The 42282-nt window shown below is 68.8% G+C and carries 39 protein-coding genes; 11 read left to right on the top strand and 28 right to left on the bottom strand.

Translation table 11 applies throughout. The annotated features are described in order from the left end of the window. Window positions 1-326: 326 nt before the first annotated feature. The 14 genes from tyrS to A5767_RS16440 form a co-directional block, all read right to left on the bottom strand. Window positions 327-1604, bottom strand: a complete 1278-nt coding sequence (gene tyrS / locus A5767_RS16505; protein WP_039584040.1) for a tyrosine--tRNA ligase — start codon at window positions 1602-1604, stop codon at window positions 327-329. 15 nt (window positions 1605-1619) lie between these two features. Next, the gene (locus A5767_RS16500; RefSeq protein WP_039584039.1) at window positions 1620-2270 is read right to left on the bottom strand and encodes a DNA-3-methyladenine glycosylase; all 651 of its coding nucleotides are present in this window, start codon (window positions 2268-2270) and stop codon (window positions 1620-1622) included. Further along, a complete protein-coding gene (locus tag A5767_RS16495; RefSeq protein ID WP_039584036.1) occupies window positions 2255-2476 on the bottom strand; it encodes a Trm112 family protein in 222 nt (73 codons plus the stop codon). The genes A5767_RS16500 and A5767_RS16495 overlap by 16 nt, the downstream gene beginning before the upstream one ends. A gap of 39 nt (window positions 2477-2515) precedes the next feature. After that, window positions 2516-5500, bottom strand: a complete 2985-nt coding sequence (locus tag A5767_RS16490; RefSeq protein ID WP_006554817.1) for an AMP-binding protein — start codon at window positions 5498-5500, stop codon at window positions 2516-2518. Between the two features lie 153 nt (window positions 5501-5653). Then, window positions 5654-7075, bottom strand: a complete 1422-nt coding sequence (gene argH, locus A5767_RS16485) for an argininosuccinate lyase (RefSeq protein ID WP_064852721.1) — start codon at window positions 7073-7075, stop codon at window positions 5654-5656. Window positions 7076-7077: 2 nt separating this feature from the next. Further along, on the bottom strand, window positions 7078-8277 hold the full coding sequence (locus tag A5767_RS16480; protein WP_006554815.1) for an argininosuccinate synthase: 1200 nt from the start codon (window positions 8275-8277) through the stop codon (window positions 7078-7080). A gap of 47 nt (window positions 8278-8324) precedes the next feature. Further along, a complete protein-coding gene (locus tag A5767_RS16475) occupies window positions 8325-8834 on the bottom strand; it encodes an arginine repressor (RefSeq protein ID WP_019289632.1) in 510 nt (169 codons plus the stop codon). Window positions 8835-8836: 2 nt separating this feature from the next. Further along, window positions 8837-9766 (bottom strand): ornithine carbamoyltransferase, encoded by a 930-nt coding sequence (argF, locus tag A5767_RS16470; RefSeq protein ID WP_006554813.1) that lies wholly within the window; start codon window positions 9764-9766, stop codon window positions 8837-8839. Window positions 9767-9772: 6 nt separating this feature from the next. Beyond that, a complete protein-coding gene (locus tag A5767_RS16465; RefSeq protein WP_019289633.1) occupies window positions 9773-10960 on the bottom strand; it encodes an acetylornithine transaminase in 1188 nt (395 codons plus the stop codon). Continuing rightward, the gene (argB, locus tag A5767_RS16460; RefSeq protein WP_006554811.1) at window positions 10957-11895 is read right to left on the bottom strand and encodes an acetylglutamate kinase; all 939 of its coding nucleotides are present in this window, start codon (window positions 11893-11895) and stop codon (window positions 10957-10959) included. The genes A5767_RS16465 and argB overlap by 4 nt, the downstream gene beginning before the upstream one ends. Beyond that, on the bottom strand, window positions 11892-13142 hold the full coding sequence (gene argJ, locus A5767_RS16455) for a bifunctional glutamate N-acetyltransferase/amino-acid acetyltransferase ArgJ (protein WP_019289635.1): 1251 nt from the start codon (window positions 13140-13142) through the stop codon (window positions 11892-11894). The genes argB and argJ overlap by 4 nt, the downstream gene beginning before the upstream one ends. Continuing rightward, on the bottom strand, window positions 13139-14212 hold the full coding sequence (gene argC / locus A5767_RS16450) for an N-acetyl-gamma-glutamyl-phosphate reductase (RefSeq protein ID WP_064852720.1): 1074 nt from the start codon (window positions 14210-14212) through the stop codon (window positions 13139-13141). Before argC ends, argJ begins: the two co-directional genes overlap by 4 nt. A 59-nt stretch (window positions 14213-14271) precedes the next feature. Next, window positions 14272-14772, bottom strand: a complete 501-nt coding sequence (locus A5767_RS16445; protein ID WP_006553971.1) for a PspA/IM30 family protein — start codon at window positions 14770-14772, stop codon at window positions 14272-14274. After that, complete coding sequence (locus tag A5767_RS16440; protein WP_197483262.1) at window positions 14769-15005, bottom strand: hypothetical protein; 237 nt, start codon at window positions 15003-15005, stop codon at window positions 14769-14771. The genes A5767_RS16445 and A5767_RS16440 overlap by 4 nt, the downstream gene beginning before the upstream one ends. A 1-nt stretch (window position 15006) precedes the next feature. Between A5767_RS16440 and A5767_RS16435 the strand changes: the two genes are divergently transcribed. After that, entirely contained in the window at window positions 15007-15414 is a 408-nt protein-coding gene (locus tag A5767_RS16435) for an AsnC family protein (protein WP_175427974.1), read from the top strand. Here A5767_RS16435 and pheT read toward each other — a convergent pair. From pheT to infC, 6 genes are all read right to left on the bottom strand, one after another. Further along, window positions 15403-17889, bottom strand: a complete 2487-nt coding sequence (gene pheT, locus A5767_RS16430) for a phenylalanine--tRNA ligase subunit beta (protein WP_019289639.1) — start codon at window positions 17887-17889, stop codon at window positions 15403-15405. The genes A5767_RS16435 and pheT overlap by 12 nt on opposite strands. A 59-nt stretch (window positions 17890-17948) precedes the next feature. Further along, complete coding sequence (pheS, locus tag A5767_RS16425; protein ID WP_064852719.1) at window positions 17949-19019, bottom strand: phenylalanine--tRNA ligase subunit alpha; 1071 nt, start codon at window positions 19017-19019, stop codon at window positions 17949-17951. A gap of 83 nt (window positions 19020-19102) precedes the next feature. Then, complete coding sequence (locus A5767_RS16420) at window positions 19103-19915, bottom strand: TrmH family RNA methyltransferase (RefSeq protein WP_006553976.1); 813 nt, start codon at window positions 19913-19915, stop codon at window positions 19103-19105. Window positions 19916-19953: 38 nt separating this feature from the next. Continuing rightward, a complete protein-coding gene (gene rplT / locus A5767_RS16415) occupies window positions 19954-20334 on the bottom strand; it encodes a 50S ribosomal protein L20 (protein WP_006553977.1) in 381 nt (126 codons plus the stop codon). 67 nt (window positions 20335-20401) lie between these two features. Then, on the bottom strand, window positions 20402-20596 hold the full coding sequence (gene rpmI, locus A5767_RS16410; RefSeq protein WP_006553978.1) for a 50S ribosomal protein L35: 195 nt from the start codon (window positions 20594-20596) through the stop codon (window positions 20402-20404). Window positions 20597-20667: 71 nt separating this feature from the next. Then, window positions 20668-21390, bottom strand: a complete 723-nt coding sequence (gene infC, locus A5767_RS16405) for a translation initiation factor IF-3 (RefSeq protein WP_033097706.1) — start codon at window positions 21388-21390, stop codon at window positions 20668-20670. Between the two features lie 317 nt (window positions 21391-21707). On the opposite strand from infC, the gene A5767_RS16400 reads away from it, so the two are divergent. Next, the gene (locus tag A5767_RS16400; RefSeq protein ID WP_016692782.1) at window positions 21708-22073 is read left to right on the top strand and encodes a DUF1844 domain-containing protein; all 366 of its coding nucleotides are present in this window, start codon (window positions 21708-21710) and stop codon (window positions 22071-22073) included. 96 nt (window positions 22074-22169) lie between these two features. Here A5767_RS16400 and uvrA read toward each other — a convergent pair whose 3' ends face one another. After that, window positions 22170-25163 carry an excinuclease ABC subunit UvrA gene (gene uvrA, locus A5767_RS16395; RefSeq protein WP_006553981.1) on the bottom strand — a complete coding sequence of 998 codons (2994 nt, stop codon included), beginning with the start codon at window positions 25161-25163 and terminating at the stop codon, window positions 22170-22172. A 133-nt stretch (window positions 25164-25296) separates the two neighbouring features. Between uvrA and A5767_RS16390 the strand changes: the two genes are divergently transcribed. Then, a complete protein-coding gene (locus A5767_RS16390; RefSeq protein ID WP_064852718.1) occupies window positions 25297-25986 on the top strand; it encodes an MBL fold metallo-hydrolase in 690 nt (229 codons plus the stop codon). 87 nt (window positions 25987-26073) lie between these two features. On the opposite strand, the gene A5767_RS16385 is transcribed toward A5767_RS16390, so the two are convergent. Beyond that, on the bottom strand, window positions 26074-26325 hold the full coding sequence (locus tag A5767_RS16385) for a hypothetical protein (RefSeq protein ID WP_024101154.1): 252 nt from the start codon (window positions 26323-26325) through the stop codon (window positions 26074-26076). 193 nt (window positions 26326-26518) lie between these two features. Here A5767_RS16385 and A5767_RS16380 point away from each other — a divergent pair, with 193 nt between their 5' ends. From A5767_RS16380 to A5767_RS22730, 4 genes are all read left to right on the top strand, one after another. Next, window positions 26519-28213 carry an alkaline phosphatase D family protein gene (locus A5767_RS16380; RefSeq protein WP_064852717.1) on the top strand — a complete coding sequence of 565 codons (1695 nt, stop codon included), beginning with the start codon at window positions 26519-26521 and terminating at the stop codon, window positions 28211-28213. Window positions 28214-28375: 162 nt separating this feature from the next. After that, window positions 28376-29407 carry a DoxX family protein gene (locus tag A5767_RS16375; RefSeq protein WP_197483261.1) on the top strand — a complete coding sequence of 344 codons (1032 nt, stop codon included), beginning with the start codon at window positions 28376-28378 and terminating at the stop codon, window positions 29405-29407. A gap of 177 nt (window positions 29408-29584) precedes the next feature. Further along, window positions 29585-31903 carry a HelD family protein gene (locus A5767_RS16370; RefSeq protein ID WP_064852715.1) on the top strand — a complete coding sequence of 773 codons (2319 nt, stop codon included), beginning with the start codon at window positions 29585-29587 and terminating at the stop codon, window positions 31901-31903. 111 nt (window positions 31904-32014) lie between these two features. After that, complete coding sequence (locus tag A5767_RS22730) at window positions 32015-32434, top strand: DUF732 domain-containing protein (protein WP_082937724.1); 420 nt, start codon at window positions 32015-32017, stop codon at window positions 32432-32434. A gap of 4 nt (window positions 32435-32438) precedes the next feature. On the opposite strand, the gene A5767_RS16360 is transcribed toward A5767_RS22730, so the two are convergent. The 3 genes from A5767_RS16360 to uvrB form a co-directional block, all read right to left on the bottom strand. Further along, window positions 32439-32891 carry a universal stress protein gene (locus A5767_RS16360; RefSeq protein ID WP_006553987.1) on the bottom strand — a complete coding sequence of 151 codons (453 nt, stop codon included), beginning with the start codon at window positions 32889-32891 and terminating at the stop codon, window positions 32439-32441. 156 nt (window positions 32892-33047) lie between these two features. Then, a complete protein-coding gene (locus A5767_RS16355) occupies window positions 33048-33920 on the bottom strand; it encodes an SCO6745 family protein (RefSeq protein WP_064852714.1) in 873 nt (290 codons plus the stop codon). A gap of 45 nt (window positions 33921-33965) precedes the next feature. Beyond that, window positions 33966-36125 carry an excinuclease ABC subunit UvrB gene (gene uvrB / locus A5767_RS16350; protein ID WP_019289647.1) on the bottom strand — a complete coding sequence of 720 codons (2160 nt, stop codon included), beginning with the start codon at window positions 36123-36125 and terminating at the stop codon, window positions 33966-33968. A gap of 69 nt (window positions 36126-36194) precedes the next feature. Between uvrB and A5767_RS16345 the strand changes: the two genes are divergently transcribed. From A5767_RS16345 to A5767_RS23795, 3 genes are all read left to right on the top strand, one after another. Then, window positions 36195-36713 carry a DUF402 domain-containing protein gene (locus A5767_RS16345; RefSeq protein WP_064852724.1) on the top strand — a complete coding sequence of 173 codons (519 nt, stop codon included), beginning with the start codon at window positions 36195-36197 and terminating at the stop codon, window positions 36711-36713. A 462-nt stretch (window positions 36714-37175) separates the two neighbouring features. Then, complete coding sequence (locus tag A5767_RS16340) at window positions 37176-38966, top strand: sodium:solute symporter family protein (protein WP_064852723.1); 1791 nt, start codon at window positions 37176-37178, stop codon at window positions 38964-38966. Then, window positions 38963-39094: a putative transporter small subunit gene (locus A5767_RS23795; RefSeq protein ID WP_006553992.1), complete on the top strand. Its 132-nt coding sequence runs from the start codon at window positions 38963-38965 to the stop codon at window positions 39092-39094. Before A5767_RS16340 ends, A5767_RS23795 begins: the two co-directional genes overlap by 4 nt. Before the next feature lie 3 nt (window positions 39095-39097). On the opposite strand, the gene A5767_RS16335 is transcribed toward A5767_RS23795, so the two are convergent. After that, the gene (locus A5767_RS16335; protein ID WP_006553993.1) at window positions 39098-39508 is read right to left on the bottom strand and encodes a LuxR C-terminal-related transcriptional regulator; all 411 of its coding nucleotides are present in this window, start codon (window positions 39506-39508) and stop codon (window positions 39098-39100) included. A gap of 340 nt (window positions 39509-39848) precedes the next feature. Here A5767_RS16335 and A5767_RS16330 point away from each other — a divergent pair, with 340 nt between their 5' ends. Then, complete coding sequence (locus tag A5767_RS16330; protein WP_064852713.1) at window positions 39849-40466, top strand: RNA polymerase sigma factor; 618 nt, start codon at window positions 39849-39851, stop codon at window positions 40464-40466. 318 nt (window positions 40467-40784) lie between these two features. On the opposite strand, the gene A5767_RS16320 is transcribed toward A5767_RS16330, so the two are convergent. Next, the gene (locus tag A5767_RS16320) at window positions 40785-41438 is read right to left on the bottom strand and encodes a hypothetical protein (RefSeq protein ID WP_064852722.1); all 654 of its coding nucleotides are present in this window, start codon (window positions 41436-41438) and stop codon (window positions 40785-40787) included. 239 nt (window positions 41439-41677) lie between these two features. Next, window positions 41678-42187 carry a CE1759 family FMN reductase gene (locus tag A5767_RS16315; RefSeq protein WP_442978768.1) on the bottom strand — a complete coding sequence of 170 codons (510 nt, stop codon included), beginning with the start codon at window positions 42185-42187 and terminating at the stop codon, window positions 41678-41680. Window positions 42188-42282: the final 95 nt, after the last annotated feature.

Here is a 42282-nt window from a genome sequence, read left to right as displayed (position 1 = left end):
GGAGTACCAAAAATATTTGGCACTGACATTCATCGGCACACTGTTGAGTTCTCAAAGAACACGCACACATCATCACGTTACCGGACACCTGTCCGGCTCGCTCCGAGGCAACCGTTCCAAGCTATCACGTCCGATTTCAGGGCCGCAAATCGTTGCTTTCCCGTTCTCTTCTGTGAGAGCCGATCGATGCGACATCGAACATGCCTGTTTCCGAACCTCTCGGTCCGGCGGGCTGTTCGGTGTCGCTCGAACGACGACTAAGTTACGCCGACGCTAACGCGCCGTCAAACCCGCTGGTCAGGGGCTCGCCAGCGTCGGCAAAGGCCTCAGTCGCGGACGACTCGCACACCGGCGAAGTTCCGCTTGCCCCGACGCAGGACGAGCCAGCGTCCGTGCAGCAGCTCTCCGTCGCGCGGGGTCCACCCCTCCGAGGCGATACGGACGTTGTTGACCGACGCGCCGCCTTCCTTGATGGTGCGACGCGCAGCTCCCTTGCTCTCGCACAGCCCCGACGCGACGAGCAGGTCGATGATCGTGTCCGGCTCGCCGGCGCGGAGCTCCGTCACGGATGCCTCGGTCAGGGCGGCCGCGAGCGTGGGCTCGTCCAGCTCGCCCAGCTCGCCTCGCCCGAAGAGGGCGCGGCTGGCCAACTCGACCGCTGCGGTGTTGTGCGCTCCGTGCACGAGCGTGGTCATCTCGGCAGCGAGTCGCTTCTGGGCCTCCCGTGCGTGCGGACGCTCCGTGGTGGCGGTCTCGAGTTCGGCGAGTTCGTCCTTGTCGAGAAAGGTGAACCAGCGCAGGTACTTCATGACGTCGGCGTCGGCAGCGTTGACGAAGTACTGGTACCAGGCGTACGGGCTCGTCATCTCCGGGTCGAGCCACAAGCTGCCACCACCGGTGGACTTGCCGAACTTCTTGCCGTCGGACGAGGTCACGAGCGGGACGGTCAAGGCGTGCACACTCTCGCCGTCGGTACGGCGGTTGAGCTCGACGCCGGCGATGATATTGCCCCACTGATCGGAACCACCGACCTGCAGCGCACATCCGTACTCGCGGCGGAGCTGCACGTAGTCGTTGGCCTGCAGGAGCATGTAGCTGAACTCGGTGTACGAGATGCCGTCACCTTCGAGGCGGCGCTTGACGGTGTCGCGGGCGAGCATCACGTTGATCGAGAAGTGCTTCCCGATGTCGCGCAGGAAGTCGATCGCGGACAGCTTTCCGGTCCAGTCGAGGTTGTTCACGACCACGGCTCCCGTCGGGGAGTCGTCGAAGTCGACGAACCGCTCGAGCTGCCCACGGATCCGCCCTGCCCACTCGGCGACGGTGTCGGCGGAGTTCATGGTGCGCTCCCCCACGTCCCGCGGGTCACCGATCATGCCGGTCGCGCCACCTGCGAGAACGATGGGCCGATGGCCGGCGCGCTGGAAACGCTTGAGTGCGAGGAGCGGAACGAGGTGACCGGCGTGCAGGCTCGGGCCGGTCGGATCGAAACCGGCATAGAGGGTGATCGGACCCTTGTCGAGTTCGCCTCGAAGTGCGTCGAGATCGGTCGATTGCGCGATGAGCCCGCGCCAGGTCAGTTCGTCGAGAATGTGCTCAGTCACCGTTCGATCATCCCATCACGCTCGAGGCGCAGCGGGCGCGCGTGGGCTGCGCCGGTACGCGGAGACCCCGATCGCCCCGGGAACCCACAACCGCCACGGTCTGTCGGCCGCCACGCTGATCCCCACCCGCGGTCCCCGCGCGGCCTCCCCGACCAGCGGTTCGGCCGGGAGTTCCACCCGCACCCGAGCGTCGGAACCATCCACGTCGATGCCGTTGTCGGCCAGATCGAGACCGAGCGAAGCAGCGAGATTGCCCGGACCGCGCGCAAGGTTCGCGAACGGCGTGCCGGACGTGCGCCGGGAACGGACGGCCTGCTCCCCCGCGATCACCTCACCACCGCGCAACAGCACCGCCGCAGCGGTGCCGTCGGGACCGAGGGAGACGTTCGCGCAGAAGTGCAGTCCGTAACTGCGGTAGACGTACAGATGTCCCGCTGGTCCGAACATGACCGAATTGCGCGGGGTCGGTCCGCGGTACGAGTGCGCGGCGGGGTCCGGCCACGGTCCGTCCTCGGGGCCGCCGTAGGCCTCGACCTCCGTCAGCAGGACGGCGGTCTCCCCCACTCGGATGGTTGCTCCGAGCAGCGCTTCGGCGGCCTCGACCGGATCGAGTCTTTCGAGTTCGCCGCGGACGGATCGATGATTGCGGCTCAGTCGGTGCTCCATCCGGCGACACCGCGCGCGGTGAAGTCCTCGTGCTCGGCGTCGCTGACCTCCCGCGCCTCGTCGACGAGGAGGACGGGAATACCGCTCTCGATCGGATACGCCCGCCGCAGTCGCGGGTTGTACAGGACGGCGTCGTCGACGAGAAGCAACGGCCCCTTGTCCTCCGGACAGGCCAGAATGCTCAGCAACGTGGGATCGACAGCCACGGATGTCCTTTCGAAGGGCGGAACCGAACCGGACCCAGGCTACCGCGCCCCGGCGGGCGAACCGGCCGTGCCCGCCTTCCACGCCGTGGCCACGGCTTTGGTGAACCGCTTGTACGTCCCGGTGTCGGGGTTCAGGTACCAGGTACGGACGGTGGGCACGGGCAATCCCTGTTCGCGCAGACGATCGGCGGACGGGCGATAGGACGGGCCCAACGGGATGTCGGGCACGACGTGCACGAGATCGGGTCGCTCGTCGGCCGAGACCGAGTCGAACGCCGCAGTGATCTCCGCGGCCGTCGGTGCACGGTTGCCCCGCAGCGAGCAGCCGGCCACTGCGATGTCGCGACCTCCCACCGAGATGCCGTAGGCGACGGCGAGATCGACACGCGGGATCGCTTCGAGCACGTCCGCCACGCTCTGGGTGAAAACCGGGCCGTGGAAGGTGGGAATCACCGTCCCCCGACTGTCGAGCAACCAGTAGTCGCCGTCGTCGTCGCGTCGGAACAGGTTGTCGGTGGGCACCCACACGTCGCCCGGTTCGAACACGCCGCGCATCACACCGGTGATTGCCGAGGCTGCGGGACCGGGTCTGCCGAGCAGCAGTCCGACCTCGCCGACCTGAGCCTCCCGCACGAAGCCGCGTTCGTCCTCCACGAGTCGGCCGACGCCGGCGTCGTAGGCAGCGAGGCGCACATCGGCGCTACCGGGCAACGGCCGGCCCTTCGAGCCGATCTTCGAACCGGAGACGTTCGCGAGCACGACGTCGCCCTCGGTCGACGCGTAGAACTCGAGAACCCGGGCGGGCTCAAACCGGTCGAGCGTGCGGCGCCACAGGCCCGGTGGCATGCCGGAACCGATGAACAACCGGATGGGATGGATGGCGTCGATGTGCAGCGACGGGCTGTCGAGCACCTCACGCATCATCGACCAGGTATAGGTGACGACGGTGACGCCGTAGCGGTGCACTTCGTCGCTGAAGAGCGACGGATTCAACCCGCGCGACAGTGCGATACGCGCCCCGCCCGCGAGCGCCCCGCCGAAACTGACCAGCAGACCGGACGAATGATGCAGGGGCGCAAGGCAGTACATGGTGTCACCGCGGCCGAGCGAGGCGGCGGTGGCGGTACCGAAGGCCGACAGCGCCCACCGGTAGTTGGTGACCCGCCGCACCGCGAGCGTGTCGCCACCACCGGAGAACAGGATGAATGCGAGTTCGCGCGCGAGTCCGGGATCGGGGACGTACCAGCCCGGCAGTTGCACGGAGGAGATGTCGAGTCGTTCGAGATCGACGACGTCGGCGCCGGGCTCGACGTCGAGGTCGCGGACGTCGCCGCCGCCGAGGACCAGCACGGGAAGACCGGTCGCGACGGCCGCGTCGAGGTTCTCGGGATCGGCGACGATCTTTTCGACACCGCCCAGTCGCACGGCCTCGGCGATGTCCGGTCCCGGCGGGATGAGGGCGGAGACGGCGCCGAGGCGGGAGATCGCCGCGACCGCCGCCATTGCGCTGGGGCGCACGTCCATGAGGATGCCGACGTGCATCGCGGGACGGATGCCGTTGTCGGCGAGCCCGAGGACGACGTTGTCGATCCGCCGGTTGACGGCCTCGAAGGTGTAGACCCGGTCCTCGAAGATGAAGCACTCCCGCTTCGGCGACTTGCGGCCGATCTCGGCGAGCAGACCGCCGACGGAGATGCGGGTGCGCGGCTGGATCTGCCCGAGCCGCGCGAGGCGGGGAAGGGCGCGGGCGGCCTCCCCGGTGAGATCGCGTGCGCCGCGGACGGCACCGACCGCGATCCCCGCGAGCCCCTTGCCGAGATCGGTCCCGACGTCGGCGAGCGTTGCGGCCGTGTGCGTGATGCGGGATGCGACCGAGACGCCCGTGCCCTCGTCGGTGGGGTTCGGCACCGCCATCGGCGCGATGCCGACGGGCCGGTCCCCGACGCCCTCGCGCCACTGCACCCATTCCCCGACCGACGGCCACGTCTGCTGGCCGGCGACACTGCCCACGACGAGTCCGAAATGACCTGCGCGCAAGGTGTATTCGTAGACCTCCGCGCGGGGTGCGGCCTTGCGGATGCCGCGCACGGCGAGCGGTTGCCCGATGTCGTCGACCTCGCCGACGACTGCGAGGACGGGACAGGTGATCTCGGCGAGGCTCACGGCCCGGTCATTGATGACGAACCCACCGCTGACCATGCGGTTGTGGGCGATGAACTGGCGCAGTACCTCCGCGACGGCGGGACCGGACCACGCCACCCATCCCTCGGTGTCGAGGAATCGGCGCTGCGGCTCGCGCGGCAACAGCGCCTCCCGGTCGTGGAGCTGGAGCAGGAAGTCGATGCGCGATCGCAGCGTCTTGACCGGATCGAGCAGCTGGAAGCCGGTGCGCGCCATCCATCCGGTGATCGCGAGGCGGTTGAAGACGTGGTCGGCAAGGAAGTCGGCGGAGTGGGTCGCGACGATCTCCGGGATCCCGAACGGCAGGGCGGCGAGGGTGTCGACCGGGCTGCCGAAGGTGATCAGGCTCGCGATGCCGCGGCTGCGCCGATAGGCCGCGACCTGATAGCAGAACATGCCACCCTGCGAGTATCCGCCGAGATGCACGTCGCGACCGGTGTAGGCACGGACGCAGTCGACGACCTCGTCGAGGGCGAGGATGTGATCGGTGAGGGTGCGCTTCCAGCCGCCCTCCTCCTGGTCGGGCGATCCGAAGTCCACGACCCAGGGATCGAGACCCGCTTCGTGGAGGCTGCCGACGGCGCCGGCGTCACGGGTGACGTCGTACACCTCGGCGGACACCATCATCGGTGGTACGAGAACGACGGGGATGCCCGTGGAGGCGGTGTCGGATTCGGGGAAGTACCGGCGGAGCCGGTACATGGAGGTGCGCTCGACGACCTGATAGGGCGACGACGACCGGCCGGGTTCGAGGCCACCGAAGCGCAGGACTTCGAGACCGTTCTGGGCAGTGGCGACGAGCCGTCGCACCGACTCGGTCACTACATCGGCGTCCAGTCCCACGGTCCGTTCCCCTTCTCGACGATGTATCCGCACCGGTCCCCGGCACCTGCGGTTCTACACCGGTACCCGCTGCATGCCGAGAGTATGTGCCAGCCTGCCACACGGCCCTCACCGTCCCGGGCAACTCGGGGTGTGCCCGGGACGGCAGGCGTGTCAGTCGCGAACCCGGTCGCGCAGTTGTGCCGCGGCGTCGCGCACGCGGCCGAGTTGCTCGGCCACCCGCACGCCCGCGGTGCCGCCGCGAGCGTCGCGCGAGGCGATGGAGCCTTCGACGGTGAGCACTTCCCGCACCTGCGGGGTCAGTGCCGGATCTACACCGGCCAACTCATCGTCTGTGAGGTCCTCGAGGCCGGCTCCGCGGCCTTCGGCGACCCGCACGCACGCCCCGGCCGCCTCGTGGGCGACGCGGAACGGCACACCCTGGCGGACCATCCACTCGGCGATGTCGGTCGCGAGGGTGAATCCGGCGGGTGCGAGCTCGGCCATGCGCTCGGTGTGGAAGGTCAGCGTCGAGACGAGCCCTGCGATCGCCGGGAGCAGCAGCTCGAGCTGTGCGACGGAGTCGAAGACCGGCTCCTTGTCCTCCTGCAGGTCGCGGTTGTAGGCCAACGGCTGCGCTTTGAGCGTGGCCAGCAGACCGGTGAGGTTGCCGATGAGGCGACCGGCCTTACCGCGGGTGAGCTCGGAGACGTCCGGGTTCTTCTTCTGCGGCATGATCGACGACCCGGTCGACCATTCGTCCGCGAGGGTGACGTACCCGAACTCGGGGGTGCTCCACAGGATGATCTCCTCCGCCATGCGGGAGAGGTCGACGGCGATCTGCGCGAACACGAACGCCGCTTCTGCAGCGAAGTCGCGGGAGCTGGTGGCGTCGATCGAGTTGTCCGCCGCCGAGTCGAAGCCCAGGTCGGCCGCAATCGCGTCGGGGTCGAGACCGAGCGACGATCCGGCGAGCGCTCCCGACCCATACGGCGAGACCGCCGCGCGCTTGTCGAAGTCGCGTAACCGGTCGACGTCGCGCAGCAACGGATGCGCATGGGCGAGCAGGTGGTGCGCGAGCAGCACGGGCTGCGCCGCCTGCAGGTGCGTCTTGCCCGGCATGACGGCATCGGGGTGCGCCGCGGCCTGGTCGGCGATCGCATCGACCACATCGAGGACACCGTCGGCGATGCGCCGCGCGCTGTCGCGCAGCCACATGCGGAACAGCGTCGCGACCTGGTCGTTGCGGGAGCGGCCCGCGCGGAGCCGGCCGCCGACCTCGGGGCCGACCCGTTCGATGAGTCCCCGTTCGAGCGCGCCGTGCACGTCCTCGTCGGACTCGGCGGGGCCGAACGCACCGGAGGCCACATCGGCGGCGAGCCGGTCGAGGCCGTCGAGCATCGTTGCGAGGTCGTCGTCGGTGAGGAGTCCGGCACGGTGCAGAACCTTGGCGTGGGCCTGGGAGGCGCGCACGTCGTACGGGGCGAGCGCCCAGTCGAAGTGCGTGGACTTGCTCAGCGCCGCCATGGCGGCGGCCGGTCCGGATGCGAACCGGCCGCCCCACAGGGCACCTTCGTTGGTGCCGTGAGCCGTCATGACTACAGGCCCAGATCGCGCTTCGCGGCGACCTTCGACGACAGGCCGTGGATCTGCACGAAGCCCTTGGCGTTGGACTGGTCGAAGCTGTCGCCCTCGTCGTAGGTGGCGAGGTTGAAGTCGTACAGCGACTCGGGGCTGCGACGGCCGTTGACGGTGATGTGTCCGCCGTGGAGCACCATGCGGATGTCGCCGGTGACGCGCTCCTGAGTGTTCTTGATGAAGGCGTCGAGGGCGGTCTTCAGCGGCGAGTACCACAGGCCGTCGTACACCAGCTCGCTCCAGCGCTCCTCGACGCGACGCTTGTAGCGGCCGAGTTCGCGCTCGAGGGTGACGTGCTCGAGTTCCTGGTGCGCGGTGATGAGGGCGATGGCGCCGGGGGCCTCGTAGATCTCGCGGCTCTTGATGCCGACGAGGCGGTCCTCGACCATGTCGAGGCGGCCCACACCCTGAGCGCCGGCGCGACGGTTGAGTTCCTGGATGGCCTCGAGGACGGTGACGTGCTTGCCGTCGATCGCGACGGGGCGACCGGCCTCGAAGCTGATGATCAGCTCGTCGGGGGCCTGCCAGTGGGCGGTGGGGTCCTCGGTGTAGTCGTAGACGTCCTTGGTGGGGGCGTTCCACAGGTCCTCGAGGAAGCCGGTCTCGACGGCGCGGCCCCAGACGTTCTGGTCGATGGAGAACGGCGAACGCTTGGTGACGTTGATGGGCAGGCCGTTCTCCTCGGCGAAGGCGATGGCCTTCTCACGGGTCCAGGCGTAGTCGCGGACCGGTGCGATGACCTGGAGGTCGGGTGCGAGGGCGCCGAAGCCGACCTCGAAGCGGACCTGATCGTTGCCCTTACCGGTGCAGCCGTGGGAGACGACGGTGCCACCGTGCTCGCGGGCGGCCTGCACGATGTGCTTGACGATCAGCGGGCGGCTGATGGCCGAGACGAGCGGGTAGCGATCCATGTAGAGCGCGTTGGCCTGGACGGTGGGCAGGCAGTACTCGTTGGCGAACTCGTCCTTGGCGTCGACGACGATCGATTCGACGGCACCGCAGTCGAGGGCGCGCTGACGCACGACCTCCATGTCCTCGCCACCCTGGCCGAGGTCGATGGCCACGGCGACGACCTCCTTGCCGGTCTCCTTGCCGATCCAGCTGATGGCGACGGAGGTGTCCAGCCCGCCCGAATAGGCGAGTACGACGCGTTCGGCCATTGTCTTTGTGCTCCTTCGTATTTCGACGTGCGTCTATGAGTGGTAGGTCAGGCGAGTGATTCGATTTTCGCGGCCAGTTCGGCTCCCGTCGTCGGTTCGCGGGCGATGACCGCGATGGTGTCGTCGCCGGCGATCGTTCCGACCACCTCGGGTAATGATGCCCGATCGAGTGCACTGGCCAGATAGTGCGCCGCCCCCGGCGGGGTGCGCAGCACGGCGATGTTGCCGCTGGAGTCGGTGGACACCAGCAGTTCGCCGAGCAACCGGGACAGGCGGTCGGTGCCTCCGGTCACGCCGCGCACAGGGCTGCCGTCCTCCGGGACGACGTACACCCCGGCGCCCCCATCGGCCGCGCGGAGCTTGACGGCGCCGAGTTCCTCGAGGTCGCGGGACAGGGTGGCGGTGGACACCTCGATGCTGTCCTCGGCGAGGAGTGCGGCGAGTTCGGTGTGGCTGCGCACCGGGTGCGCGGCGAGGAGTGCGACTATGCGGGCCTGCCGCGCCGCGCGCGTCGGCGCCGTCGCCGCACTGTCCGCATGGTTCGCCGCGGTGCTCACGGTCAGCTCCGGCTCTGCTCGAGCAGCCACACCAGCAGGGCCTTCTGTGCGTGGAGGCGGTTCTCGGCTTCGTCCCACACCACAGACCGCGGTCCGTCGATGACCTCGGCGGTGATCTCCTTGCCGCGGTAGGCCGGCAGGCAGTGCAGCACGATCGCGTCGGTGTCGGCAAGGGAGACGAGGTCGTCGTTCAGCTGGAACGGCCGGAAGGGTGCCTCGCGATCCTTGCCGTCGTCCTCCTGCCCCATCGACACCCAGGTGTCGGTGACGAGCACATCGGCGCCGCTGGCTCCGGTACGCGGGTCGTCGGTGACGGTGACGCTGCCGCCGGTCTCCTCTGCCCGTGCGCGGCTCGCGTCGACGACCTGCGAGTCGGGGGTGAACCCGGCCGGGGACGCGATGGTCACGTGCATGCCGGCGGTGACGCCGCCGAGCATCAGCGAGTGCGCCATGTTGTTGGCGCCGTCGCCGAAGTAGGTCATCCGCAGGCCCGCGGTGGCGCCCTTGTTCTCGCGGATGGTCTGCAGGTCGGCGAGGACCTGGCAGGGGTGGAAAGTGTCGGTGAGCGCGTTGACGACGGGCACGGTCGAGTGCTCGGCGAGCGTCTCGATGCGGTCCTGGCCGTAGGTGCGCCACACGACCGCTTCGGTGAACCGGGAGAACATCCGGGCGGTGTCCTCGAGGGTCTCACCCTTCCCGATCTGGGTGGAGCCGGTGTCGACGACGACGGCGTGCCCGCCGAGTTGGGCGATGCCGGCGTCGAAGGAGAAGCGGGTGCGGGTGGAGGTCTTGTCGAACAGCACGGCGACGCTGAGGGGCCCTTCGAGGGGGCGGCGGGACAGCGGCGCCTTCTTCAGTTCGGCGGCGAGTTCGAGCACCTCGGTCTGTTCGGCCGGGGTGAGGTCGTCGTCGCGCAGGAAATGGCGGAGCACGGGTCGTCAGTTCCCTTCCCGGTCGGCGGTGTCGAGGACGGCGGGCAGCGCCGTCACGAAGCTCTCGGCCTGCTGTTCGGTGAGGATCAGCGGGGGCGCGAGGCGGATCACGTCCGGTGCGGCGGCGTTGACGAGGAAACCGGCCTCGCGGGCGGCGGTCTCGACGGCCGGCGCCTTCGCGGCGGTGAGGACGACACCGAGGAGCAGCCCGGAGCCGCGCACGTGCGAGACGAGCGGGTGCCCGAGTTCCTCGATGCCGGCGGCGAGGGTCTTCCCGACGGTGTTCACGTGGTCGAGCAGGTTGTGCTCGTCGATCGTGCGCAGCACCGCGAGGGCGGCCGCGGCGCACACCGGGTTGCCACCGAAGGTGGTGCCGTGCTTGCCGGGCCGGAACAGCTCGGCGGCCGGACCGGTGGCGAGGACCGCACCGATGGGCAGTCCGCCGCCGAGGCCCTTGGCGAGGGTCATCACATCGGGGGTGATGCCCGCTGCCTGGTGGGCGAAGAAGGTACCGGTGCGGGCGATACCGGTCTGGACTTCGTCGAGCACGAGCAGGGCGCCGCGTTCGGTGGTGATGCGACGCGCGCCGGCGAGATAACCCTCGGGCGGGACGACGACGCCGGATTCGCCCATGATCGGTTCGAGGAAGACGGCGGCGGTGTTCTCGTCCACCGCGGCCTCGAGGGCGTCGAGGTCGCCGTAGGGCACGAACTCGACGCCGGCGGGCATCGGTTCGAAGGGGGCGCGCTTGTCGGGCTGGCCGGTCAGGGCGAGGGCGCCCATGGTGCGGCCGTGGAAGGCCTTCTCGCACGCGACGATCCTCGGCCGTCCGGTGAGCCGGGCGATCTTGAAGGCCGCCTCGTTGGCCTCGGTGCCGGAATTGCAGAAGAAGGCGCGGCCCTCGTGACCGAAGCGATCGAGGAGCTTCTCGGCGAGTTCGAGCACCGGCGGCGAGGCGTACAGGTTCGACACGTGGCCGAGCTGGTTCAGCTGGGCGGTGACGGCCTCGATGATCGCCGGGTGGCGGTGGCCGAGGCTGTTGACGGCGATGCCGCCGAGCAGGTCGAGGTACTGCTTGCCGTCGGCGTCGGTGAGCACGGCACCGTCGCCCGCGACCAGCGCGACCTTGGGCACGCCGTAGTTGTTCATCAGCGAACCCGCCCAGCGCTGCTGGAGGTCGGACGTGCCGGTCATGCGGGGCCTTCCTTCTCGGAGGACGGCACCACCATGGTGCCGATGCCTTCTTCGGTGAACAGTTCGAGGAGCACGGAGTGCGGCTGGCGCCCGTCGATGACGTGCGCGGTGGGCACTCCCCCCTGAACGGCGCGCAGGCACGCCTCCATCTTCGGGACCATGCCGGAGTCGAGCGACGGCAGCAGCGCGGTAAGCGCGTCGGCGTCGATCCGCGAGGTGAGCGAGCTGCGGTCGGGCCAGTTCGTGTAGAGGCCTTCGACGTCGGTGAGCACGACCAGCTTCTCCGCGCCGAGCGCTTCGGCAAGGGCGGCCGCGGCGGTGTCGGCGTTGATGTTGTGCACCACGCCGTCGGCGTCGGGCGCGATCGTGGAGACGACGGGGATGCGCCCGGCGGCGATGAGGTCGAGCACCGCGCCGGGGTCGACGCTGGTGACGTCGCCGACGAGCCCGATGTCGGTGGCCTCGCCGTCGACGACGACCGTGCGGCGGGTCGCGGTGAACAGTCCGGCGTCCTCGCCGGAGGTGCCGACGGCGTAGGGGCCGTGGCTGTTGATCAGGCCGACGAGTTCGCGTCCGACCTGCCCGAAGAGCACCATCCGCACGACGTCCATGACCTCGGGGGTGGTGACACGGAAGCCGCCGCGGAATTCACCTGCGAGGCCGAGTCGCTCGAGCATGGCGTTGATCTGCGGGCCGCCGCCGTGCACGACGACGGGGTGGATGCCGACGGTGCGCAGGAACGCCATGTCGGCGGCGAAGGCGGTCTTGAGGGTGTCGTCGATCATGGCGTTGCCGCCGTACTTGACGACGACGATCTTGTCGCGGAACTTCTGCAGCCACGGCAGGGCCTCGGCGAGGACGAACGCCTTCTGGTGCGAGGTGAGGTCGGCGATCAGTGCGTCGGTCACGTCGTCTCCTGTGTTCGTTCCGGTCACGACGAGTACGCCGAGTTCTCTTCGACGTAGGCGTGCGAGAGGTCGGTGGTGCGGATGGACACCTGCGCGTTGCCGAGGCCGAGGTCGATGTCGAGTGCGATGTCGGCCGCGGACAGGTCGACCTCGCGGGCGCCGGGCGCACCGACACCGTCGATGCACACCGGGTTGCCGTTGAACGACACGGAGATCTTGTCGGGGTCGAGTTCGATCGGGGCGATGCCGATGGCGGCGAGCACGCGGCCCCAGTTTGGGTCGGAGCCGAACAGTGCGGTCTTGACGAGGCTGTCGCGGGCGACGGTGCGGGCACCGATCAGGGCGTCGTCCTCGCTGGCGGCGCCGCGGACGGTGACGGTGACCCGCTTGGTGACGCCCTCGGCGTCGGCCATCATCTGCTCGGCGAGGTCGTCGCACACGGCGAGGACGGCGGCGTTGAGCTCGTCCTGGCTCGGGGTGATCCCGCTCGCGCCGGAGGCCAGCAGCAGCACGGTGTCGTTGGTGGAGGTCGCGCCGTCGACGTCGAGGCGGTCGAAGGTGAGCCGGGACGCGTGGCGCAGCGCGGTGTCGAGCTGATCGGCGGTCGCGACGGCGTCGGTGGTGACCACGCACAGCATCGTCGCCAGGGCGGGGGCGAGCATGCCGGCGCCCTTGGCCATGCCGCCGACGTTCCACTTGTCGGCGTGGTGCAGGGCGGCCTGCTTGGGCACGGTGTCGGTGGTCATGATCGCGTAGGCGGCGTCGGTGCCACCGGAGATGCCTCCGGCGAGTTCGTGGACGATCTCCTGCACCCCGGAGAGCACCTTGTCCATCGGCAGACGGTCGCCGATCAGGCCGGTCGAGCACACGGCGACCTCACCGGCACCGGTCTCGGTGCCCCAGTTGCTCAGGGCGTCGGCGACGGCCTCGGCGGTGGCGTGGGTGTCCTGGAAACCACCGGCGCCGGTGCACGCGTTGGCGCCGCCGGAGTTGAGGATCACCGCGCGCAGGCTGCCGGACTTCAGCACCTGCTGGGACCACAGGACGGGGGCGGCCTTGACCTTGTTGGTGGTGAACACACCGGCGGCGGTGAGTTCGGGGCCCTCGTTGACCACGAGCGCGAGGTCCTGTCTGCCCGAGACCTTGATGCCGGCGGGGATGCCGGCGGCCCGGAAGCCGGCGGGACTGGTGACACCCTGGGTGCGGATCAGGCGTCCCCCGGCGATCTCGGTGGCGCCGGTGTAGACGTCGTCTGCGTACTTGTTCTCGGTCACGGAGCCACTCCCACGGTGGACAGGCCGGCGGTCTCGGGCAGGCCGAGTGCCAGGTTCATCGATTGCACGGCGGCACCGGCGGTGCCCTTGGTGAGGTTGTCGAGCGCGGCGACGACGATGAGCAGTCCGGCGTCGGTGTCGACGGTGACGGCGATCTGGACGGCGTTCGAGCCGACCACCGCGCCGGTGGCCGGTAGTGCGCCTTCCGGCAGCAGCTGCACGAACGGTTCGTCGGCGTAGGCCTTCTCGTAGACGGCGCGGGCCTCGGCGGCGGTCACCGTGGTCGGTGCGGTGCAGGTCGCGAGGATGCCGCGCGGCATGGGCGCGAGGACCGGGGTGAACGAGACCTTCACGTCGGTGTCGGCAAGAGCGGAGAGGTTCTGCTTGATCTCCGGGGTGTGCCGGTGGGCGCCGCCGACGCTGTAGGCGCGGACCGAGCCCATGACCTCGGAGCCGAGCAGGTCGACCTTCGGGGACTTCCCGGCGCCGGAGGTGCCGGAGACGGCCACGACGTTCACGACGGGTTCGACGATGCCGGCGGCGACGGCCGGTGCGAGTGCGAGCAAGGCGGAGGTCGGGTAGCAACCGGGGACCGCGATGCGGGTGGCGCCGACGAGGGCGTCGCGCTTGCCGGGCAGCTCGGGCATGCCGTAGGGCCAGGTGCCGGCGTGGTCGCTGCCGTACCAGCGCTGCCAGTCGGCGGCGTTCTCGAGCCGGAAGTCGGCGCCACAGTCGATGACGACGGTCGTCTCGGGCAGCTGCTCGGCGATCACGGCGGAGTGGCCGTGCGGCAGGCCGAGGAAGACGACGTCGTGCCCGAGCAGGGTGTCGATGTCGGTGGCGCCGAGCACGCGGTCGGCGAGCGGCAGCAGATGGGGATGGAACTCGCGCAGGGTGGCGCCCGCGTTACCCCCGGCGGTGAGCGCGCCGATGACGAGCGAGCCGTCCTGGTAGGCGGGGTGGCCGAGGAGCAGGCGCAGGATCTCGCCGCCCGCGTAGCCGCTGGCGCCGGCCACGGCGACCCGTAGCGGCGACTCGGAGGTGGCGGTGAAGTCCGGTGAAGTACCCATACGAATGATTATGCACTCTCATGCAAATCATTTCATAGGGGGTGTCCCTTTCGGAGGATTCACTCCGACCGCAACGACCGCCGGATCTCCGCGAGCCGGTCGGCAGCGGCCGCCTTGCGCTCCTCGTACTGCTCCTCGAGCGTGCGACCCGCACCCGTCGCGTGCGCGAGTTCCTCCGCGCCGAGCGCGGTCGCCGAACGCTGTTCGATCTTCTCACGCACCGATTCGAAGGTCGGCACCCCGTCCGCGGTGTATCCGGTGATCTCCTCGATCGTCGGTGCGCGGACCGGGCCGTCGACGGATCCGGTGTCGACGACACCCGGTTCGACGATCTCGGCGTCGTGGACCTGAGCGTCGTGGACGTCTTCCTCGCGTGGGGTCACGTCGGGATCGGGGCTCGGCTCCGGGTCGATCGGCGGCACGTCCGGGATGTCCGGGGCCGGGGGAATATCCGGCACCGTCGGCGTCTCCGGCCCGGCCGGGGTCACGTCGGGGACGGGCTGCTCCGGCTTGTCGGGCTCCTCGGGAGACGGCACCCGGCCGGCTTCGTCCTTGCTCATGCCTCCAGGCTACGTCGCTCGGCTGCCACTGAGTCCTCTTCGGCGCGAACCTGCAGATACGCCTCGAGGGCCTCCCGGCTCGTGTACCGCAGGGGCACACCGAGTTCCTCACGCAACCGCCGGTTGTCGAGCACCGGACGGTACTGCAGGAAGGCGACCCGCTCCGGGCCGTGCTCGGTCGATCCCCACGCGCGCCCGATCCTCAGGGCGAACTTCAGGACCGCGGCGGGCACCGTGAGAGTCTCGCGGTTCGTCATCGCGGCGATCTCGGGCACGGTGACCGTCGAGGTGCCGTGGGCGGGCGCCGACCTGGGGAAGCTGCCCGGCGTCGCGTCGATCCGCACCCACGTGGTCTCGGAATGGTTCACCGAGGGCGGGGCGTGGCGGCTGAACGCGCTCGGTCCGGGAGAGCGAGGGGAACTGACGTCGGGCTCCCGGCGGGTGGGTGAGCGGCGCGGACGCACGACGATCTCCGCCACCGATCGCGCGATCCTGTCGGCGCTCGCGGTCGACGGCCGCACCCCGATGCGCACCCTCGCGGAGATCGCCGGGCACATCCTCGACCGGGCGGTCCGCAAGGTCACCACGGTCCCGCCCGAGGTGTGGCTGCCGGGCGGGGACGCGGGCGGCTCAGGCGCGTAGTTCGGCACCGACCGCGGTGGCCGCGGCGGCCACCGCTGCCTCGCGGGCGGCGCTGGCCTCGTCCTCGGTGAGGGTGCGATCGAGGGCGCGGAAGCGCAGCGCGAACGCGAGGGACTTGCGGTTCTCCCCCAGCTGGGCGCCCTGATAGACGTCGAACAGACGGATGTCCTCGAGCAGCTCGCCGCCACCCGAGCGCAGGGCGCTCTCGACGTCGGCGGCCGGCACATTCGCGTCGACCACGACCGCGACGTCCTGCAGGACCGCCGGGAACGGCGAGACCACCGGCGCCGGAAGCGATTCCACGATCGGTAACGCGTCGAGGTCGAGTTCGAAGGCGCACGTGCGTGCGGGCAGACCGGCCCGTTCGATCACCGCGGGATGCAGTTCACCGGCGTGGCCGACGACGACCCCGTCGACAAGCAGTTCGGCGCAGCGGCCGGGATGCCAGGGCAGGTACTGCGCGGCGCGGCGCTCGAGGCGCACCCCGGCGGCACGTGCCACGGTCTCCGCGGCGGCGAAGGCATCGAAGGCATCGGCGGCGCGTCCCGTGCCCCACGGCCCGGCCGGTTCGCGCAAACCGGCGAGCACACCACCGACGTGGACCGGCTGCTTCGGCAGCGACCCTTCGAGCAGGGCGATCTCGTCGTCGGTGGGACGACGGTCGACCGGGAGCGCGTCGACCGGCTTGGTCTCGGAAGTGGGATGCACGACCTGCGCGATTGCGTAGAGCGACAGGTCGCGCTGGCCGCGCGAGACGTTGCGGCCGAGGATCTCGAGCAGGCCCGGCAGCAGCGTGGTGGCCAGCTCCGGACGATCGGCTTCGAGGGGGTTGAGCACCTTGGTGGTCACCCGGCGCGGGTCGTCGGCGTCGAGCTTCCAGGTATCGAACACGCCGGCCGGCAGGAACACCGGAGCCAGGACCTCGACATAGCCGTCGTGGGCGAGCGCGCGGGAGACGGCGCGGCGGCGCTTCTGCGTGGCCGTGAGACCGCGGCCGGCGGGAGCGGTGGGCAGCACCGACGGGATCTGCTCGAGGCCTTCGAGGCGCAGCACCTCCTCGACCAGGTCGGCAGGCTGACGCAGGTCGGGGCGCCAGGTCGGCGGGGTGACGACGAGCTGGCCGTGGCCGTCCTCGCCGACACCGACCTCGACCGCGCATCCGATCTGCGTGAGACGGCGGGCAGCGGTGCCGTTCGGGTAGCTCACCCCGGCCATGCGGTCGGGCAGGTCGATGTCCATGCGGATCGTCGGACTCTCGGTGGGCACGACGATGTCGGTGAGGGTCGACTCCACGCGGCCGCCGGCGATCTCGACGAGCAGGCTCGCGGCCCGGTCGAGCGCGGCGCGGGCCAGGGCCGGATCGACGGTGCGCTCGAAACGCTTGCCCGCCTCGCTGCTGACCTTGTGCCGACGGTTGCCGCGGAAGACGGCGAGCGGATCCCAGGCGGCGGCCTCGAGCAGCACGTCGGTGGTGCTGTCGCCGACCTCGGTGGTCGCGCCGCCCATGATGCCGGCGAGGGAGATCACCCCGGAGTCGTCGGTGATGACGACGTCCTCCGGATCGAGATCGCGCTCGACACCGTCGAGGGTGGTGAGCTTCTCCCCTGCCCGGGCGCGTCGCACGACCAGCTCACCCTGCAGGCTGGCGGCGTCGAAGGCGTGCAGCGGCTGGCCGAGTTCGAGCATGACGTAGTTGGTCACGTCGACGGCCGGGGAGATCGGGCGGACACCGGCGGTGTGCAGGCGGCGCTGCATCCACCACGGGGTGACGGCCTTCGGGTCGATGCCGGTGACGCGGCGTGCGGCAAACCGGGTGGCCTTCGTCTCGGACTCGAGCCGGATCGGGTAGGCCTCCCCGCCGTCGGACGGCAGTGCCGGCACGGCCGCGGGATCGGCGAATTCGAGGTCGAAGCCGCACGCGAGTTCGCGGGTGAGGCCGCGGACGGAGAAGCAGTATCCGCGGTCGGGGGTGATGTTCAGTTCGACGACGGTGTCGTCGAGACCGAGCAGATCGTTGGCGTCGGTGCCGGGTTCGGCCGTGCCGGGCTCGAGCACGAGGATGCCGGAGTGGTCCTTGCCGATGCCCAGCTCGGACAGCGAGCAGATCATGCCGTCGGAGATGTGCCCGTAGGTCTTGCGCGATGCGATGGCGAAGCCGCCGGGAAGCACGGCGCCGGGCAGGGCGGCGATGATGAGGTCGCCCTCGGCGAAGTTGCGGGCACCGCACACGATGCCGCGCGGTTCCTCCTCACCGACGTCAACCTTGCAGAAACGGATGGGCTTCTTGAATTCGGTGAGCTCGGTGATCTCCACGACCCGTCCGACGACGAGGTTGTCGATGCGGCCGAGGGTCTCGATGTCCTCGACCTCGAGTCCGACCCGGACGAATCCCGCGTCGAGTTCCTCGGCGGTGACGTTCCACTCCGGGGTGGCGCGCTGCAGGATCTCGGTCAGCCAGGACTGCGCTACTCGCACTTGTGCTCAGCTCTTTCGTTCGGTCGTCGGTCGGTGGAGTCGGTGTCGGGAGCGGGCTGTCAGCCCTGCACGCCGAACGGCAGGGTGAAGCGCACGTCGCCCTCGACGATGTCGCGCATGTCGGGGATGCCGTTGCGGAACTGCAGGGTGCGTTCGAGGCCCATTCCGAACGCGAACCCGGTGTACACGTCGGGGTCGATGCCCGAGGCCCGGAGCACATTGGGGTTGACCATGCCGCAGCCGCCCCACTCGACCCAGCCGGCGCCGCCCTTCTTGTTCGGGAACCACACGTCCACCTCGGCGGACGGTTCGGTGAACGGGAAGTAGTTCGGGCGCATCCGGGTGCGGGTCTCCGGCCCGAACAGCGCCCGCGCGAACGCGTCGAGGGTGCCGCGCAGGTGCGCCATGGTCAGGCCCTTGTCGACGGCGAGACCCTCGACCTGCGAGAAGACCGGGGTGTGGGTGGCGTCGAGTTCGTCGGTGCGGAAGGTGCGGCCGGGGCACACGACGTAGATCGGGATGTCGCGGTGCAGCATGGTGCGGACCTGCACGGGCGAGGTGTGGGTGCGCAGCACCTGCCGCGAACCCTCCGGGGCGATGTGGAAGGTGTCCTGCATCGTGCGCGCCGGATGGTCGGGCAGAAAGTTCAGGGCGTCGAAGTTGAAATGCTCGGTCTCGACCTCGGGGCCTTCGGCGACCTCCCAGCCCATCGCGACGAAGACGTCGGCGACCTCGTCGGAGATGATCGAGATCGGGTGGCGGGCGCCGAGCGCGCGGCGGGTCGCGGGAAGGGTGACGTCGACGGCTTCGGCGACGAGGACCGCGGCGTCGCGTTCGGCCTGCAGCACGGCCTTGCGGTCGTCGAAGGCGGCCTGCGCGCTGGTGCGGTGGGCGTTGACCCGCTTGCCGGCGTCGGCGCGCTCGTTGCCGGGCAGCGAGCCGAGGGCGCGCTTGGCGAGGGAGATGGGCGCCTTGTCGCCGAGGTGGTCGATCTTCGCCTGGGCGAGTTCGTCGAGGTCGGTCGCAGCGGCGAACGCGTCGATCGCGGACTTCTCGGCGGCGGTGAGCGCGTCCTCGGTCAGGGCGCTCGGATCGACTGCCGGCGGGGTCCCGCCCTCTTTCTTGGCCACGACCGGTGCATCTCCTTCTTCGGACGAACGGGTGATCTCGGTGGTGCGGTCCGGGCCGGAGGCCGCGGCGCACCCGGGAAATCCTATGTGATGGGCCGAGCGGCCCGATGTTGCACCCGCGCGCTCGCATACAGGCAGATCGAGGCGGCGGTGGCGAGGTTGAGCGATTCGGCGCGTCCGCGGATGGGGATGCGGACGCGGTGGTCGGCGCGGGCGGCGACCTGCGGATCGAGTCCGTGGGCCTCGTTGCCGAACAGCCACGCGGTGGGCGCGGCGAGCAACTCGTCGGCGTCGTCGAGGTCGATCTCCCCGTCGGCGGCCGTCGCGAGGATCTGCACGCCGGCCTCGGCGAGCGTGGCCAGTACCCGGTCGGTGTCGCGTTCGCGCGCGACCGGCAGGTGGAAGATGCTGCCGGCCGAGGAGCGCACGCACTTGCCGTTGTGCGGGTCGACGCTGTCGCCGGCGAGGACCACGGCGTCGGCGCCGACGGCGTCGGAGACGCGGATGAGGGTGCCGGCGTTGCCGGGTTCGGCGACCGCGACGGGCACGGCGAGCAGCCGCGACCGCGGGGTCACCGCTTCGGCGAGCGGCACGTCGAGGGTGTCGCACACAGCGACGAGGCCGGGCGGGGTGACGGTGTCGGACAGCCGGGCGGCGGCCCGCTCGGTGACGATCCCCACGCGCACACCCTTGTGGCGTGCTTCGTCGACGACCGTCGCGTACCGGCCGGCGGCCGCCTCGGTGACGAATAGTTCGTGCACGCGTGCAGCGGCGAGCGCCTCGGTGACGGAGTTCTCACCCTCGGCGAGGAACCGCCCGGTCTTGCGACGCTCGGCGGTCCGGAGCAGTTTCACAGCAGAAACGACCCGTGGTGTGCGCTCGGTGAGCGTGTCCACGGGTCGTTCCTGGATGTTGTCGTAGCTCAGGGCAGCACTCAGGCAGCCGGAGCGTTGACGTCGGCCGGAAGGGCAGCCTTGGCGACGGCCACGAGGCCGGCGAAGGCTTCAGCGTCGGAGACGGCGAGCTCGGCGAGGATCTTGCGGTCCACCTCGACACCGGCGGCCTTTAGGCCCTGGATGAAGCGGTTGTAGGTGATGTCGTTGGCGCGGGCAGCAGCGTTGATGCGGCTGATCCACAGCTTGCGGAAATCACCCTTGCGGGCGCGACGGTCGCGGTAGGCGTAGGTCAGCGAGTGAAGCTGCTGCTCCTTGGCCTTGCGGTACAGACGCGAGCGCTGTCCGCGGTAGCCCTTCGAGGCCTCGAGAATCGAACGACGCTTCTTCTGGGCGTTGACGGCCCTCTTCACGCGTGCCACTGGTTATGTGTCCTGTCAGAGTTCGGGGGACGAACGAGGTGTCCCCGGATGGATCGGTCGGAGAGGCTCAGAGCCCGAGCATGCGCTTGACGCGCGGAGCGTCGGCATCGGCGACGACGGCCTTGCCGTCGAGGCGACGCGTCACCCGCGAGGACTTGTGCTCGAGCAGGTGGCGGCGACCCGCCTTCTGGCGCAGGACCTTTCCGCTACCGGACACCTTGAATCGCTTCGCGGTGCCGCTGTGGGTCTTCGACTTGGGCATGGAGTCCTCAGTTCTTGTCGTGTGCGTACATCGGTGCTCACGGACAGCACCGGATGTGCTGCCTGAGCGGGCTAGTTGCTCGGGGCGTCGCCCGTCCCGGGAGCCGGCGCGGACGGCGCGGACTCCGTGGTCGGGGCAGCGGAGGCTGCCGGGCGCGGTGCGGCCTGCGCCGGTGCGGCCTGCGCGGCTTCCTGAGCCTTCGCGCGGGTCTTCGCACCCTTGTGCGGGGCCAGCACCATGGTCATGTTCCGGCCGTCCTGCTTCGGACTGGTCTCGATGAAGCCGAGGTCGGCGACATCGGCGCCGAGGCGCTGCAGCAACCGGTATCCGAGTTCGGGGCGCGACTGCTCGCGGCCGCGGAACATGATCGTGACCTTGACCTTCGAACCGGCCTCGAGGAAGCGCACGACGTTGCGCTTCTTGGTCTCGTAATCATGGTCGTCGATCTTCGGACGGAGCTTCTGCTCCTTGATCACGGTCTGCTGCTGGTTCTTGCGCGATTCGCGCGCCTTCTGCGCGGCTTCGTACTTGAACTTGCCGTAGTCCATGATTTTGCAGACCGGCGGCCGGGCGTCGGGCGCCACCTCGACAAGGTCGAGGTCGGCTTCGATTGCCAGGCGGAGGGCATCTTCAACACGCACGATTCCGACCTGTTCACCGCCGGGTCCGACGAGCCGGACTTCGGGAACTCGGATGCGTTCGTTGATGCGGGTCTCAGCGCTGATGGGGCCTCCTAGGTAGAGCGGTGTGGTCGGTTTGACCGCACCGCAGCACGTGGCCCTACTCCTCGACAAGAAGACCCCGCTGTGGTGCCGAGGCTCCACGCGGGGTCCGATACCGACCGGTCGACGGCACCCAGCTCACGCTGCGTGATCCGCACCGCCCGATGCAGGGCGGACATCCGGGCTTCTACGCCCGGAGGACCGGACCTCTCAGCTGCATCGATGTGCCGCCAGAGGTGGGAGTCGGACTCCACTTTGCTGCCCACGGAGGATCACCGCGGGCGGTCGTGGGATCAAGTCTAACAAAAAGCCACGTCGACGACGAATCGGCGCGTCGGCGCCGCACCCGCACGGTCGGCGCCGAGCGGCGCGACCCTATGCTCGACGCTATGACGGATGCTCCCGAGACCCCCGATCAGGACGCTGCGGCGGAGGATGTGCGCGAACTCGCCGACATCCCGGCCGTCGAGGTGATCAGCCGCGCAGCCGTGATGCTCATGAGTTCGGCTGCCGAGAAGCTCGGTCTCGCCGACGAGGATCCCGACAGCAGCGCGCGACGTGACCTCGACGAGGCCCGCCGCGTGATTACCGCACTCGCCGGCCTGATCACCTCGTCGGTGGAATATCTCGGTCCGCACGCCGGCCCGCTGCGCGAAGGACTGCAGGCACTGCAGCGCGCCTTCCGCGAGGCGTCGGCGGTGCCCGACGAGCCCGGCAAGGGCCCGGGCGAGAAGTACACCGGCCCGGTCTACTGAGCCGAACCGGAGTCCCGCCCACTTCACGCTCCCCGGCTGCTTCACGAGCCACGAGATCGAGCCGCCCGCCTCTTCCGAGGCGGGCGGCTCGATTCGTCAGCTCGCGGCCGCCACCTTCTTCTTGGCGGTCTTCGCCTTCGTGGCCGACTTCGTAGCGGCAGTCTTGGTCGCGGTCGCCTTGGTCGCCTTCGTCGCGCGCTTGCGTACCGGCGCGGAAGCAGGTGCAGTGATCCGCCCGTCGAGGATCTCCGCAAGGAAGCGTCCGGTGTAGCTCTCCTCCACCGTGACCACCTCTTCCGGAGTGCCCTCCGCGACCACCGTGCCGCCACCGGAACCGCCCTCGGGACCCATGTCGATGATCCAGTCGGCGGTCTTGATGACATCGAGGTTGTGCTCGATGACGATCACGGTGTTGCCCTTGTCGACCAGACCGTTGATGACCCCGAGCAGCTTGCGGATGTCCTCGAAGTGGAGGCCCGTGGTGGGCTCGTCGAGGATGTACGCGGTGCGCCCGTTGGAACGCTTCTGCAGTTCGGCGGCGAGCTTGACGCGCTGCGCCTCACCGCCGGACAGGGTCGTCGCCGGCTGGCCCAGGCGCACGTAACCGAGACCGACCTCCGCCAGCGTGTTGAGGTAGCGGTGGATGGAGGTGACCGGCCGGAAGAACTCCGCCGCCTCCTCGATCGACATGTCGAGCACCTCGGCGATGGTCTTGCCCTTGTAATGCACCTCGAGCGTTTCGCGGTTGTAGCGGGCGCCGTGGCACACCTCGCACGGCACGTACACGTCGGGCAGGAAGTTCATCTCGATCTTCAACGTGCCGTCGCCCGAGCACGCCTCGCACCGCCCGCCCTTGACGTTGAACGAGAACCGACCCGGCTGGTAGCCGCGCACCTTCGCCTCGGTGGTGGAGGCGAACAGGCTGCGGATCTTGTCGAATACACCCGTGTAGGTCGCGGGGTTCGAGCGCGGGGTGCGGCCGATCGGCGACTGGTCGACCTGCACGAGCTTGTCGAGCTGGTCGAGTCCGTTGATGCGGGTGTGCCGTCCGGGAACCTGCCGCGCGCCGTTGAGCTTGTTGGCCATCACCGTCGCGAGAATGTCGTTGACGAGTGTCGACTTCCCGGAGCCGGAGACACCGGTGACGCAGGTGAGGACGCCGAGTGGGAACGCCACGTCGATCTCGCGCAGATTGTTCTCGCGGGCGCCGACGACGGTGACCTGCCGGCCCTTGTCGATCGGCCGCCGGAGCGCGGGGATCTCGATCTCCTCGCGTCCGGACAGATAGGCGCCGGTGAGCGATTCCGGGTTGTCGAGCAGCTCCTTGTAAGTGCCGCTGTGGACGACCGTCCCGCCGTGCTCGCCCGCGCGCGGTCCGATGTCGACGACCCAGTCGGAGGCACGGACGGTGTCCTCGTCGTGCTCGACGACGATGAGCGTGTTGCCCAGATCGCGCAGTCGCGTGAGGGTGTCGATGAGACGACGGTTGTCGCGCTGATGCAGACCGATCGACGGCTCGTCGAGCACGTACAGAACGCCGACGAGACCGGATCCGATCTGCGTGGCGAGACGGATGCGCTGTGCCTCACCACCGGAGAGGGTGCCCGCGGCGCGCGAGAGGGTGAGGTAGTCGAGTCCGACGTCGAGCAGGAAGCCGAGCCGGGCCTGGATCTCCTTGAGGACCTGCCCAGCGATGGCGGCCTCGCGGGCGCCGAGGACGAGACCGTCGAGGAAGCGTGCGCACTCGGCGATCGACAGGTCGCTCACCTCGGCAATGGACATCGCACCGAAGTCGCCCGCGCTGACCGTCACGGCCAGAATCTCGGGACGAAGGCGGGCACCGGCGCAGGCCGGGCACGGGATCTCCCGCATGTAGCCCTCGTAACGTTCCTTCGCCTGCTCGGACTCGGACTGCTCGAGACGGCGGTGCAGGAACGGCATGACGCCCTCGAACTCGGCGTAGTACGAACGGACGCGGCCGTAGCGGTTCTTGTAGCGCACGTGCACCTGCTCGGTGCTGCCCTCCAGCACGGCCTTGCGCACCTTGACGGGCAGTTTCCGCCACGGGGTGTCGATGTCGAATTCGAGGGCGTCGGCCAGGCCGGACAGCAGTCGGCCGAAGTATTCGGCGCTCTGGCCCATCGACCAGGGCGCGATCGCGCCGTCGGCCAGGCTCAGATCCGGGTCGGGCACGACGAGATCGGGATCGACCTCCTTGCGCACACCGAGACCCGCACACTCGGGGCACGCACCGTAGGGCGAGTTGAAGGAGAACGACCGCGGCTCGAGTTCGTCGATCGACAGCGGGTGCGCGTTCGGGCACGCCAGGTTCTCGGAGAACCGACGCTCGCGATCGGGGGCATCCTCCTCACGATCGACGAAGTCGAGCACGACGACACCCTCGGCGAGCCGCAGCGCGGTCTCGATGGAGTCGGTGAGTCGCTGCTGCGCGCTGGGCTTGACGGCGAGGCGGTCGACGACGACCTCGATGTCGTGCTTCTCCTGTTTCTTCAGCTTCGGCGGATCGGACAGCGGGTGGACGACCCCGTCGACACGCACGCGGGAGTAGCCCTGGACGGTCAGCTGCTCGAAGAGGTCGACGAACTCGCCCTTCCGGGTGCGCACGACGGGCGCGAGGACCTGGAAACGGGCCCCGGCCTCCATCTCCAGCACCTGGTCGACGATCTGCTGCGGCGTCTGCCGGGAGATCTGCTCGCCACAGACCGGGCAGTGCGGAGTGCCGGCCCGGGCGTACAGCAGACGCAGGTAGTCGTAGACCTCGGTGATGGTGCCCACGGTGGACCGCGGGTTGCGGTTGGTGGATTTCTGGTCGATCGACACCGCAGGCGACAGGCCCTCGATGAAGTCGACGTCCGGCTTGTCCATCTGACCGAGGAACTGGCGGGCGTAGGCCGACAACGACTCGACGTAGCGCCGCTGCCCCTCGGCGAAGATGGTGTCGAACGCGAGGCTCGACTTGCCCGAACCCGACAGCCCGGTGAACACGATCAGACTGTCGCGCGGCAGGTCCAGGTCGACACCACGCAGGTTGTGTTCCCGGGCTCCACGCACGATCAGGCGGTCTGCCACGCCACATCCTTCCTGTAGACAAGGCCGGAATTCGGCCCTCAGCCATGGTAGGCGCGGGTACCGACACGTTTCCGTGACGCACAACCGCGCGCCTCAGGCTCACGCGCGCGCACCCGAAGGTAGGTTTGGCTGCATGACGCAGCAGCTCGTGATCATCGAAGACACCTACACCGGCGACGTCACTCCCGGCGGACCCGCGCAACGCCGAAGGATTCCCGGAGCGAGCATCGTCAAACTTGCCGTCGGCGAGATGAACAACAACACCTATCTCGTCACCGACGACGCCACCGGCAAATCCGTCTTCATCGACGCCGCAAACGAACCCGACCGTCTCGTGCGATTCCTCCGCGACAACGCGCCGGAGCTCGAGCTCATCGTCACCACCCATCAGCACTGGGATCACTGGCAGGGCCTCGAGCGGGTCGCCGCGGAGACCGGTGTGCCTACCGCCGCACACGAACTCGACGCCGATCCCCTGCCGGTGACGCCCGACCGGATCCTGGCCGAGGGCGACACCGTGCAGATCGGTGAGCTGAATCTCGAGGTGATCCACCTCTCAGGACACACTCCGGGGTCGGTTGCGTTGGTCCTCACGGAACGGGGCACGGGTCGTACGCACATCTTCACCGGCGATTCACTGTTCCCCGGCGGCGTCGGCAAGACCCCGAACGACGACGCCTTCCGATCGCTCCTCGGCGACGTCGAGTCCAAGATCTTCGACCGCTTCGACGACGAGACGATCTTCTACCCCGGACACGGCAAGGACTCGACCCTCGGAGCCGAACGTCCGCATCTCGGCGAGTGGCGCAAGCGGGGCTGGTGACGGTCCGCCTCGGGCCGGACGGCACTCGGTACGAGGCCTGGCCTGCGACGGCCGGATCTGTGACACCCGAGCGTGCTCGCACGACGTCTAGTCGGGGGCACCGTCCCTGTCGGCCGACCCTTCGCCCTTGCCCGCTCCGGCGGGCTCGTCCCTGGAGCGCTCGCCCGCCATATCTGCGAAGGCCGTTCCCGAGACCATCCCGTTCGTGCCCGGCACGACCGTGGTCGGCCGCGCTCCCGGTTCGTACATGCGGTCGATCTCCTCGGCCTTCTCCCTCGCCTGCCGTTTCTCTTCGTCGTCGAGCCGATCCCAGCGGGTCGGATTCTCCGCGTCGGTCATGTCCGGGCCCCCTTCCAGCACGCGGCAACGACCCGAGCGGGCCGCTTGTGCTGCGTCCGTTCCAGCGTGCGCCCCGTCGCAGAGGCGCGGAGGCCGAACGAGGATCGGAGTTCGCCGGAATCCTCCTGTGCTCCACTGCCGCGAGTACGCTCGAAAACCGGACGAGCTCGCACGAGCACGGAGGCCTGACACTGTGGCGGATCTCGTACTGGGGCCGGTGCTCAGGCACATCGGCGATACGGACGCCACGATCTGGGTGGAGACGTCCGAGCCGTGCACGGTGCATGTGCTCGGCAGTTCCGAACACACGTGGACCGTCGCGGGGCACCATTACGCGCTGGTCACCGTCCGAGACCTCGAACCCGGATCGGTGACGCCCTACGAGGTGGATCTCGACGGCCGGGTCGTGTGGCCGCCCGTCGGTGTTGCATCGCCGCTGATCAGGACCGCGGAAGACGACCCCGAGGATTTAGTGCTCGCCTTCGGGTCGTGCCGGGTGGCCTCGGAGAGCGCGGAACCGACAGCCGTCCTCGGAAAGGACGCTCTCGTCGCCTACGCGCAGCGCATGCGTTCCCTACCGGTCGACGAATGGCCCGACGCGCTGTTGCTGCTGGGAGATCAGGTCTACGCCGACGAGCTGTCGGAGGAGATGAAGCGACGGGTCGGTGAGCGTCACGATCTGTCGGAACCGCCCGGAGCCCAGGTACGCGACTTCGAGGAGTACACCTGGCTGTACAGCCGGTCGTGGTCCGAGGACAACGTCCGATGGCTGTTGTCGAACGTGCCGACCTCGATGATCTTCGACGATCACGACGTGCACGACGACTGGAACACCTCCTATTCGTGGCGCAGGGAGATGGAGGCCTCCGCGTGGTGGGAGGAACGCATCGTCGGGGCGTTGGCGTCGTACTGGATCTATCAGCATCTCGGTAACCTCGCTCCCTCGGAGCTGGACGAGGACCCGCTCTACGACCGGGTGCGGAACTGTGCCGGGGACGCCGAACCGATCTTGCGTGCGTTCGCGTCCGGCGCCGACGAGGAAGCCGACGGCAGTCCGGGAGTGCGATGGTCGTATCGCCGCGATTTCGGACCGGTGCGTCTGCTGGTGATCGATTCGCGGTGCGGGCGGGTGCTCGCGCCCGACCGGCGCGACATGGTGTCCGATCCAGAATTCGACTGGATCGAGGAGCAGACCGACGGCGACTACGACCACCTCCTGATCGGCACGTCGCTGCCGTGGCTCCTCCCCCGCACGATGCACGACCTCGAGGCGTGGGACGAGAAGCTCGCGTCCGGTGTGCGCGGTGACCGATGGGCGCGGTGGGCCGAGAAGCTCCGGCGCGCCGCCGATCTCGAACACTGGGCGGCCTTCCGCGATTCGTTCGAGCGACTCGCCCGTTTGTTGCTGGATGTCGCTGCCGGGCGTCGCGCCGAAACGTCCGGCTGCGCGCCCGCGACAATCTGTGTCCTTTCGGGCGACGTGCACCATGCCTACGCCGCCCGCGTCCGATTCGCGACGCCGACCGCCGGCACGGTGTACCAACTGACTTGTTCGCCCCTGCACAACCACGTCCCCGCAGCTGTCCGGGTCGCCTTCCGTGCCGCATGGGGACGCAAGGCGGAGCGCGTCGTGCGGTTGCTGCTCGGTCCGGTGACGGCCGTTCCCGAGACGTCGTTCTCGTGGTTGAAGATGGCAGGTCCGAGCTTCGGGAACCAGATCGCCACCCTGCGGACGCGAGGACGCGTCGCGCACCTGACCATCGAGCGCAGCGTCGACACCGCCTCGGGTCCGCACCTGTTCGAGACCGTCACGGATCTGCCGCTCACTACTGAGGAGCGGCCGCCCGAGATTCCGACGTCCCGCGCGGCGAGTCGGCCGTCGAGGTGATGTCGGGGGCGCTCGTTGACGACGAAATTCGGGTTTTTTCGAGTTTCCGTATGGCCCGAAATATCGTTTCGTACCCTTCGGCCCTGCTTCGTGCATATTCCCGTGACGCTTGGGGTACCTGTGTCAGGGTTTGGAAACACAGCCGACCACGGGAGGAACCACATGCTCGTCCGGAGAATTGCGCGGCCCATGCTCGCGTCCATCTTCATCGCCGGGGGTATCGACGCCCTGCGGAAGCCCGAGCCGAAAGCAGGTGCCGCGCAGCCCGGGCTCGATCAGGCTGTGAACGCCTTGCCGGCGTCGATCACCGACCGGCTTCCCAGCAATCCCGAGACTCTCGTCCAGATCAACGCCGCAGTGCAGATCGGCGCCGGGACCCTGTTCGCACTCGGGAAAGCACCTCGTCTGTCCGCTCTCGCGCTGATCGGCAGCCTCGTGCCGACGACCGTCGCGGGCCATGACTTCTGGAACGTCGAGGACCCCGAGGCCCGCGCCCAGCAGCGCACCCAGCTCATCAAGAACGTGAGCCTGATCGGCGGTCTGCTCATCGCCGCCGTGGACACCGAGGGCAAGCCGTCGCTGGGCTGGCGGAGCCGTCGCGCCGCGCGTGCCGCGCAGAAGTCGGTGGCCGCTGCACTGCCGGGCCATTCCTCGGACGGTCACACGGCCGAAACGCTGCACACCGTCGCCGAGCGGGTCAAGACGCTGACGGAGGAAGCCGGCGAGCAGGGTGGACACATCCTCGAGATCGCCAAGGAACGTGCACCCGAACTCGCAGAGGCCGCACGCGAGCGGAGCAGCGGACTGCTCGAGGTCGCCCGCGACCGCGGCCCGGTGCTGACCGAACGGGCGCGCGATCGCAGCGCCGAGATCCTCGGTGTCGCGCGTGAGCGCGCCCCCGAACTCGCCGAGGGCGCCCGTGAACGCGGCACCGAACTGCTCGGGCTGGCGCGCGAGCGCACCCCTGAGCTCGCCGACGTCGCCCGCAAGCGTGGCTCGAAGCTGTGGGACACCACGGTCGATCGCAGCTCGGAATGGGCCAAGCTCGCCGAGGAGCAGTCCGCGATCCTGAACGCTCGGGCTCACGTCGCCGCGGAGAAGGCCCGTCTGCGTGCCGAGGCCGCGCGCAAGCAGGGCACGAAGGCGGAGAAGAAGCTCGCGAAGAACCTGAAGGCGTTCGAGAAGAAGAAGTAGTAGTCCGGTTACGGCACAAGGGTGCGGGCGTGCGTGGAAATCGCACGCCCGCACTGCTGTGATCAGGCTTTCTGCCCGTTTTCCTCCTGCGGCGACTAGACTTCTCGGGCACTTTCGTCGACGCGTCACCCCTGCGGCGGCGAGCGATCTCGTCCTGTCTATCCCCGAGGAGTCCCTGTGCCGGTTGATGGCGCGTCCCATCCGGAGCTCGACCGCGAGCAGGCCTACGTGGCGATGCTCTACACGCATCTCGACGGTCTGCGCGCCTACGCGAAGACCCGGCTGGCCCGCGTGCTGCGCGAGACCGGAGGCACCCCACAGGCGCGCAGCGAACGCGAGGCGTACACCCACATGTACACCGAGGACATCGCGAAGTACGACGCCGCCGAGCACGGGTTGTGCTTCGGCCGCATCGATGTGCGGGACGACGGGACGGACACCTCCGGCCCCGTGACGGAGGACGGCGCGGAGACCCGCTACATCGGCCGCCTCGGCATCCTCGACGAGGACAACGACTACGAGTCGCTGCTGCTCGACTGGCGCGCACCCCAGGCCCGCCCGTTCTACCTCGCGACCCCCGCCGCTCCGGACGGTGTCGTGCTGCGCCGCCACCTCCGCAGCCGCGGCCGCACCGTTACCGCACTGCACGACGAGTACCTCGACCTCGACGCGGCGCTCGAGCACGCCGACACCCCACCGGCCGGTGGCGTGGCCGGAGAATCGGCGCTGCTCGCCGCTCTGAACGCCGCGCGTACCGGGCAGATGCACGACATCGTGGCGACGATCCAGGCCGAGCAGGACGCGGTCATCCGGTCCGAGCATCGCAGTGTGCTCGTCGTCCAGGGTGGTCCGGGCACCGGCAAGACCGCGGTCGCGCTGCACCGCGCGGCCTACCTGCTCTACACCTACCGCAAGCAACTGGCCAAGAGCGGCGTGCTGATCGTGGGCCCGAACAGCCGCTTCCTCGACTACATCGGTCAGGTGCTGCCCTCGCTCGGTGAGACCGGCGTGCTGCTGTCGACGGTGGGGGATCTGTATCCGGGGGTCACGCCGACGATCGAGGACGATCCGATGGCCGGCGAACTGAAGGGCTCCCTGGACATGGTGAAGGTGCTCGAGAAGGCGGTCCGCGACCGGCAGGAGGTGCCCCGATCCCCCGTGCAGCTGAGTTTCGACACCTACGCGCTCACCCTCGACCGCACGATCGTGACCCGTGCGCGGGGTCGCGCCCGGTCGTCCCGTCGGCCGCACAACCTGGCCCGGCCGATCTTCGTGAACGGTGTGATCGATGCCCTCGCCGACCAGTTGGCCGGGATCATCGGATCGAACCCGCTCGGTGGCGCGAACCTGTTGAGCCGGGAGGACATCCACGACATCCGGTCCGAGATGCGTTCGGATCCCGACATCGTCGGTGCGATCGACGCGCTGTGGCCGGAACTGTCCCCGCAGCAGGTGCTCTCGGATCTGCTGGCCTCCCGCGACCGGATCGCGTCGGCGGCTCCGGCCCTGACCGACGAGCAGATCGATGCGCTGCACCGTCCCGATGCATCGGGACACTTCAGCGCCGCCGACGCTCCACTGCTCGACGAGCTCGCCGAACTGCTCGGGGTGGACGACGCCGCCGAACGCGAACGCGCGAAGCGGCGCTGGCGTAAGCAGATCGCCGACGCGCAGGGCGCACTCGACATCCTCACCGGTTCGGCACCGCAGGATCTCGAGGACGACCTCGATCCTGAACTGCTCATGGCGTACGACCTGATCGACGCCACCCAGCTCGCCGAACGGCAGAACCACCGTCGTCACGAGACCACGGCGGAGCGGGCGGCCGGCGATCGCACCTGGACGTACGGTCATGTGATCGTCGACGAGGCGCAGGAGTTGTCGGCGATGGCGTGGCGAACGATCATGCGCCGCATCCCGAATCGCTGGATGACCCTGGTGGGCGACACCGCGCAGACCGGGGATCCGGCGGGAACCGAGTCGTGGCAGCAGATTCTCGAACCGTATGTCGCGAACCGGTGGAAGAAGACCGAACTGACGGTCAACTACCGCACGCCGGCGGAGATCATGCGGATCGCGCACGCGGTGCTCGCGGAGATCGATCCCGACCAGGTGCCGCCGCGGTCGGTGCGCGAGTCCGGTTTCGAGCCGTGGTCGCAGCACGTCGAGGCGGACGCGGTGCTCGCCACCGTGCAGGCAGCTCTCGAGGCGGAGACCGGCCCGGGTACGACTGCCGTGCTCGCCCCGGCGCGACTCGTGGGTGCGTGGGAGCATCTCGCGTCCGAGTCGGTCACGGTCGCGACCGTCAAGGAGGTCAAGGGACTCGAGTTCGACGCGGTGCTGCTCGTCGAACCTGCGGAGATTCTCACCGATTCCTCACGCGGGATGAACGACCTGTACGTGGCATTGACCCGCGCCACCCAGCGTCTCGGGGTGGTGCACTCGGAGGCGTTGCCGGAGGTGCTGGCCGGTATCGCCGGACCGACACGCTGCTGAACCGACACGGTTCGGCCGACACCGCCGAGCGGACCCCGGGACCGGCCACCGGACGGTACCGTCCTTCGGGGCAAGGAGATGGGACGGATCATCCGCGGAGGGAACGAACACGTGGCCTATCGGGCAGCGCACCACCGGATACGTCGAGCGGGGTGCGCTGCGATCGCGGCGCTGAGCGGGTTCTTCGTCTCCGCCGCGTGCGGATCGGTCACGGCGACCCAGGACGAGGCGCAGGCCGCGACGTCCACGACGTCGGTATCCCCTACCTCGTCGACGCCGCCCGACGCGCGTTTCCTGCGGGTGAAGGAGGCACTGGAGGCGTCCGGCCTGGTCGCCGACGTCACGGACGACACGGTGCTTGCGGTGGTGCGAGGGGTGTGCGACCAGTTGCGCGCGGGCGTGCCGGAGCACGACGTCCTCGTCACGCTCCGGCCGATCGCCGCCTACGCCGCGGGCGCCTCGGGTTCGCGCATGTCGGCGGACGACGCCGCCGCGCGCTATCTCGAAACCGCCCGCGAGGAGTACTGCTGATCCGTCAGCGGACCGTGTGCACTACCAGCACGTCGCACAGGGCCTTGCGGGCGACGTCCGAGGGGACGGAGCCGAGCAGGCGCCCGGTCAGCGTGTTGAGGCCGCGGTTGCCGATGACGATGAGATCGGCTTCGACCTCCTCGACGAGCGTGAGGAGCGATTCGACAGGTGCACCGACGATGGGCCGCTCGGTGATCTTGCGGGCGCCGGCGACGGTTGCCTTCTCCCGTGCGGTGCGCAGGATCTCGTAGGTCGGTGCCGAGCCGGTGACCTGGTACGCCTCGTCGCGCAGCGCGTCGGCGGCCTGTGCGGTGTCCTTGGGGTCGGCCGGGTAGTAGGCGCAGGCGATCACCAGTTGGGCGCCCGCGTCGCCGGCCAGAGCAGCTGCCTTCTCCACGGCCCGATACGACGATTCGGAACCATCGGTTCCGACGACTATGGTCCGGTAGGCGCTCATTCATCCTCCATCGAGTGTGTGGTCCATCGACGCGGGCCGCCGATGCCGTCGTCGACGGAGGACACGCACGCTCCCCCGCCATACGCTGCGTCGACAGTAGCGGGATGGGCGGCCCGGGTGGGACGTTTGGGTCTCATCCCACAATCAGGTTTGATGTTACCGCGCGTCACCGTAACGCGGGCCGAACAGGCCGGCAGGGAATACCTCGGCGTCGACGAAGGCGTCGCGCCACGGCAACGCGAGGTCGAGCAAACGTTCCACCCCCTCCTCACCGAGCGCAGTCCACGGCGCGACCGCCAGGTCGTCGGTGAGATCCTCGACGAGTTCGCGGACCTCGAAGCCCTCACCGGTGAGCTCGCCGCGCTTGTCGAGCAGGCCGCGCCCGCGCAATCCCTTCTCGGCGTCCGCCCACTCGTCCCGCGACCAGCCCCGCAGCTTCCGGGCCGGATCGGTCGCGAACCCGATACCGGTCGCCGTGTGGGTGACGAGCGCATCGAGCCCCGAAAGCCCTGCCGTCTGCAGGGCCGCGATATGACCGTCGCCGCGATACTCGCGCAGCAGGGTCAGGGCGTGCCACAGGCGCAGGTGCGCCTCCTCGGGCCAGGGCAGGTCGGCGTAGGCGGCGTAGAGCGGGCGACCGTCCGGGCCGGGAATCGCCCGCGCCGCGGTGGCCGCGAGGTCCGCCGCCTCGTTCATCTCCGCGGAGCCGAGTACGTCCTGCCCGAGGACCCGTCGATGGAGTGCGTCCAGAGCCCGCAACCGCGCCGCGATGATCGTGGCCGGCTCGGCCGTCTCCCACACTGCCGGGACGGCCGATGCCACCAGGCGGGGCGAGAAGCTGCAGAACGTCGCTGTCACGACCCCGGGGCCGACGGCACCCAGGGGTGCCGCGCGTCCACCGAAGTACTGCGCAGCCGGTCCGTCGACACCGAGCGCGGCGAGTTCGCCCGCGATGTCCGGCGCGAAGTAGACGACCACATGCAGCAGCTCGAGTGCGCGGGCAGCACGCCCGGCGGAAGAGGGATCCATGGGAGTGGACCCTACCGAGTCGCCGGCGCCGATCGGGCCGGGCGACTACTTCAGGCCCGCGGCGTCCATCCCGCGCAGTTCCTTCTTCAGATCGGAGATCTCGTCGCGAAGCCGTGCGGCCAGCTCGAACTGCAGGTCGCGGGCGGCCTGCATCATCTGGTCGGTGAGCTGCTGCACGAGATCGGCGAGTTCGGCGCGCGGCATCGTCGAGGTGTCGCGGCCTTCCACGACACCGGAGCTGACGGCCCGTCCGGACTCGCCCTGGGCTCGGCGACCACGCGAAGCGTTGCGGCCGGAGCCGCCCACCTCGACGGCCTCGGTGTCCTCGGCCTCCTGATAGACCTGGTCGAGGATGTCGGCGATCTTCTTGCGCAGCGGTTTCGGATCGAGACCGTGTTCGGTGTTGTAGGCGATCTGCTTCTCGCGCCGCCGTTCGGTCTCCTCGATGGCCCGCGCCATCGAGTCGGTGATCTTGTCGGCGTACATGTGCACTTCGCCCGAGACGTTGCGGGCCGCGCGGCCGATGGTCTGGATCAGCGAGGTCGTCGACCGTAGGAAGCCTTCCTTGTCGGCGTCGAGGATCGCCACCAACGACACCTCGGGGAGGTCGAGACCCTCGCGGAGCAGGTTGATGCCGACGAGCACGTCGTATTCGCCCAGGCGCAGTTGTCGCAGCAGTTCGACGCGGCGCAGGGTGTCGATGTCGGAGTGCAGATAGCGCACCCGGATACCGAGTTCGAGCAGGTAGTCGGTGAGGTCCTCGGCCATCTTCTTGGTGAGGGTGGTGACGAGGACGCGTTCGTCGCGCTCGGCACGTTCGCGGATCTCGTGCACGAGATCGTCGATCTGCCCCTTGGTGGGCTTGACGACGACCTGCGGGTCGACGAGGCCGGTGGGCCGGATGACCTGCTCGACGAACTCGCCGCCGGTCTGTCCGAGCTCGTACGGGCCGGGGGTGGCCGACAGGTAGACCGTCTGCCCGATGCGGGCGGCGAACTCCTCCCAGGTCAGTGGCCGGTTGTCGACCGCCGACGGGAGACGGAAACCGAAGTCGACGAGGTTGCGCTTGCGCGACATGTCGCCCTCGTACATCGCGCCGATCTGCGGCACGGTGACGTGCGACTCGTCGATGACCAGGAGGAAGTCCTCCGGGAAGTAGTCGATGAGCGTCGCCGGCGCGGACCCGGCGGGGCGTCCGTCGATGTGGCGGGAGTAGTTCTCGATGCCGGAGCAGAAGCCGACCTGCCGGATCATCTCGATGTCGTACTGGGTGCGCATGCGCAGACGCTGCGCCTCGAGCAGCTTGCCGCGGTTCTCCAGATCGGCCAGGCGCTCCTCGAGCTCGGCCTCGATACTCGCGACGGCGCGTTCCATGCGCTCGGGACCGGCGACGTAGTGGGTGGCCGGGAAGATGCGCAGGGAGTCGACCTTGCGCACGACGTCGCCGGTGAGCGGGTGCAGGTAGTACAGCGCGTCGATCTCGTCGCCGAAGAACTCGATCCGCACGGCGAGTTCCTCGTAGGCGGGGATGATGTCGACGGTGTCGCCCTTGACGCGGAACGATCCGCGGGTGAACGCCATGTCGTTGCGGGCGTACTGGACGTCGACGAGCAGGCGCAGCAGCGCGTCGCGCGGCACCTCCACACCGACCTCGAGCTGGATGGACCGGTCGAGATAGGACTGCGGGGTACCGAGACCGTAGATGCACGAGACGGACGCGACCACCACGACGTCGCGGCGGGACAGCAGCGACGAGGTGGCGGAGTGCCGCAGCCGCTCGACGTCGTCGTTGATCGACGAGTCCTTCTCGATGTAGGTGTCGGTCTGCGCGATGTACGCCTCGGGCTGGTAGTAATCGTAGTACGAGACGAAGTACTCGACTGCGTTGTTGGGCAACATGTCTCGCAGCTCGTTGGCGAGCTGCGCGGCCAGGGTCTTGTTGGGCGCCATCACGAGGGTGGGTCGCTGGACGCGTTCGATGAGCCACGCGGTGGTGGCGGACTTGCCGGTACCGGTGGCACCGAGCAGGACGACGTCCTTCTCCCCCGCCCTCAGCCGGCGCTCGAGCTCGTCGATGGCGGCCGGCTGATCGCCGGCCGGTTCGTACTCGCTGACGACCTCGAAACGGGCCTCGGTGCGCTCGATCTCACCCACCGGCCGGAACTCGGAGTGTGCGACGACGGGATGCTCACTTGCGAACGCCATGGAATCCAGAGTAAGCGCTCCCACCGACACGCATCGCGGTCCTGCGTGCGGCGCGGTTCGCACGCTAGCGTGCATCCCGTGTCCGCGACCCCGCATCCCGTGAAGACCGAGATCTTCGACGTCGCCACGAAGACCAACATCGACCCCAAGGGCTTCGCGCGGGCGGTCGACGAGTACCGCGTCGAGGAGTGGGGGCTGTACATGGCGCGATCGTCCGACCACCCGCAGTTCCACTATCTCGAATCGTGGTTGCTGCCGGACCTGCGTCTGCGGGCCTCGATCTTCCATTTCACGCCGGGCAACGAACGCGACCAGGACCGCTACGTCGACGTCGGTGAGTTTCGGCGCGAGGGCGACGTCTGGTACTCCCGCGACCACTATCTCGACCTGATCGTCCGCACGGGCCGCGACACGACGGTCGAGGACATCGACGAACTGGTGGTCGCGGTCACCGCCGGGATGATCGACGCGGCCGTGGCCGAGACGGCGATCGACACGGCACTGCGGGCGGTGGACGGCATCGCCGCGCACGGCCACGACCTCGACGCGTGGCTGCGGGAGCGGGGCGCGCCCGTCTCCTGGCGCTGACGCGCACCACCGCTGCGCAGGTGCCGTCACCTGCGCAGACAGCGGGGGCGCAGGAGCGAAAAAGTTACTGCCGCAAAGGACATGGTAATCTGCCCCGGCCGGCGAAGCAGTGCACCGAGAAGGCGACCATCGGGGCCGGCCCGGATCGCCCCTCCGCGTGCACATCACCCGACCGAGGACACCCCTCGCGCCGGCGGCGCGCGCCCGTGCAGCCCACGAGCGCCGACGAGAACGCCGCCGATCACTTCGTCGGCACACGCCCGGATCCGGGCGTGCCCTGCTGGAGCGGTATGCCGCGCCCGCCGGCCCGTGGCCGATCGGGCGCCCGACGCATGCCCACCGTCCGGCGGTGGATCGGACCGACGCCGCAGCGGAACCGACAGACAGGACGCGTGCAGCGCGCCCTGCGTTCCACTGCGCTCCGACGACCGCGGACGTGACGCGAACACGAAGGAGGTCGCAGTGAACGGCACCGAGCTCGTTCGGTTCAGCGCCGCGACGATCGTTGCCCTGCTCGTAATCTTCTACGGCGGAACGCTTCTCGTCTCCGCCCGAATCGGGAAGAAGGACGAGAACGCCGACGGCTACATGACCGCCGGCAACAAGGTCGGTTTCGGGGTGTCGGCGGCCAGCATGACCGCCACCTGGATCTGGGCGTCCTCGCTGTACGCCTCGGCGACCTCCGGATACACCTACGGCATCTCCGGCCCGATCCACTACGGGCTGTGGGGCGCGTTGATGATCCTGTTCATCTACCCCTTCGGGAAGCGCATCCGCGCGGTCGCCCCGAAAGCACACACCCTCGCCGAGGTCATGTTCGCCCGGCACGGGCGGTCGAGCCAGCTCATGCTGGCCGGTTCGAATCTCGTCGGCAGCCTCATCAGCCTGATGTCCAACTTCATCGCCGGCGGTGTGCTCATCTCGCTGATCTCGCCGTTCGGCTTCGTCCAGGGTGTCGTCTTCATCGCCGCCGGTGTGCTGCTCTACACCCTGTGGTCCGGCTTCCGAGCGTCCGTGCTCACCGACTTCATGCAGGTCGTGGCGATGCTCGGTGCGGTCGTTGTCATCATCCCGGCGGTCTTCTTCATCACCGGCTTCCCCGCCGCGTTCGACGGTGGTTCCGGGAACCTCACCGACCAGCAGAGCGACTTCTTCTCCAGCGATGCCTTCCTGAACCAGGGCGCGCCGTACATCGCCGCCGTGCTCGCGTACGCCATCGGCAACCAGACGATCGCGCAGCGCCTGTTCGCGGTGCGGGAGGATCTCATCAAGCCCACCTTCGTCACCGCGACGATCGGCTACGGCGCCACCGTCATCGGCGTCGGCATGTTCGGTGTGCTCGCGCTGTACCTGGGCATCGACCCGATGGACGGCGATGTCAACAACATCGTGCCGCAGATGGTGGCGTCCTTCCTGCCCACGGCTCTGGTCGTCGTGTTCTTCGTCATGATCATCGGTGCGCTGTCGTCCACGGCCGATTCCGACCTGTCGGCGTTGTCGTCGATCGTCATGGCCGACATCTACGGCCAGAACATCGCCGGCGGCACCCGCAATGCCGATCCCAAGCGGATGCTCTTCATCGGGCGCGCCACGATGGTCGTCGCGACCGCAGCCGCCGTGGCGTTCGCGAGCATGAGATTGAGCATCCTCGACCTGCTCGTGTTCGTCGGCGCGCTCTGGGGTGCGCTGGTCTTCCCCGTCATCGCGAGCTTCTACTGGCACAAGGTCACCAACAAGGCGTTCACGACGTCGGTGCTCGTCGCCCTGGCAGCGTTCCTGCCGGTGCGTTTCGGGTGGTTCCCGATGGACGGGGTGCTCGCCTGGACGGTGGACATCGCATCGGTCGTCGGTGTCGGCGTGATCGCGGGTCTGATGGCATTCGGCTTCTTCGGACTCCGGGCCGCACGCGTCATCGGTGTCGTCGCCGCGGGGGTCGTGGCGCCCTTCGCGCTCGGCTCGGTCCACGACTACGCCGTGCTCAGCGCCTCGCTCGTCGCCTACGCGGTCAGCACGGTCGTGTGCTGGGCGATGTCCGTGAACTCCGACGAGAACTTCGACTTCGAGGTCATCGCGCAGCGTGTCGGTGACTTCGACGTGGCTGCGGACGACGTGACACCCGAAACCGACCCTGACTCCCCGAACGCCCCTGCCTCGGCGAACGTCCCTGCCTCGGCGAACGTCCCTGCCTCGGCGAAAACCCCTGGGTCCGAGACGGACGCCGCGGCGACCACTCCGGAGAAGGAGAACCGATGAGCACGCTCGCACTGACCGTCTACGTCCTGATCTGGCCCGTACTCGTCGCCGGTGTGCTGGCGGCGCTCTGCCGCGGGTTCTTCAAGGAGTGGCTGCAGGCCCGACGGGACGGCGAGGATCTGATCTGACCGTCACCGCAGGATTCCCTCCCGCACGGCTCGGAGGACCGCATTCGTGCGGTCCCGGGCGCCGAGCTCGAGCAGGATCGACGACACGTGGTTCTTCACGGTGCCCTCGGCCAGGAACAGCACGTCGGCGATCATGCGGTTGCCGAAGCCCTCGGCCATCAACCGCAGCACCTCGAGTTCACGTTCGGTCAACTCCTGCACGACCGGGGTGTCGTCAGGCTGTGGAGCGGAGCGGATCGCGCGCAGCAACCGGTCGGTGATCGAGGGGGCGACGAGCGTGCCACCCTCCTCGAGGGTCCGTACCGCACGGGCGAGTTGCTCGAGCGTGACGTCCTCGAGGAGATTTCCCCGGGCTCCGGCACGTAGGGCCGCGAGCACGAGTTCGTCGTCGTCGAAGGTCGTGAGCACGAGCACCGGGACTTCGAGGCTGCGCTCGCGGAGACGGTCGATGGTCCACGAGCGGTACGTGGCCGAACTCTCGGGCTGCGGCCGGTGGGGAACGAGGCTCCCGAGAACGACTCGCTTCGTACGATGTCACAGCGCTTGGCCACCCAGTACGTGAAATTCGTCCGCTCCGAGGAGATAGGCTTGGGCGAGAACTGATCTCGCGGTATTGTCGACGGGTGGTCGACGCTGCCCCCGACGGCGTCGACCACTTCGGGCCGCGAAACGTTCGTAACTCCGCCGCCCGTCGAGCCGAGTCTCGAATGCGCATGTGGGGCAATGTGACTGCTCGGGATGGCGAGGGGGCTCGATGGACGAAGCCGAGTTGATCGAGCGGTGCCGGGCAGGCGATCGGGCAGCGTTCGCCGAGCTCGTCGCACCGTCACGGGAACGCGTGTGGGCGGTCTGCGTCCGGATCACAGGAAACCGGCACGACGCCGAGGATGCACTGCAGGATGCGCTGATCGCGGCGTGGCAGAATCTCGGCAGATTCCGTGGCACAGCAACATCCGGAACGTGGTTGTATCGCATCGCGAGCAATGCGGCGCTCGCTGTCGTGCGGACGCGACGTGGTGAGGTCCTCGACGAACGGCTCGGGGACGAATACGTCTCCGGGGAAACGCCTCTCGCCGAGAGCGTGGTCGACGGTGATGTGGTCCGGCGAGCTTTTCTCCTTCTCCCCGAACAGTTTCGGGTTGTCATCGTGTTGCGTGAGTATGCGCAGCTCGGTTACGCCGAGATCGCCACGCACCAGGGCGTGGGTGTGCAGACGGTGAAGAGCCGGATCAGGCGTGCCCGTATGCAACTCGCCGATCTACTGAGTCCGGCACTGCTCGGCGCCGAAGAGGTTGCCCTCCGACCGACGGTCGGGTCCGCCGACACGGAGGGCACCGAACCGCCGAGGACAACCCGGAAGGATGAGCAATGACGCAGAGCGAACCGATTTCGTTGCCCCCGTCAAGGGAATCGCTGGGACTCGATCCGATGGACCGGATTCCCGAACTACCCGAGGACGCCTGGCGTCGGGTGCTCCATATCGCCACCGATCCCCTCACCCTCGCATCGGAACCGAACTGGTTCCCGTCGAGGGAATCGATGAGAACGATATCGAGCACCCCGCCATCGACGACCTGCCGATCGAACAACGCGATGATCACGGCAACGACGAGCTGCCGAGGCCGGAATTCGTCGTCGACGCAACCGATCCCGACTCGAGGTAGCCGGCCCTGCAGAGATCCGGCCCGCATCATCGCAGTCCCATCCCGGTCGATTCGAGATCGGCGACCACCTCGTGCAGTGGTCGCCCGACCGGACCGACCGCCAGTAGACCTCGGATCGTCGCCGTGAGGACCATCGTCGAGAATCCTTCGTGGTCGAATTCCGGAAGGTCGCGATGGGCCTCACCCAAGCGTTCGTCGGTGCTCAGCCGTTCGGCGACGTCGTCGCGTTGCTGTCGGAGCCCCGAGATACGCTCGAGCTGCGCTTCCTCGGCGACCGCGAAGTTGATCGCGGTGCTCGCCACCGCACTCGCCAGTGCGACCGCGACGTCGGGTGTGTACCCGCGGCGCACGAGAGCCTCGACCTCGCTCACCATCAGCCGCTGCCCCGCTTCCCCACGCGGGAAGAGGGTCTGCATGTAGGTTCCCAGGCCCGCATGGGCAAGGACGAACGCGCGTAGCTGCAGACCGAACGACAGCAGGTGCCGTTCGATGTCGTGCTCCGAATCGTCATGCAGAACGAGATCGCCGAGCAGACTCTCCCCCACGACGAGTTCGAGTCCCCAGCGACCGTCCACGTGGCGGTACAGCGCCGTTGTGGAGACGCCGAGTTCCGCGGCGACAGCGTTGAGGCTCAACTGTCGCAGCCCGATCGCTCGACCGACACGGATGATGTCCTCCATGTCGATCTTGCGTACACGTCTGCGGACGCCGGCCACCCCGCTCGTTCCTCCGGTCACCTTAAGTTAGACCCCATAACTTAAGGAACTATAGGTGTGGCTTCAGGGAACGGCAAGTCGCCGATTCGTTCTCGGCGGGCTGCACCGGGCGAACGGCCCGGCGGCCGAGCTTCGCTCTCGCCGCGAACCTGCTCAGCGCGCATCCGCCGGCGGACGACCGAACCGGTCCGCGACGTCGGGGCTCACCCCAGGTGACGTCCGAGCAGTTCCCGGAAGGACGGCCCGTCCGTGCGGACCGCGTTTCCCGACACGCGCGGCCGTCCGGCGGGCACGGCGTCCGAGAACCCGCGGGGTGATCCCGTGCTGCGGGTGATCTGCTCGGCGAGTTCGTCCGCCGCCCTGCCGATCCGCCCCTTCAGTGCCGTGGCGGCCTCGCCTGTTCCGAAGTCGTCGGTGGTGGCGAAGACGCCGGTGGGCACGACGAGCGCACGCAGATAGCTCAGCAGCGGCCGCATCGCATGGTCGAGGACCAGTGAGTGTCGGGCGCTACCCGCGGTCGCGGCGAGCAACGTGGGCACACCGGTGAGCGTGTCCGGATCGAGCGCGTCGAAGAACATCTTGAACAGACCCGAGTAACCGGCGGCGAAGACCGGGCTCACCGCGATCAGGCCGTCGGCAGTCGCGAGTTGTTCACGGGCTCGTGCGACCGCTGCGGTAGGGACACCGGCGGTGAAGGTGGTGGCCAGATCCATCGCGAGGCTGCGTAATTCGGCTCTTCGCAGTTAGCAGTGGCATTGGCGCCGGCTGGGTGCGACCCGACGTGATCGACGAGTGCAGGCCCACCGTA

This window comes from Rhodococcus sp. 852002-51564_SCH6189132-a, assembly GCF_001665495.1.
Taxonomy (GTDB): domain Bacteria; phylum Actinomycetota; class Actinomycetes; order Mycobacteriales; family Mycobacteriaceae; genus Rhodococcus; species Rhodococcus pyridinivorans.
The sequence above is the reverse complement of the archived record's forward strand: the minus strand, read 5'-3'. Positions and strand labels throughout refer to the sequence as shown.

Bases quoted from the DNA above. Each gene is read 5' to 3' on its own strand.
- A5767_RS16315 (WP_442978768.1), bottom strand. From the start codon at position 42,187: ATGGATCTGGCCACCACCTTCACCGCCGGTGTCCCTACCGCAGCGGTC.
- A5767_RS16400 (WP_016692782.1), top strand. From the start codon at position 21,708: ATGACGGATGCTCCCGAGACCCCCGATCAGGACGCTGCGGCGGAGGAT.
- argC (WP_064852720.1), bottom strand. From the start codon at position 14,212: ATGGGTACTTCACCGGACTTCACCGCCACCTCCGAGTCGCCGCTACGG.
- A5767_RS16390 (WP_064852718.1), top strand. From the start codon at position 25,297: ATGACGCAGCAGCTCGTGATCATCGAAGACACCTACACCGGCGACGTC.
- A5767_RS16480 (WP_006554815.1), bottom strand. From the start codon at position 8,277: ATGGCCGAACGCGTCGTACTCGCCTATTCGGGCGGGCTGGACACCTCC.
- A5767_RS16465 (WP_019289633.1), bottom strand. From the start codon at position 10,960: ATGACCGGCACGTCCGACCTCCAGCAGCGCTGGGCGGGTTCGCTGATG.
- A5767_RS16375 (WP_197483261.1), top strand. From the start codon at position 28,376: ATGCTCGTCCGGAGAATTGCGCGGCCCATGCTCGCGTCCATCTTCATC.
- uvrB (WP_019289647.1), bottom strand. From the start codon at position 36,125: ATGGCGTTCGCAAGTGAGCATCCCGTCGTCGCACACTCCGAGTTCCGG.
- A5767_RS16320 (WP_064852722.1), bottom strand. From the start codon at position 41,438: ATGGAGGACATCATCCGTGTCGGTCGAGCGATCGGGCTGCGACAGTTG.
- A5767_RS16500 (WP_039584039.1), bottom strand. From the start codon at position 2,270: ATGGAGCACCGACTGAGCCGCAATCATCGATCCGTCCGCGGCGAACTC.
- A5767_RS23795 (WP_006553992.1), top strand. From the start codon at position 38,963: ATGAGCACGCTCGCACTGACCGTCTACGTCCTGATCTGGCCCGTACTC.
- A5767_RS16355 (WP_064852714.1), bottom strand. From the start codon at position 33,920: ATGGATCCCTCTTCCGCCGGGCGTGCTGCCCGCGCACTCGAGCTGCTG.
- argH (WP_064852721.1), bottom strand. From the start codon at position 7,075: ATGACGGCTCACGGCACCAACGAAGGTGCCCTGTGGGGCGGCCGGTTC.
- A5767_RS16385 (WP_024101154.1), bottom strand. From the start codon at position 26,325: ATGACCGACGCGGAGAATCCGACCCGCTGGGATCGGCTCGACGACGAA.
- rpmI (WP_006553978.1), bottom strand. From the start codon at position 20,596: ATGCCCAAGTCGAAGACCCACAGCGGCACCGCGAAGCGATTCAAGGTG.
- A5767_RS16360 (WP_006553987.1), bottom strand. From the start codon at position 32,891: ATGAGCGCCTACCGGACCATAGTCGTCGGAACCGATGGTTCCGAATCG.
- A5767_RS16330 (WP_064852713.1), top strand. From the start codon at position 39,849: ATGGACGAAGCCGAGTTGATCGAGCGGTGCCGGGCAGGCGATCGGGCA.
- A5767_RS16445 (WP_006553971.1), bottom strand. From the start codon at position 14,772: ATGAGCAAGGACGAAGCCGGCCGGGTGCCGTCTCCCGAGGAGCCCGAC.